The sequence below is a fragment of the Rahnella sp. PD4 genome, from assembly GCF_049199325.1.
GTDB lineage: Bacteria > Pseudomonadota > Gammaproteobacteria > Enterobacterales > Enterobacteriaceae > Rahnella > Rahnella perminowiae.
Map to the genome: position 1 here is coordinate 460,839 of NZ_JBLZQF010000004.1, position 54,524 is coordinate 515,362.

Sequence of the window (54,524 nt, forward strand, 5' to 3'; positions counted from 1 at the left end):
TATCGCCACCAACCAGTTGCCGCAAAAAAGCTGGTTTGCGCTCGGACGCCTTTTCACCGTGATCGACAAACAGCCGTCGCTGATGTCGTGGAGCGGATCGATGTTTGAATACCTGATGCCACAACTGGTGATGCCGGCCTATCCGGATACCCTGCTGGTGCAGATGTGTCAGACCGCCGTTGACCGGCAAATCGCCTGGGGTAAGGAAAACAGCGTGCCGTGGGGGATTTCTGAATCCGCTTATGCGGCATTTGACCTCAACCAGAATTATCAGTATCACGCGTTCGGCGTGCCCGGTCTGGGCCTGAAGCGAGGTCTTGGTGAAGACATGGTGGTCGCGCCTTATGCCACCATGATGGCGCTGATGATCCGCCCGCAGGAAGCCTGCCTCAATCTCAATGTACTGGAACATTGCGGGGCGCGTGGCGAATACGGTTTTTACGACGCGCTGGATTACAGCCCGTCGCGTCTGATCCGTGGCCAGATTTACATCGTGGTGCGCTCTTACATGGCTCACCATCAGGGAATGGGTTTCCTGGCGCTGGGCAATGTGCTGCTCGGCGCGCCGATGACCGCACGCTTCGCCGCCAATGCCGCGTTCCAGTCGGCACGCCTGTTGTTGCAGGAACGGGTGCCGGATGCCGTCGAGCTTTACAGTCCGCGTCGTCACTTTGAATCTCATGACAACACGCTGCAAAAAGTAAACATTGAGTTGCGTGAATTCACCGACACCAGCAGTGCCTCGCCGGAAATTCAGCTGCTGTCTAACACGAATTACCATCTGATGGTGACGCAGGCCGGTGGCAGCGTCAGCCGCTGGAAAGACCTGACGCTGACCCGCTGGCGGGAAGATGCAACACGCGATAATCGCGGGATTTTCTGCTATCTCAGCGATCCGGAGTCCGGCGCGGTCTACAGCAATACCTGGCAACCGCTCGGCAAACAGAAAGGCACCTATCATGCGGTGCTGAACGATTTCGGTGCGGAATTCAAACGCACACAGGGTTCGCTGACCATGCAAACCCACATCGTGGTTTCGCCAGAAGACGACGTCGAAATCCGTCGCATGACGGTTACGCATCATGGCCGCCGTCCGCGTGAGCTGGAAATCACCACCTATGCCGAAGTGGTACTGGCGCCAGCCGCCAATGACACCGCGCATCCGGCCTTCAGCAATCTGTTTGTGCAAACCGAACTGGTGCCCGCACAGGAAGGGATTTTGTGCCACCGCCGTCCGCGTGAACCGGAAGAACAGTGCCCGTGGATGTTCCATATGATGGCGATCCACGGCTCTTTCGAACGCGAAACGTCGTTCGAAACCGACCGGTCGGCCTTTATCGGACGCGGCAATACCGCGGCCAGCCCGCAGGCCTTGCGTCAGGGCGGACCGCTCACTAACAGCGCCGGTGCGGTGCTGGATCCGGTGATGTCCATCCGCCAGCGCATTACTCTGAAACCCGGCGTGCCAGTGATTATCGATATGGTGTACGGCATTTCCGACACCCGGCTGCAAAGTCTGATGCTGCTGGAAAAATACCGTGACCATCATATTGCTGATCGGGTATTCGAAATCGCCTGGTCGCACAGTCAGGTGGTGCTGCGCCAGCTGAATGCCACCGAAGATGACGCGGGATTGTATAACCGTCTGGCCGGTGCGCTGGTTTTCGCCAGTCAGGAACTGCGCGGCGATGCGCAGACCGTGGCCGCCAACCGCCGCGGGCAATCCGGTCTGTGGGGGCAATCGCTTTCCGGCGATCTGCCGATCGTGCTGCTCACCCTGACCAGCGATGAAAATATCGGGCTGGTAACGCAACTTATCCGCGCGCACAACTACTGGCGTCTCAAAGGGCTGAAGGTCGATCTGGTGTTGTTATGCAATGACTCCGGCGGCTATCAGCAGGCGTTGCAAAATCAGATCCTCAGCCTGGTCGCTTCCGGCGCGGGCTCCAGTCAGACCGATATTCCGGGCGGAATTTTTGTCCGCAATGGCGAACAACTGACGCAGGAAGACCGCACACTGCTGATGAGTGTGGCGCGGGTGGTGATCGACGACCGCCGCGGCTCGCTGGCCGATCAGCTCAACCTGCGTATGCAATTGCCACACGTCTCACTGCCTGCTCTGTTGCCAGTACGCACCGTCACCGACAATACGCCGGTTGCCGCAGCGCCACGTGACCTGACCTGTTTCAACGGGCTGGGCGGATTCTCGCCGGACGGACGTGAATATCAGATTGTGCTCAACGAAGGCCAGAACACGCCTGCGCCGTGGTCAAACGTGCTGGCAAATGCCGGTTTCGGGACGGTGATTTCAGAAAGCGGACAGGCCTATACGTGGTTTGAAAATGCCCACGAATACCGCCTTACGCCGTGGGAAAACGATCCGGTCAGCGACAGCTCCGGTGAAGCGTTATATCTGCGCGATGAGGAAACCGGCAGCGTCTGGTCACCGGCACCGTTACCGGTACGCGGCAACGGCGGCTATGTGACACGCCACGGTTTTGGCTACAGCGTTTTCGAGCATACCGGACACGGGATCAGCAGCGAAATGACGGTACTCGTGGCGGAACATGCGCCGGTGAAACTGATTATGCTGACGCTGACCAACGTCTCGGGGCGGCCACGCAGGCTGTCTGTGACCGGTTATGCCGAATGGGTGATGGCGGATTTACGCGCCAAATCAGCCATGCATATCGTTACCTCCGCGGCCCATGTGGCTCAGGGTTGCGGCGTGCTGGCGACCAACCATTACACCAGCAACGGCTCCCCGCGCACCGCCTTCTTCGCCGTAACCGGCGCGCACTGTTCGGTGAGCGGCGATCGTCGTGAGTTCCTCGGGCGCACAGGGTCAACGGCAGCGCCCGCTGCAATGAAAAATCAGCGGCTGTCGGATAAAACCGGCGCAATGCTCGATCCGTGCGGTGCGGTTCAGTCCGCCACCACGCTCATTGACGGCGATCAGCGCACCTTTGTTTTCGCCCTCGGTCTGGGACAAAACGCCGGTGAGGCCGAAGCCTTAATCCATCAGTTCTTCCAGGAAGGCGCCGCGCAGGCTGAGCTGGACAGAATTCATCACCACTGGCATCAGGTGCTGGATAAAATTCAGATCACCACGCCGGATAAATCTGTCGACCTGCTGACTAACGGCTGGCTGATTTATCAGACCCTCGCCAGCCGGATCCTTGCCCGCAGCGGCTATTACCAGTCCGGCGGCGCGTTTGGTTTCCGCGACCAGTTACAGGATACGCTGGCGCTGACCCACGCGGCGCCGGAACGTATGCGTGAGCAGATCCTGCTGTGCGCGTCACGGCAATTTATCGAAGGCGACGTTCAGCACTGGTGGCATCCGCCAACCGGCAACGGCGTGCGCACCCGCTGTTCCGATGACTATTTATGGTTGCCGCTGGCGATCAGTCATTACATCGCGGTGACCGGCGATCACGCAATTGCAGAAGAACAGGTGCCGTATCTTGTGGCGCGCTTGCTGGCTCCGGGCGAAGAGTCGTTTTACGAACAACCGGTGGTCAGCGGAACACGCGAAAGCCTGTGGCAGCACGGTATCCGTGCGCTGAAACATGGCCTGCAAATGGGCGGGCATGGCCTCCCGCTGATGGGCGCGGGCGACTGGAACGACGGCATGAATCTGGTCGGTCTGGGCGGACGCGGGGAAAGCGTCTGGCTGGGCTTCTTCCTGTATGACGTGCTGCAACGCTACGGCGAACTGGCGGAAATCCGTCAGGACACCGCCACCGCCACCTTGTGCCGCGAAGAATCGGCGCGGCTTAAACAAAATCTCAACGATCATGCCTGGGACGGCGAATGGTATCTGCGCGGTTATTTCGACAGCGGTGAAACGCTTGGTTCGCACGTCAATGCGGAATGCCAGATTGACGCCATCGCTCAGAGCTGGTCAGTGCTTTCCGGGGCAGGCACACCGGAACGTACCGCCAGCGCCATGCAGTCGGTGGACAAATATCTGGTGGACAGTGACGCGGGGCTGATCAAACTGCTGACGCCACCTTTCGACGGCAACGGGCCGAATCCGGGATACATTCGCGGCTATCTGCCGGGCGTACGCGAGAACGGCGGGCAATACACGCACGGGGCAATCTGGGCGGTGATGGCTTTTGCCAGACAGGGCAACACCGAACGCGCGTGGCAACTGATGTCGATGATCAACCCGATTAATCACAGCCTGACACCGGATGCCGTCAGTCGTTACAAAGCCGAACCTTACGTGATTTCCGCCGATATTTACTCGGTGGATCCGCACAGCGGGCGCGGCGGCTGGAGCTGGTACACCGGCTCCGCTGGCTGGACGTATCGCCTGATCACCGAATCTTTGCTCGGCATCACCCGCCACGGCGACGCCATTTCGATCCACAGTAAACTCCCGCAGGACTGGCCGGAAATCACCGTCACCTACCAGCAGGGCAGCAGCCGTTATCTGATCACCGTCCGCCGCAGTACCGGAGAATATTGTGTAACGCTGGACGGCACTCCACTTGCCGGTGACAAGATCCCGCTCAATGATGATGGCGTTGAACATCGGGTGGAGGTTGAATTGGGAGAGTGATACCGCTGCCTCTCAAAGCCCCGCAGCGGGGCTTTTCATATAATGCCGCCTAATCTAAGACCGGACGGCAATAACTCACTCAATGAATGATCGCATCAAGTTTTGCCGTAATAAGACTAAAAAATGCATCCTGAACGAAAGCCTGTCCGTTTGAGAGTAAGGTAGATAACTGACGTTCATTTTTATAATAGTTATCAATCTCATTTGATTTCTGTCGTTTAGTCTTGAGACGTTCTGGTTCAGGATACATTTGTGCCACACTATTTTTTTCAGACCGTCTGGTCACAACAACAATTTTTTCCAGCATAGGTCTAACGACAATATCTTGCAGGCAATGCCCGTTAATAAACATATAGGCATTGTCTTCAGTAATGCCCCTGGTCGTCAAAATCGTTTTGAAACTGTCGAAATCAGCATGATCAGTGATAGCTGCATGCAAACTCTGGCTATAGGCCTCGACCTGCGTTTGCAATTGAATGATAGCGTCATCATTTACCTGAAGTTCGTCATTGATTAAACAAACCCCCAAACTAACTCTGACAGCCAGATTAAATTCACCCTCACTATATTGCTGCCAGTTTTTATTATGTAAGTAGGAAAATGCACATAAAGCGGGATAGACAACGTGGGAATATCGTATCAGCGCCTCATGAATTTGTGACGGTAATTGTTGGTGAAAATATAATATTCCGGTAATGGCACCAAGAGAATGATGGCAACATTGGAAGCTTTCTCTCGAATAGCAATGAGTGTGCAAAACGAAAGGATTGATGTTCATTTCCTGAGCCTCTGCATGACGATCTGGGCATAAAAAATCATAATCGCTGTCAACGGCAACCAAAAACTCCTGATTCAGTTCCGCATAACGTTTCTGTAATGTGCGTTTTCCGGCAGCCTGCTCTTTAGAAATTGGTCGGACTTTGTAACGTGAACCATCAACCGCATTGACGACGTGTTGCCAGAAGGGAATGTCGGTGGGATTCTCGACGAAAATGTTTCCCATAGCCTGACCATTCTGAATTGTATTATACGTTTTGATAAATGCAGGTGAGGAAATCATCCTTGAAAAATCAGACATTACGTGACTCCACCACAATATTTTCCATGTCAATGTATGAATCCATATAACCGTCCATGATGACCGCAGGGCTGTGCGTAACGACAACAATCTGACAATTAGGATTCAGCGTTTTGATACTGTCCAGCAGCTTTTCCTGCCAGTTAAGATGCAGGGAAATCTCCGGTTCATCCATCAGTAAAAATGCCGGACTGTTTTTGGTGTTAGCCACTTTGGCCATGATGTACAGAAGCTGGCGTTCACCGGAGGAAAGTTTGCTGACTGGAAGCGGCGTTTTTGAATCTGGCGTAATGACCTTCAGTCCGTCTTTAACCTGTACTTTTTTTCCACTGTCGGCGAAGTGTCGATTTACTTCCTTAATAAACGCAAGTGTGTATTTTCCTTTCGGGGTTTTTACAATATCTGAAATTTCTTTTTCTATTTCCCAGTCTAGTAAATTACCCTGCCGGCCGTCGCTTCCGGTTAAAATCTGCTGAGAGTTAGCGCTCATATTGATGGTGGAAATGAAATTAACTTTTACCACTGAATCCAGAAAGTATTTTTTATTTTCTGACAGACTGAACTTAGCGTTAAAAAAATTTCGTATTAAAGATAATAGCGATGGCTGTTTTTCAACCTCTGCCCTATTCTTTAATTTAATACGTTGTTTACTAGCATCAAAATAATCATTTACTAAATTACTATTTAATGTTTCTCGTAGATGATTATTCACATCTCCAAATATAGTTTTCTCAACACCTTCAGGATCGACATATGATAGTTGTCTATTTTCAAAGTTGATCACCTCATCATCAGAAAAAGTGAGTGTAGCAATAATACAACTCTCGATTTCTGTACAAGATTGACGCAACAACAACGCATGCAAGATCTTCAGCAATGTCGTTTTACCCAAACCATTTTTGCCCACCAAAACGGTGACATCATTGAAATGGAGCTCGATATCTTTGTGTCCAAAAAGCTTCTCAATTTTGAGTGTTTTCAGTTTCGGGTGCATGTTCATCATCTCGTCGCAGATTTATACGTTCAGTGTAAGTCATTGAAGAGAAGGACGACAGAGGCAGAACCGCTGACCTTCCCCTTCATTAAAAGATTTGCGCGATGTTACGCATTTCTAAACTTGATACAGATCATCACAAATGCGTTTTGGGTTTGATCGAATGATAATCATTATCGTTTAATGCCGGCGAATAAATGATTGTTTTTCAGGAGAAGACAAACTCAATGAGCTTAGACCTCGCGCGTTTTTACGCTGCCGCTGACGGGCTGCCGTTCCCCGACCGTTGGGCCGTGATGCCCTGGCGGCCTCAGCAGCCCGTTCCGCCGCAGGATATTCCCGCTCAGTGGCAGGCGCTGTGTCAGCGTCCGCTTCCGGCCAATAAACGTCTGGTCTATCTGCATATCCCCTTTTGCGCCACACACTGCAAGTTTTGCGGGTTCTACCAGAACAAACTGGAAGCAGAAGCCACGGAACAATACTGTGATTATCTGATCCGGGAAATAGAACAGGAAGCCGCTTCGCCGCTGCATCAGTCCGCGCCTGTCCACGCCGTCTATTTTGGCGGTGGCACACCGACGGCGCTCAGCGCAAAGCAATTACACCGGATCATCAGCACGCTGCGGCGCCGTTTGCCGCTGGCACCGGATTGCGAAATCACCGTCGAGGGGCGGATCCTTAATTTCGATGACGAGCGCATTGACGCCTGTCTGGATGCGGGGGCTAACCGTTTTTCGATCGGCATTCAGACGTTTGATACCCATGTCCGCCAGCGTATGGGACGCCGCGCCAGCCGTGAAGAAGCGATACAGTTTCTGCGTAAACTCGGTGAGCGTGACCGCGCCGCCGTGGTTTGCGACCTGATGTTCGGATTACCGGAACAGACGCCGGAAAGCTGGCGCGAAGATTTGCAGATCGTCCGCGATTTACCGCTGGACGGCGTGGACCTTTACGCCCTGAACCTGCTGCCTTCCACGCCGCTGGGCAAAGCTGTGGAAAATAAACGTGTGTCGCTGCCGGATGTCACGCTGCGCCGTGATTTCTATCTCGAAGGCGAGGCTTTTCTGGCGCACGGCGGCTGGCATCAGATAAGTAACAGTCACTGGGCGCGCACCACGCGGGAACGCAATCTGTACAATTTGCTGATCAAAAAAGGTGCCGACTGTCTGGCTTTTGGCAGCGGTGCAGGCGGCAATCTCGGTGGGCAATCGTACATGACCGCACGCAGTCTGGAGATGTATTACCAGCAGATGGACGCAGGACAAAAACCCATCATGATGATGACCGCAGCTACGACCGGCGAACACCGCTGGCGGCTGGATTTACAGGGCGGTATAGAGGCGGGCCGGTATGACCTCAGCCGCATCGTCACCGATCCTTTACCGCTCGAACCACTGTTACAACAGTGGCAACAGTGCGGCCTGATGCACAACGAAGGCCCGCGTTTTAATCTCACTCCCTCCGGACGATTCTGGGCCAGCAATATGTTGCAGGCCTTACAGACATTGATCCCACAACTGACTTTACGGAATACCACTCATGCCAACGGATAAACTTCAGTCCCTGATCGACTTTCTCGCCACTCAGCCCGACGGAACCGTCGAAGATATTGCTCGCGAATATCACATCACCCCGCTGGAAGTGATCCAGAACATGCCGGGGAGCTATCTGTTTGCAGGGACACATTTCGATGCAGTATGGGACAACATCACCGGATGGGGTGAAGTCACGACGCTGGTCAATAATGACGATCTGATCCTTGAATTTCATGGCGAATTACCGTCCGGCACACATCGTCACGGTTACTTTAACCTGCGCGGCAAACAGGGCATGAGCGGGCATATCCGCGCAACACACTGTCAGCACATTGCACTGGTTGAACGTCCGTTTATGGGAATGAGCACAGCAAGTGTCTGGTTTTTAAACGCTTCCGGTTATGCCATGCTCAAGGTTTTCGTCGGGCGCGACAGCCATCGTGAATTACTGACCGATCAGCTGAATGCATTTCGAGCCCTTCCCGCCCTTCAGGCTGAGAGAGAGAACCAACTTTGAACACTTTGCTAATTTTTGGCGCAGGCAGCGGCGTCGGCGCTGAACTGGTGGCGCTGACGGCGCAGGAACGTCCGGTGGTCGCGCTTATCCGCAACGCCGAACAGGCGCAAACCTTGCGCGCACGTGGTGTGACCGTCATTGAGGGCGATGCGCTTAATCCCGCCGACGTTTTACAGGCCTGCCAAATGGCAGGCAGCGGGGCACAAATCGTGTCCACTCTGGGCGGTAAACTCGCCGATTACACCGCTAACCGGTTGATCATTGATACTGCAGAGCAGGCCGGAATCCGCCAGATGTTGCTGGTAACTTCCATTGGCTGCGGCGACAGCTGGCCGACGCTGTCTGCCCGCGCAAAACAGGCGTTCGGACAGGCCGTACGCGAAAAATCACTGGCGGAAAGCTGGCTGCAAACCAGCACGCTGGACTGGTGCATTTTACGCCCCGGCGGCCTGATGAATGGCGAAGCGACAGGCAAAGCGCATCTGATCCAAACCGAAGCCCACGGCCGCGTGCGCCGCAGCGATGTCGCGCTGCACATTCAGCATCTGCTGGCCTCCGGCGAAGGCTGGGGTAAGATTTTCGCGTTGTGTGATTCGACGCTGGAAGGGGAAAGGTTCTGAGGAAGATGCCCGCAGTGTTGTAAAAATGATGTGCTGAAGTTATCAGATAAACAAAAAGCCGCTCCTTGTACAGAGCGGCTTTGTCATATCAGCGTTTCCGCCTTTAATCTTTCGTCGCCACTTTTAGCAGAACCACGCCGGAGAAAATCAGCAGCACGGCGATGACGCGCAGCGGATTAAGGCTTTCGCCGAACATCACTACACCGAGAATAAATGCACCGATGGCGCCGATGCCGACCCAGATGGTGTAAGACGTGCCGAGGGGCAGCGTTTTCATGGAAATCGCCAGCAAAACGACGCTGAGTATCATGAAGAAAACGGTAAGAATACTGGGAATGAGACGGGTGAAACCATGAGATTCTTTCATCGCGGTCGACCAGACCACTTCGAAAATACCGGCGAAAAGCAGATAAACCCAGGCCATAAAATTTCCTTAAAACACGCAAGGTCGTCCCTGCATCAGTATGGCTGAGTCTCTGGTCGTCCAGTCAGCATGAAGAGTGGGGATTATAGTTCACTCTTTCCTGACTTTACAAAATCTACGCCCCGGGCGGAAAAGTTTCCCCTTCGGTTCCGTTCCGAATTAATGGAAAACACTTTAAACCGGGACGGAAAACTGAAAACAGGCACCGTGTTTCGGTTGTTCAATCAGTCGGATATCACTGCCGTGGAGTTGCAGAATGCGGCGGACAATCATCAGCCCCAGCCCGCCCGCGCGGTGTTTGTTGGTACTGAGAATTGACGGACGTACGAACAGGCTGTCTTTCAGTTCCGGCGCAATCCCCGGCCCGCTGTCTTTCAGTTGCACCATCACCTGCCCTTCCTGTTTCCACAGTTTTATTTCGATCACCCCGCCTTGCGGCGTAAAACGAATGGCGTTATCCAGCAGATTAGTCAGCACCCGTTCAATCATGCCCAAATCGGCATTCACCAGCGGAATACCCGGCGTAATATCGGCCAGTAATTTTTGCCCGCGAGTTTCGGTCGCCAGTTCAAACTTCTGAAAAACATCCTGCACTAATTCACTCAGTGAGAAAGGTTCTTTCTGCGGTTTCACGACGCCATATTCCAGCCGTGCCAGCTCAAATAATTCCTGCGCCAGTCGCCCGACTTTTTTACTTTGCATCAGGGCAATATTCAGGTAACGCTGCCGGTCTTCATGACTCAGATGGTCTGATTTGACCGACAACGTTTCCAGATATCCGTGCAGGGAAGTCAGCGGTGTGCGCAGGTCATGGGAAATATTGGCGATAAACTCCCGTCGCTGCTGATCCTGCACCATCAGGCTTTGCCATTGCTGATCGATGCGTTTTGCCAGTGCGACAAACGCCTGTTGCAACTGCGTGACTTCATCGCGGGCAGCGCCTGCCGGTGCATCGCCTTTTGCCAGCGCCTGGATCGCTTCCATGCCACCGGTATCAAGTTGGGCAATCTGCGAGGTCAGTTTACGCACCGGGCGCGTCACCCAGCGGAATGCCAGCGCACCGGCCAGCAGGCCAAACAGCGCCACCAACCCCATAGACCGCAGCGCCAGAGAAATCGCCGACTGGTACTGCGCGTCGCTGGTCAGCGCGGTGTATTGGTCACCGAGAAGCACGATATACACATACCCTTTGATGATACCGTCTACCCGTAACGGGGCGGCGCTGAATACCTGACGCGTTTGCGGATCCCGCGGATTCTCGCCATATACCGGCATTTTCGCACCGTTGAGCAACGCGTTAACCGGTGTTAAGTCGATCTTCTGCTGTTGCAGTCGCCCGGGCGGTGCCGCATTACCGACGATATTGCCGTCTTTATCGAGCAGATACACTTCTACGCTCGGGTTCACCGCCATCAGTTGATCAAACAGCGTATGTACCGCTTTGGGATCCCAGTTTCCCTGGCTGAGCAGCGGATTATTTGCTGCAATCTGCGTCGCCAGATTGGCCGACAGACGTTGGATCACCGACTGGCTGTACTGATTACTCGAGCGCACCTGCATGTAGCCGGAAAACGCGCAACACGCGATCAGCAGCACCATAAACACCAGGGTCAGTCTTTGCGCCAGCGTGAGATTTTTCATGATTTACCCTTGTGCTTCTTCAGCAGAAGACACGAATTTATAACCTTTTCCCCACACGGTCAGAATACGTTCCGGCTCGGCCGGATTGGCTTCTATCTTAATGCGCAGACGGTTGATATGGGTGTTTACCGTATGTTCATACCCTTCATGTTCATAGCCCCAGACCTGATTTAACAGGCTGAGCCGGGAGAACACTTTGCCGGGATTTTTGGCAAAGAAGTACAACAGGTCAAACTCGCGCGGCGTCAGTTCAACCGGCTGATGGTTCAGCATCACGTCCCGTGCAATCGGGTCGATGACCAGACCGGAAAAACTTAGAGTACCGGCATCCATTTTCATATTACGGCTCATGGCTTCCTGCCGCCGGAACAGCGCCTTGACCCGTGCGACCAGTTCCAGCATGGAGAAAGGTTTGGCCAGGTAATCGTCCGCGCCCAGCTCCAGCCCGAGGACACGATGCACTTCGCTGGAACGTGCGCTGATAATAATGATCGGCGTGTAACGCGTCATATTACGGGCGCGGCGACAGATTTCCAGACCATCGATACCCGGTAGCATCAGGTCGAGGATCAGCGCGTCCCAGCCGCCTTTTTCCAAATGTGCCACGCCCAGATTGCCGTCAGCAGCATGGGTAATTTCATAGCCTTCATCGCGCAGATGCAGGCTGAGCAGTTCCGCGATATCCCCGTCATCTTCAACGATCAGGATCTTCTTCGTCTTATCCATGTGTTATCCCAAAACGTGGCATTCCCCAATGGTTTGAGTCTACACAAGCAAAGCCCGCCGAGTTATCACATTTTATTTAACTTTGCGTGAGGTCTCCGGGAACAAATCCGCTCAATACTCGCTACATCACAGGACGGACAGCCGGATTTCATCATGACAATACACACGGACTTACCCGATCAGGCCAAACAAAAACCCGCCATCGTGCATCCATTATGGCTGCGGCTGTCGCACTGGCTGAACGCGCTGGCGGTGCTGATTATGGTGACCAGTGGCTGGCAGATTTATAACGCCTCACCGCTGTTTGATTTTGCTTTCCCGCCGGGGGTCACATTGGGTGGCTGGCTCGGCGGCGGAATTCAGTGGCATTTTGCCGGTATGTGGCTGTTCGGCTTCAACGGCCTGTTTTACCTGCTGATGAACATTTTTACCGGACGGATGAAACGAAAATTCTGGCCGCTGACGCCGCGCGGCATCTTCAATGATTTGTGTGCTGCCCTGCGCGGCAAGCTGAAACACGACGACTTACGTCACTACAACATGGTGCAGCGCGCGGCATATGTGTTCGTGATGTTCGACGGCATCGTGCTGGTACTTTCCGGGCTGGTGGTATGGAAATCCGTGCAATTCCCGTTGCTGCGCGAACTGATGGGCGGCTTCGATACAGCGCGTTACGTACATTTTCTGGCGATGGCTTCGCTGGTGGCATTTGTGGTGCTGCATATCGTGATGGTGGCACTGGTGCCGAAAACGCTGATTGCCATGCTGCGCGGTCGCTGAGGAAAACCCATGAAAAAACTCATTAAAAAAAGCATCAGCCAGATTTTCAGCACCGCCGACAGCGAAGCGATTGTACAGGAAGCCAAAAAACAGATTATCCGCGAACTGGATGCGCCTTCCCGTCGCCTGTTTTTACAGCGCGGGCTGACGCTCGGCGGCGTCGCGATGCTGACCGGCTGCGATATCAGCGATAACGCCAGCGTGGAAAACGCACTCGGCAAAATCTCCGGTTTCAATGATCGCGTACAGGGCTGGCTGTTCGGCTCAACGCGTCTCGCGCCGGTGTATGCCGAATCGATGATCACCCGTCCGTTTCCGTTTAATGCGTTCTATGCCGAAGACGACGCGCCACAAGTCGACGGCAACGACTATCGCCTGAAAATCGCCGGTCTGGCACTGGATAAACGCGAATGGTCACTGCCAGCGCTGTACAAAATGGCGCAGGTCAGTCAGGTGACGCGACACATTTGTGTCGAAGGCTGGAGCGCGATTGGCAAATGGGGCGGCGTGCCGTTCGGTGATTTTCTGCGCCTGATTGGGGCAGATCTCACGGCGGAATATGTCAGTTTCAAATGCGCCGACGAGTATTACACCAGCATTGATATGGCGACGGCGCTGCATCCGCAAACCCTGTTGGCGCTGACTTATGACGGCCAGATTTTACCGCGTAAATACGGTTTTCCGATGAAACTCAGAATGCCAACCAAACTCGGCTACAAGAATCCAAAACATATAGAAGTGATTGAAATTACAAACAAATTTACCGGTGGCTACTGGGAGGATCAGGGCTACAACTGGTTCGGCGGAAGCTGAACATTATCCATAAAACCCTTTGTATATCAAAACCTAAGAGAAGGATTTACCATGAAAAAGTTAACTGTAATGATGATGTCGGCTTGTCTGATGATGGGCGCAGTGAGCACCACCTATGCCGCTGACGCGATGGCGAAGAAAGACACCATGGGCCACATGTCGAAAGATTGCATGAAAAAAGACAGCATGAGCAAAGACAACATGGCGAAAGACAGTATGGGCAAAGACTGTATGTCGAAAGATCACATGAAGAAAGACAGCATGTCGAAAGATTCCATGTCCAAAGACAACATGAAAAAAGGGGCAATGAGCCAGTAAAGCGCTTTCCCCTTCGACTCTGTAGCCAAAACGCCTCCGTCTGTTCAGCGGGGGCGTTTTGCTTTTTGTTAAACCTGAATAACCCGATGATGAAGACTTAATTCAAATATTCATTACTTTGTGGCACTGGACGCCAGGCGAATCTGAATATCATTGTCGAGATTATTCACCCAATGGTTATAACTGCGGTGGATCTCGCCTTTCTCTGCCAGCAGGTTAGTGCTGCCGACATAATTAATGGTGTAGCCGCTGGTGTTATAGGTAATACGGATATCGGCTTTGTGCTCACGGTTATTCAGATGACCGTTAATTACGCCCGGTGCGCCATCCGTCATTATCCAGCCACGTTTTTGTCCTGCGTCGATAATAGCGGTCCTGATCTGACTTGCTGAATTATGTGTTACCAGCGTGGTATGCGGCGTGGATACCGGCTCGGTACGCGCGCAGCCAGAAAGCGCCATGACACAAACAAGGCCGATAAGTAACTTACTTGTAGATTTCATGTGAACCTTTTAGAGTAAAAATTTCAGATAAGAGATTGAAAAGTCACCACAATATACGCCAATGTCCCAAAGGTGTCATGAAACGTGCCGGTTGAGTTTCATCTATTTCATGCGTAGTATATAAAATATATATGATTCGTATACTGCTGAGGCAACCCATGGGTATCATTAAGATTTCAGAACTGATGCACGAGAATTTGCGTATTGCCAGCATGGCTTATACGCGTTCGATGAACGCACAGGCCGAGCACTGGATGAAAATTGGCATGCTGATGGAAACGCACCCCGACATGACGCACAGCGAAATTTCGCAATTGCTGGTGCGGTGTAGCGTGGAATCGGATGAAAACGCAGGCAGTATCCGCACGTTGTTAAACGTGGGTGCCACACACAGGAAGGCAAGCAATGAATAATGCTTTAGATAGCCGGTATTTCGTCAATAATAACCGCATGGTCAAAACGCCGGAAGGCCTCGATAAAGCCCGTATTGCCGGCAAACTGGCAGCGCGTGTATTGCATATGATCACACCCTACGTTGTACCGGGTGTCACCACCAATGAACTGGATCGCATCTGCCACGATTTTATCGTCAATGAATTGCAGGCGATCCCGGCCAATATCGGTTATCACGGCTATCAGAAAACCACCTGTACCTCCGTCAATCACGTCATTTGTCATGGCATTCCTTCTGACAAAGCGCTGAAAAAAGGCGACATCGTCAACATCGACGTGGCGCTTATCAAAGACGGCTGGTACGGCGACACCAGCCGTATGTATTACGCGGGCGAACCGGGTATTCTGGCCCGCCGTCTGGTAGATACCACGTTTGAAGCGATGATGGCGGGCATTGAAGTGGTGCGTCCGGGTGCAACGCTTGGCGATGTGGGTTATGCGATTGCCGCTGTCGCCAGACGCGAAGGCTTTTCCATCGTGGAAGAGTATTGCGGACACGGCATCGGTATGGGTTATCACGAAGATCCGCAAGTGCTGCATTACGGCGAGCAAGGCCGCGGACTGGTTTTACAGGAAGGGATGTTATTTACCATCGAACCGATGCTGAATGCCGGTAAAAAACAAAATAAAGTCATGCCCGATGGCTGGACCGTGGTCACCAAAGACCACTCGTTATCCGCACAGTGGGAACATATGATTGCGGTAACGAAAACCGGTTACGAGATCTTAACGCCATGGCCTGAAGAGATGTGACTATCCTGAAAGTATAAAGCCTCCGACCGGAAGGCTTTATACTTTCTGAGGTGCGGCTTAACTGCGCTCAATTTCTTTGGTCGCACGATCTAATGCATCCGTGATTTTATACAAGGTTTCCTGTTCGATCGGGCCTTTCGCCAGCCGCAGATTAAGCGCCATGCGGATATTATTTATCGCACGCTGCATTTCCGGAATACTGCGATTGTTTGACAAAATCGCCAGTGAATGCAGTTTCTCTGTCACTGAGCCGAGCAGTTCTTCCTGCCCGGCCAGTGACTGCGCACCTTCCGGTGTGATCGAATATTGCTTCTTCCCGCCCTCTTCCTGGCTGGCTGAAATCAGCCCCTGTTCTTCTAAAAATGTCAGATTCGGATAAATGATACTGGCACTCGGCGTGTATTCACCTTTAGATAATTCTTCAATGGCTTTGATCAGCTCATAACCATGGGCGCAACGCTGCTGCAAAAAATGCAGCATCAGCAGACGGATGTCACCCGTTTCGAACATTCTTTCACGGCGGTGTTTATGATTCATCATCGTTACTTATTATGCCAATAAGCCACACAACGCACGAAGTTTGGATCGAGTCCGCAGGTTTCAACGAAATAGTCATTCAGCCCTTTCGCGAATTTGCCTTCACCGGTCGCCCAGATGTAGTAATCACTTTCCGGCAGAAGCAGGCTTTTCACCTTCTTCACGACCGCATCCTCTTCCTGATAACCGCCGTGCGTATCGCTGATAATCCAGTCGATGCTGACATCATTTTCTTCATCTAAGTAGCTGACACAACTCACATCTCTCACTTTCGCCAGCACGGTGATATTGGCATCTGAACCGGCCTGTTTCAGTTCGCGCAGACGGCGTTTCACCGCCGGAAGACCGGTTTCGTCGCAGATATAGAGCTGCCATTTGTAACCGGCAGGAATAATCAGTGAACCACGCGGTCCGCCAATGATCAGTTTATCGCCCGGCTTTGCGCCGGCCGCCCATTCGCTGGCGACACCACCGTCGTGAATATAAAAATCCAGTGTCAGTTCGTTGCTCTGAGCATCAAAGTGCAGCGGCGTATATTCGCGGTTCAGCGGGCGTGCTCCTTCACCCCACACAATGCCTTCTTCGGTCACTGCCGGTGGCGTAATCACATCCCCCGGATTTGCCGGAAAAAACAATTTGATATGGTCATCAAAGCCGCCTGACGTAAAACCTTTCAGCGCGTCACCGCTTAAAATAATCCTTTTAAAACAGCCTGATAGGCTTTCACTCTGTTTGACCGTGATATGACGGAAAACCAGATCATTTTTGACACGGACCGGCAAGTTTGCGGCAGGGGTTTCAGTGCGATGTTGTGCCATCAGTTTCTCTCTTATGCGTAAGTTTTGTTGAAAGATATATCTTAGTTATATTTTATTCAACCCCATAAAGTGTAATGCGCTGTCTTCTTTTCCCTGTATTTTTCACCTCGCCTTTATCTCTCCCTGAGAACAGACGGGATAAATTTTGTTAAGGAATGCATTTTTTTATATCATTTTGTTGATAACAATTATCAGTATCATTATCATTCTCAAAAAGCCGGGATGGGCGCTGACGCCAGGTAAGCCCATACTTTATAAGGATAATGGCTTTTTCAGGGAAGAATTGAATGCAGATGACCAGTGCGTCTGTTTTGTCGAAAGGCAGTAAATGCGAGCAGAACTCTAAAAATTAGTGCAGGACAAAAACAAATGTTCACATCCTTTACACAGCAGGGTTTAGTGAAAAACGTCATTTTCATGGGGACGATTCTCACCACCACATTTCATGTAAATGCAGCGGAAGCCGTGAAAGACAATACCGATCTCACCGCAAACAATACGCAATCTTCTGAAGCCATCAAAAAAAAACCGGCGGTGCGTACAGCTCAGGATCTGGCGCAGAACAATGAAGAAGTCATGACGGTCACCGAAACGATGCCGGATAAAAAACCGGGTTCGAAAACCACCCTCACAGCAGCCGAAATGCAGCGCAAAGGCGGTAATGATTTCGGGACTATTATGCGTTATGAGCCGCTGATCACCGCGACCGGCGCGAGTGGCGGCTCCGGCAACGGCAAAAGCGGTTTTGACCGTAGCGGTTATACCGGCTATAACATTCGCGGCCTGGAAAGCAACCGCGTAGGCATTGATGTCGACGGTATTCCGCAGCCAAGCGCCACCGGGCGCAGCTACGTCAGTCGTGCGGGGCTGAATACCTTTGGTATTGGCCGTGATTACATTGACCCGTATATTTATGGTCAGGTGGATATTGAATCCGGTGCCACATCAGCCGACCGTGCCAACACCTCCATCGGTGGTGCCGTTTCTTTCCTGCCAAAATCTGCCGACGATTACCTGCGTCCTGGCAAGGAAACTTATTTCGGTTACCAGTCTGATTATGATTCCTCAGACCGTTCCTGGCACAACGGCATCACCGCTGCCGCCGGTGACGAAACCCTGCGTGGCCTGATCGCCATCAGCCGCCGCGACGGTCAGGAAACCAGCAACAACAGCGGAACGCTGGATGCGTATCCGGCCAACTGGCACTCTGACGCCATCATGACGTCGGTAATCTGGCAGCCTAATGACGCCCATAAAGTCACCGGCACCCTTGATTACTACGAAAAAGTAAACCACACCCATTACGATACCTGGAACAACGCGGGCAGCGCGATTCTTGGCACCGCACAGCAGCAAAGTAACACCCGCCGCTGGGGTGCAAGCCTGAAAGACGAATGGACGCCGTTCAACGATTACGTGGATGCCATCGTCTCGAAAGTCTATTACCAATATACTCAGGCGCACGACAACACTTATCTGCCAAACGAAAGCAAGCAGATGATGAATGTCTACTCGAACTACGATGTAAACACCTACGGCGCAGAAACCAGCTGGCTGAAAACGCTGGGTCGCCATGAGTTAAGTGCCGGTATCAACGGTCGCGTGTCCAACACCGAACGTCCGTTCCGCGAAAGCCCGGACCAAAGTGCTTTCACGACCATCATGCAACCGGAAGCCAACAGCCGGACGTATATCCTCGGCGGCTTCCTGCAAGACACCGTTAAGTTTGACCTCGGCGGCCATAACTTCTCTGTAGTGCCTGCGGTGCGTGTCGCATATCAGAATACCAAGGCACAAAATCTGTCAGACTTGTCTAACAGCATCGTTTCTGAAGATCAGGTTTCCACCCTGTACGGTAAAGCCAACTCCGATACGCAGGCTCTGCCATCGCTGGCCTTCACCTATGACATCACCCCTAAACTGATGACTTATCTGCAGTACCAGCGCGGCGCGCAGTTCCCGGATGCCAGCCAGCTTTACGGTTCCTGGAACCTCGGTTCTAACTATGCAGGACGTGGTCAGTATGCGCTGATCGGTAACACTGACCTGAAAACCGAAACCAGCAATAACTTTGAATGGGGTATGAAAGGCGAAGCCACGGAAGGCGTGACCTTCAGGACTTCCCTCTTCTATAACACCTACAAAAACTTCATTGCTAATACCCGTTACACCCGCGCGGGCAGCCCGGGTATGTTCACCAACGTGCCATCCAATATCTATACAATTTATCAGGCAGAAAACCGCGATGAAGCGTTTATCTACGGTGGCGATCTGAGTACCAAAATTAACTACGGCACCTGGTTTAGCCACGTTGATGGCCTGAGCACCACCTTCGCACTGGGTTATGCCAAGGGTGAATCGAAATCCAGCTACGACGGTGACAAATACGTGGATCTCGACAGCGTACCGCCAATGAAATTTGTGGCAGGCGTGGCATGGGATGCGCCATCCGGCGTCTACGGAACCGCCCTGACGGCAACCTTCGTGAAAGGCAAAAAAGCCGAAGCGACCAGCCGACAGAGCTATACCAATGCCGGTACGCCAATCACCGGCTCCACCACCGAATACATGAATGTGCCGGGTTACGGTATGGTGGATGCAACGGCCTACTGGAAAGTCGCGAAGAACGTCAAGCTCAGCGGCGGTGTTTACAACATCACCGACCGCAAATACTGGGATTACCTGAGCAGCCGTACGCTGACCGAAACCACTAATCAGGATGAATACAATAAAGCGCTGGCCGTGATGCCGGGGCGCAGCTTCCAGCTGGGTGTGAACGTCGATTTCTAACCGATAATACTCAACCGGGCAAAATCAGGAGCGTCATGTGCAAACATGACGCTTTTTTAATTTTACGCAAATAACCTGTTTTCACGCACGTCCACATTGGGGTTCAGCAGATAAACTCTGGTTTTACCCAACCGAAATGTGAGATTACATGGACTTAATCAGAAAACCTCTGGCACTTGCCCTCGCTTTACTCTTGTTACCGGCGGTTGTTTCTGCCACGACCTTGCGATACACCGATCACGAACCGCTGGGCGCAATGCGCACCCGCTTTATCAAAGATGTATTATTTCCGGCGATTGAAAAAGAATCCCATGGGCGCCTGAAAATTGAAGAGCACTGGGGTGGCGAACTCTCTACCGGCTACGATGCATTGCGCACTGTGCGCGAAGGAAACAATGCAGATATTGGCATTGTGGTGCCGGAATATACCGCCAAAGAGTTACCACTGCACCAGCTTTTCAAAAGTTTTCCGACAGGGCCATCCGGCGATAAACAGATAGCGTTCTTCCGCCGCGTATACGCCGAAATCCCAGCCTTCCCCGCTGAACTGGCAAAGAATGGTGTGGTAGATATTTTTCTCTCAACAGGTTATCCGGTGGCCTTTTTCAGCACACATCCGCTGGAGAAACTGCAGAATATCAAAGGCACCGCTTGGCGTTCAGCCAGTTTTTGGCATCAGAACTTCCTGCGTAATGCGGGCGCGACCCCAGTGACCACACCGTGGGGCGAACAAACGGTAAATGCATTTAAGACCGGTAAACTCGACGGCATTTTGGTCAACATTGACAGCGGTTATGATCTGAAAATCCAGAAGATGGCACCGGAGGTTATAGTCTCGAAAGAACTGTGGTTGGGTCATCTTTACCTTCTGGTGATGAACCATAAAGTCTGGAACGGACTGGCGCAGGAAGATAAGGACGCCATCACACGCGCCGCTAATACCGCTTATAAAGTTGCCGGTTCGATGATGGATCACAGCGTTGAACCGCAACTGGATGCCCTGCGTAAAGACGGTGCAAATGTCCGCGTTCTGCAACACAGTGAAGTCACGTACTGGCAGGAAGTGACTGGCTATCAGGACATCCAGGCCAACTGGGTGAAGAACCAGGAAGCCGCTGGTGTTAAGGATGTCGCATCCACCCTGCAAAAAGTCAGTAAAGTCATGGAAGAAGAGATGAAGTAAAAATGCCTTATTCTGCGGCAGGAGGGGATCCCCTGCCAGGATCCCATTCTGATTATCAGGTTCTCTGAAGCAGCGCTGACGCCATCTGTATTATCTGCCGGTACTGGCTGAGCCACGTTCTCTGTAGTCGGCGCAGGCCGATCTGATCACCCTGTGCAGCAGACCGATTTTAAAAAACGTATCACCCCGTGGCAGACGCTGCGTAGCGGCGTCAAATAGCACGGTTTGGCGTAAGGGCACTTGCAGCTTGATATATCGCCCCAATATAGAGCTACACTATAAAGTTGCAATGTCACCTGCCAGGAGCAATGATAATGAACAGAGAACTGAATGATTTTGAACGTTTTGTCATCGAAAACAAAGGGACAGAGCGCCCGAATACCGGTGAGTATAACGACCACTTTTCACCGGGCCGCTACGTCTGTAAAAGATGTTCTGCGCCGCTGTATTCCTCAGAACACAAATTCGAATCCCATTGCGGCTGGCCAGCTTTCGACGATGAAATTCCGGGTGCGGTAGAACGTGTGCCGGATGCCGATGGCCGCAGAACAGAAATTGTTTGTGCGAACTGTAAGGCACATCTGGGGCATGTCTTTGAGGGAGAATATTTGACCGAGAAGAATCTGCGCCATTGTGTAAACTCCGTTTCAATGATTTTTGAAAGTGCCGACGCGCAGGGAAATTACCACAAAGCAGAATAATCGCTTATTTCTGATGTGATAAACCCATAAAAAGAAGGGCCGCACAGGGGCAGCCCTTAAAAGGAAGAACTCCAACAATATTATAATGGCATGATGTTTTACCCTAAGGGTTGCTCAATAAACATCATGCCGGCATTATAATTGAATATGATTTATTTTCTATTCTCATTGCGTCTGTAAAAAGTAATAACTTTGTAAGACGGATTTATTATCACCACGTCTTACCGATATTAAACTGGAATTGCTCAGCGCTGTCCCCTTCATATTTCACCAGCGGCTGCGCATAAGAGAATACCAGCGGGCCAAGCGGGGATTGCCATTGCAGCGCTATACCACTGGAAACACGAATATGTGTCGGGTCACTGTAATCCGGAATACCCGCGGCTTCGGTCGCTGAGGTATTTTTCCATTTTGTATCCCACACCGTGCCGGAGTCGACAAATAATGATGTACGGACCGAACTGGCGTATTTCTCGCTGATGAACGGCGTCGGCACATACAGTTCCGCGCTGGCAATCGCCATCGCATTACCGCCCACCGCATCAGTCGATTTGGTCACCGGACAGGTGGAATACGACTTGTCAGCGCTGCTGCATTTGTAATACGCCGCTTTCGGCCCGATGGTGTTGGAGGAGAAACCGCGAACCGAGCTGGAGCCGCCCGCGTAGAAGTTGTCGTAGAACGGCACTTCGTTGCTGCCAATGCCTGCCGCATAACCGGCTTTGGCGCGGCCCATTAATACCCAGTCCGATTTGTCGCTCAGCGGGATGTAATGGTTGGCATCGAAGGTGATTTTGTAATAGCTGTCGTCCGAGCCCGGCGTGGTAACTTTTGCTACCAGACTGGCGCGCGTGCCGGATGACGGGAAGAAGCCGCGGTTAAGATCGTTATACGCCCAGCCGGCGCTGGCGAAGAAGTCATTGGTGCTCAGTTGTGCATCACTGCTGGTAGACGTCGTCACCAGCCCCGGCTGTACGCCGCTGGCATTGAGATAGCGCCAGACCGCCACCTGCGGCTCCATATCACTCAGCGTACTGTGAACGTAATCCAGCCCCAGATTCAGCGTATTATTTTCGCTGACCGGCAGACCGAGATTCACTCCCGTGCCGTAACTTTGCAGGTTATACGCCGCCAGATCGTTATCTTCTGCGTCGTAATGGTTGTAGAACACTTTACCGCCGAGGCTGATACCATCAACGGTGTAATACGGGTTAGTCGCCGAGACTTCGACATAAGTCTGATAAGAGTTACGTGTACCGCTAAAGCTGACCGTATTACCGCTGCCCAGCCAGTTATCCTGCGTCACACCGAGCTGATAACTGATGCCACTGTCAGTGCCGTAACCCACACCCACGTTGAATGTACCGGTATTGCGTTCTTTGACTTTGTAAACCACATCAACCTGATCTTGTGAACCCGGTACCGGCTGCGTATCCACATCGACCGACTCGAAATAGCCGGTACGGTTCAGCCTGTCTTTGCCCTTTTGCACCAGATCATTGCCCAGCCACGCGCCCTCCATCTGGCGCATTTCACGCCGCAATACTTCATCTTTCGAGGTGTCATTACCTTCAAAACGAATGCGTCGCACCGAATAACGGTTGCCGGTATCCACGCTGATACGCAGTTTCACGGTTTTATCCGTTTCATTAATGTCGCTTTGCGTCGTGACATGCGGATAGGCATAGCCGTAGCGGCCCAGCAGATTTTTGATATCACTTTCCACTGTGGTGACTTTCGCGCCGTTATACCACTCACCGGCAGGAATAGTGGCAAGTGTTTCAATTTCGGAAGAATGTCCGGCCATATCACCGGTCACCACCACGCCGGACACGGTATATTTCGCACCCTCGGTAATATTGACGGTAATATAAATTCCTTTTTTATCCGGCGTTAAACTGACCTGGGTGGAATCAATATTAAAACGGGCATAACCGCGATCGAGATAAAAACTGCGAAGTGTTTCTAAATCACCTGACAATTTTTGTTTTTCATATTTTTTATCGCCAATCACATTCCACCACGGCACCTCATCGCGCAGCTGGAAATGGGCGATTAAATCGTCACTGGTAAAAGCTTTATTGCCCACAATATTGATTTGTTGAATTTTTGCCGACACACCTTCGGTAAAGACCAGTTTCACGTCCACGCGGTTACGCGGCAACGGCGTCACCACCGCTTTAACACTCGCGCTGTATTTGCCGACGCTGTAATAAAAATCCTCCAGCCCCTTTTCAATCGACGAAATGGTGGTGCGGTCCAGCGCTTCCCCGACGCGGATCCCTGAGGCTTCCAGGTTCTGCTGCAACATCTCGTCCTTTATGGCTTTGTTGCCTGAGAACGTAATGCTGGCAATCGTTGGCCGTTCTTTCACCTGGACAATCAGCGTGTTGCCATCTTCAAGCACCTTCACATCGTCAAAATTGCCGGTCGCAAACAATGCACGGATCGTCTGGCTGATATCGTCATCGGATACCGTATCTCCCACGCGCACAGGAATGCTCAGCAACGCCGCACCCACAGTGACCCGCTGCAATCCTTCGACGTGAATGTCTTTTACGACAAACCCGCCGGCAGCAAAAACCGGGACACTGCTGAACAGCAGCGACGCTAAGAGTAATTTTTTCATTGTCATGTGATCCGTGCTCGCCGTTTTTCAACTCACAAAAATTCCTGTTAACAAAAGATTTTGCTATCAGAAGAAATAACCTCGCTAACAGACTGTGAGATATAGGCGAGGTTCAGCGGCTAACTTTTGATTTTCGTAAAACATGACATTGGATTACGCATTACTTACATTCTTTTCGCCGGAAGAACAGTTGCAGTCCGCGTAAATTCATCGGGCGCGGACCCGGTTTAAGACGAAAATGCCTTTAAGGTATCGCTATCGGGTAATGCGGTCATTGCGCCTCTGGCAGTGGTGGCCAGTGACCCGCATGCCAGTGCCTGCCGGATAATAGATTGCCAGACATTGTCCGACCTCAGCGGCCAGTGTTGCGCCAGTCCGGCCAGCAATCCGGCAACAAATGCATCTCCGGCGCCGGTGGTATCCACAGCCTTCACTTCGGGCGCGGGGTAGTGTTTCAGACCCGCATTATATTTCCGGTAGACCGAAACCCCTTGTTTCCCCTGCGTGACCAACAGCAGTTCGGGTTTATACACGTCGCACAGGCGCAGTACCCCTTCTGATAACAACGCTTCACCCGTCAGAAATTCCAGCTCATCCTCTGAGATTTTAATCACATCAACCAGCGACAAGGCGCGGGCAAGATTGTCACGCAACAGGCCTTCATCAGACCACAAGTCATGCCGGATATTGGGGTCAAAACAAATATACCCCCCTGCTGCTTTCATTTTTGCCATAGCCAGAAAGGCGGTAGAACGTGAAGGTTCCGCAGATAACGCTATCGAGCATAAATGTAAAAAATCCCCGGGCTTGAAAGCCGGGATGTCGTTGGGCTGCAGAAAAAGATCAGCGCCCGGACGTACCATAAATGTGAAGGTTCGCTCTCCGTCAGCATCGTTTTCCACGACGACGGTGGAGGTTCGGTGATGAGCATCAAGGTACATACAATCAATATTCACCCCCTCATCACTGAGTGTTTTTCGCAGAAACTTTCCGAACGGATCGTCACCCACACGTCCGATAAATGCGCTGTCACCTCCGAGGCGGCGGATCCCGACGGCAACATTCGCCGGTGCCCCGCCCGGACATTTTAATAAGCGGCCATCTTCTTCAGCGATCAGATCCACCACGGCATCGCCCAATACCCAAACCCGGTTAGTCATCTTCATTCCTTTTTTAAATCCTGATAAATCGTCTGGTGATAAAATAGAAGAACCGGTTTAGCTATTCAAGTGCAAATGAAATTTCAGGCTTAGAGAACATTTTGCCAGCAAGATCACAATCCCACGACAAGACCTTAAAAATTCATTGCCTGCATGCCATGCGAATGCTTATTGTGCTCAGGAAAACCAGTTTAGCAATTTAGCTAAACAGTTTTCCCCATAATAATTAAACCTCTTCTGAGTGATAAAAATGATGATGAAACCCCGCTATCTTGCTGTTGCAATTGGATTAATTTTGTCATGCACCGCCCAGGGCGCCGATATTTCAGCCAGTGCCATTGAAGCCCGCTTTGCCGCGTTAGAAAAAAGACTACAAGTCGCCGAAAACCGCGCCGCCAAAGCAGAGAAACGTGCCACTGAAGCTGAACAGCAGGTCAAAACACTGGAAGCGCGCACAACCAGTAATGAACAACAGACACGGCTCGTGGCGAAGGATGTTGAGACGACCGGGCAAAATACAGCAGAGGTGGCTAAACGTACTGAAACGTTAGTCGCTGACAACAATAAAAACAGCAGTGATAACAGCGGGTTCAAATTTACGGGATATGCACGTTCAGGCGTGATCATGAATGATTCCGGGACCTCAACAGAAAGTGGTCCTTATGTTACGCCTGCCGGGCAAACTGGCGGTGCGGTAGGACGTTTGGGCAATGAAAATAATACCTACGTCGAGCTGAATCTGGAGCATAACCAGACGATGGCCAGCGGCGCGACCTCCCGTTACAAAGTCATGCTGGCTGATGGTCAGCGCAGCTACAACGACTGGACCGCAGCCACCAGTGAATTAAATATCCGTCAGGCCTTTGTTGAACTCGGTTCTTTACCCACGTTCAGCGGCCCCTGGAAAGATTCCACCCTCTGGGCGGGTAAGCGCTTTGACCGCGATAATTTCGACATTCACTGGCTTGATTCCGACATCATCTTCCTGGCAGGCACAGGCGGCGGGATTTACGACGTTAAATGGGGGGAGAACCTGAAAAGTAACTTCTCGCTCTACGGAAGAAACTTTGACGATCTTGAAGACAAGAATAGCGATGATACCCGCATCGAGAATTACATTGTTACGGCCAATAACTATGCCGGACCTTTCCAGTGGATGCTAAGCGGGCTGCGGGCCAAAAACAATCAGGATCGCGAAAATACCGGCACCAGGGGGGTCACCAATGCGGCGGATACCGGCTTCCATACCCTGCTGGCGTACCACGGCGACAGTTTTTACGGCCTGCGTGAAGGGACATCCAAAACAGCACTACTTTATGGTCACGGGCTGGGAGCAGAGGTGAAAGCACTGGGCTCTGACGGACATCTGACTGACGATGCCAGTACGCTTCGTCTGGCCACATACGGTATCACGCCGATCAGCAAAAACTGGAGCATCGCACCGGCTGTTCTGGCTCAGCAGAGTAAAGACCGCTATGTCTCCGGAGATAACTATAAATGGCTGACGTTTAATACCCGGCTGATCCAGCAAATTACTGAGAATTTCGAGCTGGCGTATGAAGGCAGCTATCAGTATATGGATCTCGATCCGCAAGGTTACAGCGATTACAACAAAGTGAAAGGGGGTTTCTACAAACTAACCTTTGCACCGACTTTCAAGGTGGGCGATATCAGCAACATGCTGAGCCGTCCTGAAATACGCTTCTTCGCCACCTATATGGACTGGAGCAAAGAACTTGACAGTTACTCCTCCAGCGATTCCTTTGGTACTGATGGCTTTACAGCGGGCGGACAGTGGAATTTCGGCATCCAGATGGAAACCTGGTTCTAAACAGCAGGGTTTGATTCAAAAAAAGCGCCCGGCCTGACCGGGCGTTAACGATAATGATAAATTAAGGGATTCTATGAACATCAATGCAATCGCGACTGAGCTGCTTCCGCTGTTGGGTGGGAAGGACAATATTGCCAGCGCGGCACACTGTGCCACACGTCTGCGCCTGGTGCTGGCAGATGACAGTCTGATCAACAAAAGTGCTATCGAAAAAGTGGAAGGCGTAAAAGGCTGTTTCAGCAATGCCGGACAGATTCAGATCATTTTCGGTACTGGGTTAGTGAACAAGGTGTACGCCGAGTTTATTAAAGTGGCCGGTATCAGCGAATCAAGTAAATCCGAAGCCGCCGATATTGCGGCACGGAAACTCAACCCCTTCCAGAGGCTTGCGCGCGTACTGTCGAATATCTTTGTGCCGATTATTCCGGCAATCGTCGCGTCCGGCCTGCTGATGGGGCTGCTCGGTATGGTGAAGACCTACGGCTGGGCCAACCCTGAGAGCGCGATTTTTATCATGCTTGATATGTTCAGCTCGGCGGCATTTATCATTCTGCCGATCCTGATTGGTTTTACTGCCGCACGGGAATTTGGTGGCAATCCGTTCCTCGGTGCCACCCTCGGCGGTATTCTGACACATCCGGCGCTGACCAATGCCTGGGGCGTTGCCGGTGGTTTCCATACCATGAATTTCTTTGGTATTGAGATTGCGATGATCGGGTATCAGGGTACGGTCTTCCCGGTTTTACTGGCCGTCTGGTTCATGAGCTTCATTGAAAAACGCCTGCGCAAAGTGATCCCCGATGCACTGGATTTGATCCTGACACCGTTCCTGACGGTCATTATTTCCGGTTTTATCGCATTCCTGGTCATCGGCCCTGCGGGTCGTGCGCTCGGTGACGGTATTTCGTTTATTCTCAGCACATTAATCTCCCATGCCGGTTGGGTGGCAGGGCTGGTGTTCGGCGGATTGTATTCAGTTATCGTGATCACCGGTATTCACCACAGCTTCCATGCAATTGAAGCGGGTTTGCTGGGGAATCCGCATATCGGCGTGAATTTCCTGCTGCCTATCTGGTCGATGGCCAACGTTGCACAAGGCGGGGCCTGTCTTGCCGTCTATTTCAAAACGCGTGATGCGAAAATTAAAGCCATTGCGGTGCCTTCGGCCTTCTCCGCGATGCTGGGCATCACCGAAGCGGCAATTTTTGGTATCAACCTGCGCTTTATGAAACCTTTCCTCGCGGCGCTGGCAGGCGGTGCGCTCGGCGGTGCCTGGGTGGTGGCAATGCATGTCAATATGACAGCGGTTGGTCTGACCGGTATTCCGGGGCTGGCCATCGTGCAATCCAGTTCGATTCTCAGCTATCTGATCGGGATGGTGATTGCCTTTGGCAGCGCATTCCTGCTGTCATTGCTGCTCAAATACAACACGGAGAGTGAAAAATGACGGAAGCCGGATTGCTGAAAAAAGCGCTGCACAGCGTGGTGGCGGGTCAGGTTAACGCGGCGGCAGATCCTTACCGTCCCGGCTGGCATCTCGCGCCGCCGGTCGGGTTGCTCAATGACCCGAATGGTTTTATCCAGCATAACGGACGTTTCCATTTATTCTACCAATGGAATCCGCTGGCCTGCGCGCACGGTGCCAAGTTCTGGGGGCACTGGAGCTCAGCAGATTTGCTTCACTGGCAGCATGAACCGCTCGCGCTGGTGCCGTCAGAAGAATTCGAAACCCACGGATGCTATTCCGGTTCAGCCGTGACCGATAACGGCCAGCTGACACTCATTTACACCGGTAATGTGAAATATCCCGATGGCAGCCGCACGGCATTTCAATGTCTGGCACGCGAAAACACAGAGGGCCAGTTTGATAAAACCGGCCCGGTACTCTCCCTGCCGGCAGGTTATACCGGACATGTCCGGGATCCCAAAGTCTGGCGACATGAAAACCATTGGTACATGGTGTTAGGGGCTCAGGATCTTAACCTTCAGGGCAAAGTATTATTGTTACGATCCGACAACTTATTAGCCTGGGATCTTCTCGGCGAAATGGCCGGTTCAGGTTTACACGGGCTGGGTGAATTCGGCTACATGTGGGAATGCCCGGATTTATTCCGGCTGGGCGATAACGACATTCTGATTTGCTGTCCGCAAGGTTTAGCGGCGGAATCTGACCGTTATCTGAATACGTTCCAGTCGGGTTATTTTGTCGGGCAACTGGATTACGACAATGCGACCCTTGAGCACGGCGAATTCACTGAGTTAGATCTGGGGTTCGAATTTTATGCGCCGCAAACTACGCAAACGGATGACGGGCGACGCCTGCTCATCGGGTGGATGGGCATACCGGACAGTGATGAATTTTTCCAGCCGACAATACAAAATGGCTGGCTGCATACAATGACCTGCCCGCGCGAACTGACGATGGTGGCGGGTAAAATCATGCAAAAACCGGCACGGGAACTGCAACAACTCCGTCGTGATGAGCAGGCATGGCAGGGAACTGCCGACGATTGCCCTCATCTGGACATGACAAAAGCCCAGACGGAAATTATCACTGAACACGCTTTCAGTGCGGATTTAGGTGGCGACATGACGCTCAGCTTCGACGGAGAATGGCTGCGTTTAACGCGAAAAAACCGGCGTACTGGTTTGCCGGAACACCGTGTCTGGCGCGGCGCACTGCACAAGCTGACGGTATTAAGCGATGCGTCGAGCCTTGAGATTTTCATTAATGACGGGGAAGCTGTGATGTCCTCACGCTATTTTCCTGCTTTACCTGCCCAACTGACCGTACGGGGTTCTCATCAGATTGCGCTGCGCCACTGGTCGTTGGCTGAATGCGTGATAGAATAAATGCCCTTTCGGATAACAGAATATGGCGCAGTGAAAAAGACCAAACGCATCACTATCAGTGGCATAGCCGAACTGGCTGGCGTGTCGAAATCGACTGCCAGCCAGGTGCTTAACGGACACAGCAAGAAGTTTCGTATCTCCGATCTCACCCGGGATCGGGTACTCGCCGTGGCAGCAGAACATCATTATCAGCCGAGCATTCACGCCCGTTCGCTCAATGTCACCCGCAGCTTCACGCTTGGGCTGGTGGTGCCGGAAATGACCAACTATGGATTTGCCGCCTGCTCTAACGAACTTGAAATGCTTTGTCGTGAGAACGGCATGCAGTTGCTGATTGCCTGTACGGATGAAAATACCAGCCAGGAAACGATGGTTGTTAATAACCTTATTCAGCGGCAGGTCGACGGGCTGATTGTGGCATCAAGCATGCTCAGTGATGCGGAATACGTAAAAATCAGTCAGCAATTACCCGTAGTCTTATTTGACCGCCATATGCAGGACACACAGCTCCCTATGGTTGTCTGTGAAGCCATAGAATCTTCAGCAGAGCTGGTCTCCCGGATAGCCCAAATCCAGCGTGATGAGTTTTATTTTCTCGGTGGACAGCCGCGAATTTCACCGACCCGTGACCGTCTCGCGGGTTATCAGCTTGGGCTGCAACGTGCAGGTGTCAGCCTGAATCCCGATTGGGTTCTGTATGGTAATTACCATCCCAGCTCCGGTTATGAAATGTTTGCGCAACTTTGTGCCCGCCTTGGACGCCCGCCCAAAGCCCTCTTCGTTGCGTCATGTGGCTTGATGGAAGGTGTTTTGCGATATATGAGCCAGCATCAGTTGCTGGAGAGTGATATCCACCTGTGCAGTTTTGACGACCATTATCTTTATGACTCCCTGTCTGTGAAAATTGACACGGTCGCACAGGACTGCCGTGAACTGGCCATGCACTGCTTTAGTATGATAAGTGGGCTGATGAATGAACAACCCGTAGAACAGCCGCAATGCTTTTTAACCCCTAAATTGCACTGGCGCTCCCCGCCTTTTACACAGATTAATTATGGAACGCTACCGCTACGCTAAATGAAATAATCTCGATAACGATGCTGACCAGTCTGGTTCTGAGCGAGGAATATATTGCTGCCAGAACCCGCTGTTATCACTCGCCCAGGGTGGTACAGTCGGAGAACCTTTTAACCAGAACTGGATCTTTTTCATTACCTGAGGATTATGCCTGTTTCGATATATCCATCTTAACTCCACGCCCGTGAAAGATCTCCCGTGCTGATCCCTCGGATGAGACTTTTCTGCCACCATATTCAAATCTATTTCATCAAGAATAAAATGAACCGTGGTATTATCCTGTAACGTAGAAACCCAAAATAATCCTGCCTTACACTTTCTCCCAATAACCTGGTGATGATGTACTGCTCTGCCATTCATATTAAAACCTTGGGCCTCACATATTGCTTTATATTTTGAATGAGAGGATAACGTACGCAAATAGTCAGCCTGCTTTAAAGGCTTTACTCTCTCGTATTTATGCTGGAGCGTCTGTTCAACCTTTGTCGCGGCATATTGGTCTATCGTTGAAATATTCTTAGGGGTAGCCGAATTTTTGAAAAATTCGAATTTATTAGAATACATCCCCCTTTGCTCATGCATCCCGTAAACCAAATCCCCTTCCTCAAACTGCTTTTTGAATGGCGGAAAAAATGGCATTTTGATCTCCTTATGCTCTGCATATCATTGTCCTCCCGTAATTTTATCATCCTCCTTCAGAGACTGCATCAATAAAAATCAGGTCCTGCCACTCCTGTACTGCTCTCTCCGCTTACTGCCCTAACTTCCGTATTAATTAACATAACCTCATGTAAGTTAACATCCCCGGCTAATTAAATTTGTTCCGCTGTGACGGGTTTCAAAATACCCGCAGATGATTTCCTGTATATTGATATAGTGAATGATTTCAATTACCACTACAGGTAATCGTAATGAATAACAAATATAAATTGCATGAGTTTCTTGATATAAAAAGACTTCAAACCCTCCAGGATAATTTCAGTAAATCAATGATGATTGCTTTAGTCGTCGTCGATCAGGATGGTGTGCCGGTCACGCAGGCGAGTGGTTTTTCAGATTTTTGCGCCCGTTCAAGGTGTAACCCATCTCTGGCAACGCATTGTTACGAAAGTGATAATGCCGGTGGCCGGGCCGCTATGCGGGCCGGAAAACCGGTGGTTTACCGCTGCTACTGCGGGTTTGTTGAGTTCGCCGTGCCGATCATGATAAACGATCATTATCTCGGGGCATTTATTTCCGGTCAGGTGAAAGTCGAGGAGGAGAAAGAGCGCACCATTCCTTATATCCTCGATAACAACCAAATATGGAAAGAGAATGCATGGCTGATCGATTTACATCAGGACGCTAAACGTATGCCATATGATCGTTTTGAATCTACGGCCTCCACGTTACTGCACGTCTCTTCTTATCTGGTGGAACAGGCGCATACCAATAATATTCAGCGCGAACTGCACAGGAAAGATCTGGAACTTACTGACGAATTACGTAAAAGAGTGGAAACAGAACGTTCACTGCATGAGGCAGAATTTAAAGCCCTGTCATATCAGATTAACCCGCACTTTCTCTTTAATGTATTAAATACCATTGGCCGCCTGGCATATCTGGAAAATGCTCAGCGGACAGAAAACATGGTACATGACTTCTCGGACATGATGCGTTATTTGCTGCGTAAAAGTAATCATGGCCTGATTACGCTGCGGCATGAAATTAATTATGTCACCAGTTATATGTCGATTCAGAAAGTGCGCATGAATGACCGTTTTGATTATCAGTGCGATATTCCTGAAAAGTATGCGGAAGTCGTCTGCCCGTTTTTGATATTGCAGCCCCTGGTCGAGAATTTTTTCAATTACGTCGTCGAACCGCGTGACACCCCCAGCTGGCTACGCATCAGCGCCAATGACGACGGGCATGATGTCATTCTGCAGGTGACCGACAACGGCGACGGTATTTCACCAGCCGACATTGCCAACATTTTATCCGGTGATGAAAATCGCCAGAAAGGCGGCATCGGTATTAATAATATAAAAAACCGGCTTCAGCTGTTATTTGGTGAAAGCTATGGACTGGGCATTTCCAGCCTCCATCAGCCACAAAGGGGAACCACCATCACCCTGAAATTCCCCATGCTGCAAGCCTGATAAACGGAGACGTGAGCATGTACAATATTGTGATTGTAGAAGATGAACTCATTGAATCTGAATCTTTGCGGCGGATTGTGTCTGAGTCCGTCGGTAATTCCATAGTACATGAAGCCAGTACCGGCAAGAAAGCCATCCAGCTGATCGACAAGCTTGATCAAATCGACATGATGTTGGTCGATATTAATATTCCGCTACCCAATGGTAATCAGGTGATTGAATATCTGCGGACCAAAAGCGCCAGTACCAAAGTGATTGTCACCACGGCCAACGATGATTTTGATCTTGTGCGCAGCATGCTCAACCTGAAAGTGGATGACTATTTGCTGAAGCCGGTGAAGAAAAGCACCCTGACCGATGCCATCCGTAAAACCCTCGACGTCAGTGATGTGGATATTGTGGCGTCGCGGGCGCTGAAACAAACCGTCGGTACGATGATCGAACGCTGCGATTATCCTCAGTGGCATAACTTCCTGTTTGACGCACTGGATAACACCTGCGCTGCCACGCCATCCGCTATAAGCCAGCGCAAAATACTGACAGATGTGCTCGAATTAATGCATCAGCACCTCATATCATGGGGGGAGAAAGGCCAGCCAGCGGCAAAGACAGTGACGGCGCTAATCCAGGAAATCAGCCAGTCCGGTATTTCCGCCAGCACCTACTACCGCATCATGTCCCGGCTGCTGAGCATCGGGGAAACGGTTTTCGACCATGCACTTAAGCACTTCACTGGCTCGATGAGCTTTATCGATCGCGCAAAATTCCACATCGAAAAAAACATTCTTGATAACCTGACGCTCGACGACATTGCCGCACGATCCTTTGTCAGTTCCTGTTATCTGAGCCGGGCGTTTAAGAAAATGACCGGCGCCGGTTTCTCAAACTACATCGCCGGCCGCAAGATAAACGTTGCCAAATCGCTGCTTCAGTGCAGTGACCTGAGGATCAATACCATTGCGCTGGAGCTTTCCTGGCAGGATGCCAACTATTTCTGCCGGATATTCAAAAAGGAAACCGGTATGGCCCCGTCTGATTTTCGTAAAATCGTCGCGCCTGTACCTGCTTAATGCGCAGACCGGTTAATTCTGTACGCGCACTCAGCGTGAGGGCAAAAAAATCCCCCCTGTCCGCAAGATAGTGTACGTCGCTTTCACCGGCCGCCTCTACCATAGGTGAGCCGTTGAACAACGTGACACAACTTCAGAGCGTATCTGTTGCAGGATCCTCGACCCGCGTTACCGTCAGGCCGTCTGCGACGGCCATGTTTATCGCAACATTTTCCCCTGGAAAAAACCGAAAAACACAGACACTACGCGGGAACACCTGAAAGAGTGCACGACGCACTTCACTATGAATCTGGTAACAGGAGCGATCTATGCCCGGACAAAGTTTGGGATTAATTGAAACTGTCGGTCTGGCCGCTGCGGTGGAAGCCGCGGATGCCGCGATGAAATCCGCGCACGTCACGCTGGTCGGTTATGAACTCACTCAGGGCGGCGGTCTGGTTACCGTCAAACTGGCAGGCGAAGTCGGCGCAGTCAACGCGGCCGTCGCGGCGGGAGTGATGGCAGCCAGCAAAGTCGGCACCGTCTTTGCGCACAAGGTGATTGCCCGCACGGCGCAATATCTTGAAAGCATGATTTATTCCACAGAAACCACCGGCATGACGCCCGCTAAATCTACGTTCACAACGCAGAAAGATCCGCAAAGCATACCCGTGGTTAATGTGGAAGCAACGCCAGCTCCGTACTCATGCATGGATTTTCAGGAAGAAGTGAAGAAGGAAGAGGAAGCGCCGGTCATCGTGAACAAAAGCCAAAAATCCCGTCGCGGCAACCGTAGAAAATAAGCGTTACCTGCACATAAAAAACGGCGATGCCACTGCACCGCCGTTTTTTATTGGTTGGGTTAGAAAAGCCTAAGATTTGGCGACATCCGCCACCGGTGCGTTTCCCGGCAGGTTTTTACCGATACACAGGCGATATACCGCAGCGCCCAGGCAGGCACCGATCACCGGAGCAATAATCGGGATCAGGAAATAGGGAATGTCGCGACCACCGGTCATGGCGATGTTGCCCCAGCCCGCGAAGAAGCTGAACAATTTAGGGCCAAAATCACGCGCCGGGTTCATGGCAAAACCGGTCAGCGGGCCGGTTGATGCGCCGAGAACGGCGACCAAAATGCCAATCAGCAACGGCCCCAGCGGACCACGCGGCACACCGTTACCGTCGTCGGTCAGCGCCATAATCAGCCCCATCAGAATTGAGGTGATAACCATTTCAATAAACGCCGCCTGCCACACGCTTATCGCCGCCGACGGATAGGTACTGAATATACTGGCCAGTTGAAGGCTTTCCACGCTGCCGCGCACCATATGATTGGCGGTTTCAAAATTAACAAACAAGTTGTGATAGAACATGTACGCCAGCAGCGCACCACCGAAAGCGCCAGCCACCTGCGCTATAATATAGGGTATTACTTTACGCGCGGGAAAACGGGCAAACAGCCACAAGGCTATCGTGATCGCCGGATTAAGGTGTGCGCCGGAAATGCCCGCCGTGAGATAGACGGCCAGTGAAATCCCCAGCCCCCACACAATACAGATTTCCCACAAACCGAAACTGGCCCCCGCCACTTTCACTGCTGCCAGACAACTGATGCCGAAAAACAAAAATAAGCCGGTACCGAGAAATTCCGCAATACATGGCGTCTTCACTGAATCATGCATATAACGACCTTATTTTGATTATATTTTTGAAAAGCTGAATATCCTGACCGGAAACTCAGCCGCCGATATGGCAATGAAAACCGGACGACTCCACTTCTTTTTTTAATAATTCCATTTTGGATCCAGCAATACTTTCCACGTCCCCCATCGGATAAATACGCCCAAGCAGACTATATTTATTTTCGCCAAAAGCGTGATACGGCAATAAATGCAAGGTATCGACATGGGACATCAGTCGCGCAAATTTCACGATATGACGTATTTCTTCCGTATTATCATTCACCCCCGGGATCACCGGTATACGCACTATGGTTTTTGTCATGAAAGAAATACGTAACAGATTTTCCAGGATCTGGCGGTTATCCATACCGGTATTGGCCTGATGCACTGCCGGGTTGATCGCCTTGATGTCAGTCAGCGCCAGATCGACATAAGGGAAAACGTCAGCAATTACCTCGGTTGTGGCGAAGCCGGTCGTTTCCATCGCCGTGTGCCAGCCCTTCTCCTTACAGGCTTTCAGCAATTCCCGGGCAAACGCAGGCTGCGCCAGGGGTTCTCCGCCGGAGAGCGTGATCCCGCCACCTGAACGCCGGTACAAATTTTCTTCTTTCTGCAATTCCCGCATCACTTCCGCCACCGTCATGCGTTTACCTTTCATTTCCAGTGCCTGAGTCGGGCAGACCTGGGTGCATTTACCACAATGAATACACCGTTCACGATCTATAAAAGAAGTATTATTAACGGATAATGCCTGTTGCCGGCAGACTTCAAGACATTTACCGCAACGAATACAATCACTCTTTTTAAATAATAATTCCGGTTGCGGATGTTGTGATTCCGGATTACTGCACCATTTGCAGGCCAGCGGACAGCCTTTAAAAAAAGGAATGGTGCGGATACCCGGTCCGTCATGCAGAGAATAGCGCTGAATATTAAATAATACGCCTTCCGTTTCGTAATCGACTTTATTCATAACTTTACCCGCCATCAGCGCCACAGGTTATTTAAAAAACGGGCCATGTGTTGTACATAGCCCGTGAAGGTAGCTAATCAGAATTGCTGTTCTGTGCGGCTGATAATGTCGTCCTGCACTTCTTTCGCCAGCACCACAAACTGCGCACTGTAACCGGCGACGCGTACCACCAGATCCTGATGTTGCTGCGGATTGTTCTGCGCTTCGATCAGGGTTTTGCGGTCGATGACATTGAACTGGACGTGCATCCCTTTCTTATCAAAGTAGTTACGTACCAGCCCGCTGAAATGGCGCAAACCCTGTTCTCCGGCCAGTGACGACGGCAGGAATTTCTGGTTGTAGAGCGTGCCGTTAGAGGCAATGAAGTGATCGAGTTTGGCCACTGAATTAGCTGCTGCGGTTGGCCCCTGGGTATCTTTACCCTGACGCGGTGAAACGCCGTCGGCCAATGGTTCTTTCGCCATGCGTCCGTCCGGCAGTGCTGCCACGTCTTTGCCGAACAAGACGTTAGCAGAAACCGGATAGATACCGGCCTGAAACTGACCGCCGCGCGGGTTGGTATATTTCTCGACTTCCTGGCAGTAAATCAGCGCACATTCACGGGCCACGAGATCCACTTCATCGATGTCGTTCCCGAAGCATGGGCTATTTTCAAGAATGTGTCGGATCTCTTCGAAACGTGAGTTGGTCCCTGCCGGAGCTGCGGAAGTGCCGCTGGCAAGCTGACGGTAAACTTCATTTTTGATCGCCGTCGGATCCAGTGAACCATGCTGTTCGATGATACGTTTCACCATCTCATGAATTTCCTGTTCTCCCAGCGATGACTTACCGTCTGCCGCGTGAGGTGCGCAGCCGACTGCATGACCAAAGTTAGCGTCGAGTGCGCTTTTCAGTTCAGTCAGTGTCAGTTTGCGGTCTTCAAAGACTTGTTTCCGGAGGGCATAAACGGAGTCCCCGGTGTCAGCGATACCAAAGGCCTGCGGGCCGGTAAAGTTGTAGATCGCGCCGCCTTCCTGTAACGACTTACCGCGACCGATACAGTCATCGACCAGCGCGGAAAGGAACGGCAACGGGCAACGCTCGCCATGGGCGATATCTACACTGTTACAGGCTTCCACCAGCTGATGCACGAAATGCACCATCTGTTTTTTGAAGGCGGTAAAGAAATCATCAATGCTAGTGTATCCGGTCATTTCGCCGGTCACCGGCCCTAACTGTTTGTTGCCAGCGCGGCCATTGTTGAGCGTGATTTCCAACACTTTTGCCACATTGAAGAATGCCGCATCGTGCCAGCCTTCGGTGCGGTGCGGCGACTGCGGCTCCACGCAGCCAATGATGCAATAATCACGGGCATCGTGCAGGGAGACACCACGGTTTTGCAGCGCCGGGATAATCACTTCATCGTTGTACATCGCCGGAACGCCCAGCCCCATGCGTACCAGTTCACAGGCGCGGAACAGGAATTCATCCGGCGTACCCTGCCAGACGCGAATAGAGAACGACGGTTGTGGCAGACGCACATGCGCCGTCGCTTCCATGCACATGTAAGTCAGCGGGTTGGTGGCATCACGGCCGTCTTCAGTCTGACCGCCGACGCACAGGTTCTGGAACACGGCGTATCCGGCAAACGCCTGGGCAGAAATTTCGTCGCGGGTCTTGTTGATATCGTTGAGCTTTATCCAGCAACAATCCACCAATTCCTGGGCAAACTCTTTCGAAATGGAGGTATCGGCAGCCAGATATGGGTACATATACTGGTCAAAACGCCCCGGCGATATAGAATGCCCGCTGGATTCAATCTGCAACATGCTTTGCAGGAACCAGAAGGTCTGGCACGCTTCCCAGAACGTAGTGGCACCGTTTTCCGGTACACGGCTACAGTTTTGCGCAATCTGCTCCAGTTCGCGTTTACGTACCGGATTGCTTTCCAGCTGTGCCAGACGCGTGGCTTCCTGCGCGTAACGGTGCGCAAAAGTGATAGCTGCCTGATAACTGATTATTACCGCGTTATAGAATTGTTCTTTTTTAATATATCCCGGTTCTGAACGATCCAGATTTTCCAGTTCGCAGCTCACCCGATTAATAATGCCGCGAAAACCGATTTTCAGTATTTTTCCGTAATCTACACTCACATGTCCGACGCCGCCGTAGAAATAGTTACCTACGGTAAATACGCCGCTGGCCATGCTTTCTTTGGTGCCTTCCGACATATAAGATGCGGCCAGCGAACTGGTGGTTTTACCCGGCCAGTATTTAAAAGCTTCGTGAAGTTCGTCAGCCGTTTTTTCCGGAATAATAAACGGATCGGCGACCCGGTGCTCCATAGTATTAAATTCTTTTTCCACCCAGTCATAAGAGAATTCAGGGCATATTTCGGTAGAGCGAGGATTAATGGTCACTGCACCGACAATCAGTTCGTCAGGGCGAATAGTGACCGGCAGTTCATTAAATATTTTTTCGACCACGCGTGCCCGGCGCATAATGGCAGGCAGTTGTTCATTTTCTTTATAAGCCTCCGTCGCTAATACGGCGCGCTCAGATTCTACATAGGGTTTAGCATGCAGGATCATATTTTTGAGTCTTACAACACGTTCGGTCGGATTAGAAAAGCCTTTCTCTAACATAGAATAACTCCCGAAATTAATTATTAAACCTTGCGGCAGTAATCGTTTTTATCAGCGTATAATCAGAAAGCCGTATTATTGTTGTCGTCTTGTATTATTCGCATGGCTTCATTCACGGCGGCGACTTCACCGAATATGGCCAGTGTTGTAATATGTTGCGGGCAACTGCCGAATATTTCCGAGACCACCACATTGGCACTTTTACTGGCGGCATCTGCATAGAAATAAAGATCCGGCACCGGTAACATAATCATGCCAATCGCATCGATACGGATAAGATCAAGCCGTGAACGAAATTCCCCGGGCATCCTGCGTTTTATCATTGCCACGATGTCCGGCGTGGGTGCGTTTATGATGCGTTTTTTCATCGCCGCGCCTTATCTGACGTTAAGGGCCTCGACCATCACGCAGCGACGGGCTCTGGCGAAAGAACGCGCCGACGTCAGCCCTTCTCCGGTCGGTCCGGCAATGGTAAACGTGGCATGCCCTTCGCCGCCAACACCCAGCCCGGCATAGGAAGGCCCATTTTTCACAAAAATCGTAGTCTGGATCTGACGTGCCATTTTGGTGAGCTTTTCGACATTGGTGGAATGCATGATGGCGGTATGGCGATTGCCATGCTCGACCTGCACCGCCAGTTCGATGGCTTCATCGACGTTATCGACCCGCACCACCGGCAACACCGGCATCATCAGTTCATGTACCACAAATGGATGATTTTTCGCCGTTTCCACCAGGATCACTTTGGTGTCTTCCGGCGCAATGATGCCCAGTTGCTGCAGGATATAGCGTGCATCTTTACCCACAAAGGCGGTGTCCGGGCCGGTACCTTTCTCGTTCAGTACCAGTGACTCCATCTGGCGAAGAAGCGCTTTGTCACACAGCAGATAACCGCCACTTTTCTTCATGCAATGGATCAGATAATCCGCGACCTGATTGACAACAATGACTTCTTTCTCCGCCACACATGGCAGATTGTTATCGAAACTGCATCCGCAGATGATGTCACGGGCGGCCTTTTCGATATCGGCGGTTTCATCGACGACCACAGGCGGATTCCCGGCTCCCGCGCCAATGGCTTTTTTGCCGGATGACATTACCGTTTTCACAATCGCCGGGCCGCCGGTGGCCACCAGCATGTTGATGCGCGGATCACTAATCAGGGTGCTGGTGTTGTCGATGGAAGGCTGCGTAACAGTCACCACCAGATTGGCCGGTGCGCCCAGGCTGGCGAGTTTGTGGTTAATCAGTTCCACGCAATAGAGGGAAACCTTGCGTGAGCGAGGATGCGGGCTGAACACCACGGAATTTCCCGCCGCCAGCATGCCGATACTGTTGTTGATAATGGTTTCTGTCGGATTGGTGGTCGGCGTGATTGAACCGATTACCCCGTAGGCAGAAAACTCCGTCAGGGTCAGCCCGCTGTCGCCGCTCAGCGCGCCGGTAATGAGGTCTTCCGGCCCCGGTGTTTTCTGCGCAGCAACACGATTTTTAGTCAGCTTATCGGCGTAATTCCCCATGCCGGTTTCTTCCACTGCCATACGCGAAATAGTCTGTAAGACCGGTTCCTGCAGGAAGACATCGCGGATACCCTGAACAAATGTCGCCCTCTCCTGCATCAGACAGTGGCGATACTGAACCTGCGCGAGCACCGCTGCGGCGATGGCTTCATCCATTGATGCAAATGCGCCATTACCCGGTTCGCAGGCCGGTGACGGGATCGTCGTGACCCGTTTCTGCGCCAGCGCTCTGGCAACAATGGCGTTGAGAGAGGCGCTGGCCGGTGCCGGAGGGCGTTCCGGCGCAGGCGGCGGCGCGGTCTCTGCAGCACTGTTTATTACCGCACTCTCCGGCGTCATTTTGGTAAACCTGCTCAGCACGCTGGAGACCGCCTGAGCAATTTCAATATCATTCATGCTGTTAATTCCTTACTGCACGTCACTTCGCAAGGTTAACCCTCAAATATAGGGTTTGGTGGTGGAACTGATCGGTGACGGATCCAGCGTGGCAAGCAGTTGCAGCCCCACTTCACGCGCGGCAATCACTGCCTGACGCACCGCACCGGAATCACCGGCAAAGGTGAAAATGACTTCGTTACTGAAGCTGGTGCCTTTTGACGGACTGGCGTAACCCACCGGTTCGATCACCGCCGATTTGGCCGCCACATCGGCAATCACTACGCCGATGGCCGCAGGCGAGGCACAGGTCATGCCAAAGGCTTTACCGACAGGTGCACCAAAAGCTTTATTCAGCGCAAAGCTGGCGCGGGCGGTGTACTGGAATTCAAGGTGTCCCGCCGGTGAACCGTACACATCGCCCATGGTGCGTTCAATTTCAGACAGCGCCACTTCAATGGCACGGCGGACATCAGACACATCAGATGCACCGAAAATAATTAAGCACCCATGTCCGCCGCCCCCTTGCGTATCACGCGCAAGTTCAACCGATAATATTTCACTGTTGGTGGCTTTCACCGCTTCGTCGGCCGCAAAAATATGCGGGCCCGCACCGGTTCTGGCGCCAAGAATACCAATAGAGCGATATTTCTTGTCGATATTCATGACGTCATGTAATTGATTATCGACATTGGCAATAACCAGACCAATAGTATGTCCGAGAGCGGTTCCGACGAATTCCGTTAAACCACAGCCCGCAATACTGGCGGCTTTTTTATCTCCGGCATTTTCACTGGTCTGCTGATTCACTGCTTCAGATATAATCCGCTCAACAAGATTATCTCTCATGGTCAGTATCCTCTGAGGTTATTAACCAACGGCTTTTGGCAGGATTTTTTCCACTTCGATATGCGGACGCGGAATAACATGCACAGAGACCAGTTCGCCCACTTTGAGTGCTGCCGCAGAACCGGCATCAGTCGCCGCTTTAACCGCGCCAACATCGCCGCGCACCATTACCGTAACCAGCCCTGAACCTATTTTTTCATAACCGACCAACGTGACATTGGCAGATTTCACCATGGTATCTGCCGCTTCAATTGCAGAAACCAGACCTTTTGTTTCAACCATACCTAATGCTTCTTGTTGCATAAAAACCTCGAATAATGAGTGGGGACGTTAATTAACGCAGGCGTTATTAATACAGACCGCCAGCCCGCGTATGTTTATCCTGCCGGCAAATTCTTCACGCAGGATGATAATAAAGATTTCATGACCAAATGTTTTGCCCGCCAGCCGGACTTTCTTGTTATTTCTTCAGGGAGCCGGACAAGAAAATCTCTCTGTTTTCTTATTTATTCATTCACTGTCTGTGCGTGACAAATTGCCAGCGCATCCAGCGCAATCATTTTTTCTTCATCAGTCGGGATCACCGCCACATAAGGAGAGTTTTGTGGCGATATCACACCGGCCCTTCCGCCGCAGGTTTGCTGGTTTTTATGTGAGTCCAGCTTCAGCCCCAATACGCCAAGGCGTTCGAGCGTCAGTTCCCTGATCAGCGCCGAATTCTCACCAATCCCGCCGGTAAAGATCAGAGCATCAAGACGTTTCAGGGATGTCAGATGCGCACCCAGATGGCGTGCCAGCCGGTGAACCATCACATCAATCGCCAGTGTCGCCCGCTTGTCGCCCTGGCTGCGCGCATCCTGTAACGTGCGGCAATCGCTGGAAAGACCGGATATCCCAAGCAGGCCGGACTGGTTATTCACCATTTTGTACAGCGCGTCGATACTCTGGCCGGTACTGGCCGCGATATGCGCCGCCGCACCAAAATCCAGATCGCCGCAGCGCGTACCCATCACCAGCCCTTCAAGCGGCGTCATGCCCATCGAGGTATCCACGCTGCGTCCGTTCTGCACCGCACATACCGAAGAACCGTTGCCGAGATGGGCAATCAAAATGCCGTGATCTTCAGGGTCAAGCTCCAGCATGCTCAGCGCTTCGCCCGCAATATAACGGTGAGAGGTGCCGTGAAAACCGTAACGCCGCACCTGATAACGCCGCTGATATTCCAGCGGGATCGCATAAGTGTACGCCGCCGCAGGCAGCGTCTGATGAAACGCCGTGTCGAACACCGCGACCTGTGGCACCAGGGGCAACAGCGCAATGGCCGCTTCGATGCCGGTCAGATTAGCCGGGTTATGCAGCGGTGCCAGCGCCGACAGTGTGCGGATTTTTTCAATCACTTCAGACGTCAGGCGTACCGAATGTTTGAATTCGTTGCCGCCGTGGGCGACACGGTGTCCGATGGCCCGCACCACTGGCAGCCACCGACGTTCAGTCAGTTCCCTGAACAGCACTTTCAGTGCGCAAACATGGCTGGCTTCACTCAGCGCGACGCGGGTTTTCTGCCCGTGGCAGTCTTTCAACGTCATGCTGGCATTATCCAGCCCCAGCCTTTCTGCCAGTCCGGAGAGAACCGGCGTGCCCGTCTCAGACGCGATCAACGAAAACTTCAGCGAGGATGACCCGCAATTGATAACCAAAACCAGTGAACCGAAGGACATATTGACCCCTGTTAATCATTTTCAGTTATGAGTGCGAAACGGGCTGTGCTGAAACGGCGCAATGTATTGCGTGCAATCGTCAGATCCTGTTCCACCGTGCCACCACTGATGCCAATCCCGCCAAGTAACACGCCCTGTGACCAGCACGGTAAACCGCCGCCAATGCAGCAAATACCGCTCTGATGCTGCAACCCGTAAAGCGCTGCGCCCGGTTGGATCAGCGCGGCGAGTTGGTGAGTGGACATTTTCAGCACCACGGCTGTCAGCGCTTTTTCGGGCGCAAGGCGGTGGCTTACCAGCAATGCATTCTCCATGCTGAAAAAATACCGCTGATGCCCGCTGGCGTCGGCCAGGCTGAACACCACCGGCACACCAATGGCCTGCGCTTCTTCTTGCGCAAACCGGGCCAGCAACGCACAGTCGTCAAGGGTCAGCGCATGCCGTTGTCCGGCTTGCTGTCGGGAAATGGCCGCGCTTATCCAGCTGTCCAATTGTTCAGACATAGGGGTTCCTCAGGAGAGATCCTGTGGATCGACAATGCCGACCACGGCTGCATCAATCACAGAATGCGCTTTGCTGTTGCTCATACGCGCTGAACTGCCGGTGGAAATAATGACGATTTCGCCATTTCCCGCACCGACGAAATCCACCGCCACCTGAGCACTACCGGTGGGCTGATAATGCTCATCAAGCCGGGCAACCATCAGTAATTTGGCCCCGTTTAACGAGATGTGTTTGGTGGTGGAGACCAGCGCACCGGTCACTTTTGCCAGATACATAACTCCTCCCCTTTCACCGGATCACGGTGATGTTCTGTCGGCGAATTTCATCCTGCGCAGCAGGCGTAATCAGCGTGTTGCGGCCAATGCGTAAAACGTCTGTCACGCGGTGAAGACGGATATCGTTCAGCGTGATCAGCCGTTTTTGACAGACGCTTTCTCCGCTGCCCGTTACCGCGATGCCGTATTGCCTGAGGGTGTCGATGTATTGCTCCAGCCTCACCTGCAACGGCAGCGCAAAGCCACTGTCACCGAGATGCATAAGTTCAGGGTTCAGGGTGACTATCACCGGCGTCTTAGTGCTCAGTGCATGGAAAACCTGCACAGTCGCGAGATTGTCGCGGATACCCAGCGCAATTTTGCTCAGGCTGTTGGTGGAAAGTGCGGGTAAATACAGACTGTCGACAACCTCAGCGGTCAGCGGAGCAAAATCATCAGCGAGGTATAACGGATCGATGTCAGGCAGTAATGCTGCTTTCAGGCCGGACTGGCTCGCACTATGTGAAAACGCCACACGTAACGCATAACCCGCATTGTCCAGTGCCCGCAGGCTTTGCAGCGTCATCGGCAATGTCGTCAGATCGTCCCCGCTGATCAGCACACGCACGGTTTTGCCTCCGGCCTTCAACGCAGCACGCTTGCGCACCAGTAAACCGGCAATTGACCGGTCGATCAGGCGAGATAAACGCTGGCGTTCTCCAGGAGTCACAGGTGAGATCCCCGGCCAGACCGGAATACCAGATCGCCGTTGCGCAGCCCCAGGCCATTGGCTTCCTCCACATCAATATGCAATTCCAGCACCGCACCGGCGCTGATCCGCACCAGCACGTGGCTGAGAATGCCCGCACGTTGCCCCTGTGCCTCTAAATCAATTTCCATACCCTCGCGCAGGCCGTAGCGTGCCGCTTCCTGTGGCGAAATATGAATATGACGCCAGGCGACAATTGTTCCCTGTGATTTACTGACGCGCCCTTTCGGCCCGACAAGTTCAATACCCGGTGAGTTTTCCAGGTCACCGGACATTCTGACCGGGGCCTTCACCCCGAGCACAAAACCATCGGCTACCGAAATCTCGATCTGCGTGGTGCTGCGCAGCGGTCCGAGCACCCGGACATTCGCGATTTCGCCTTTCGGGGTGCGGAGTGTCACGGTTTCTTCAGCAGCAAACTGACCGGGTTGCCTGACTTTTTTCAGGCATGTCAGCGTCGAGCCGTAACCGAAAAGAACATCCATATCTTCACGGCACAGATGCACGTGACGGTTAGAAATCCCAACCGGCACGGTAAACTGCGGTGCAGGGTATTCGCCGGTTTCAGCGATACAGGAAAGCAACTGGTCTATATCCCGCCTGCAAGGCGTGTAAGGGTTGGAGGCAGTGCAACCATCCGCTAACGCGGTTTCTGTCAGGGACAGACGCATTGTTTCAAATACGGCTAAATCCGTGCCGAGCTCTCTTAACGTGCGGGGAATACCAAACTGCAGATTGAGCTGACGGATTTTCTCCACCAGTTGGGAAATCATCTGTTGCGGTTCAGCGGGGGCAATACCCGGAATCATCCTGGCACACTGGCAGTAACGGGCAGTGGTTTCGGGTGAGGCGTGCGCGGCGTTAAATTCAATGACTAACGGCAACAGCATGGCGTTAATTTTACCGTGCGCAATATGCAACATGCCGCCGACAGCATGCGCCATACCATGCACCAGCCCCAGTCCCGCCGAGTTAAATGCCATGCCCGCCATACAGGAGGCATTATGCATATGCGTACGCGCTGCGACGTTTTTTTCATCAGCATAAATCTGCGGCAGAGACTGCCACGTGATGGCAATGGCTTTTTCGGCCAGGGCGTCGCTGAAATCATTGGCACCCGTTGAAACCAGCGCCTCGATGGCATGCGTCAGCACGTCCATTCCGGTATCAACGGCGATATGCCGCGGTAGACTCAGCACCAGTTCCGAGTCGAGAATAGCGGTATCCGGCACCAGCGCCTGCGAAACCAGCGGAAATTTCCGGCCATTCTGCGGGTCGGAAATGATCGCGTAAGAAGTCACCTCGGACCCGGAACCGCTGGTGGTAGGAATGGCAATCAGCTCAATGCTCTTTGACTGACCGCCAGTCTGCTGATAATGGTCCTCCAGCGTGACCCTGATTCCTTTGGCGGCATCAAGGGATGATCCCCCGCCCAGTGCAATAATCACATCCGGCCTGAAGGCTTTAAACTGCGCCGCCCCCTCCAGCAAAATATCCGTACCCGGATCCGGTCTGACCTTGCCGTATATCGATACCGTTGCCTGCGGCATCTGGTCAGTCACATAAGCCGTTCTGCCCGAAGTCAGCATAAATTCATCCGTGACGATCGCGACTTTTTTGTTATTCAGGCGGCTTAACACGTTGACTGACCCGTTGCCAAAATATACCCGCGGGCTGGAGAAAAATTCACTTGCCATTATTTCAGCACCCTTACTCAGATTAGCGGCATACGAAATGCAGCGTAAAAAAGATGCCGTTAACCTAGCATTCACTGCCTGAAAGGGGATTGCGCACGGTTGTGCAGGTGAAGGACTTTTTTGCTCTGTTGTTTTCAGGGCAGGCAAGAAAATGCAAGGTGGAAAATTTTTCCCGGAGAAAATCGCAAAAACTTTTGCATTAAATTGACACATTTTGTTATGTTATCACATATCAAAACACGCAAAACGGTGTACAGGCTTAGCGAATGACACGCAACAGGACGCAAAACACTGAACCGGTGCTCGCCGTGGAAGGATTGACAATGCGGCTTGCCGGTGAAACACGCATCAGCGGGCTGAGTTTCAGCATCGGTGCCGGCGAGCGCGTTTGCCTGCTGGGCGCTTCCGGCTCCGGTAAATCGCTGACTGCCAGAGCGGTCACCGGCACGCCGCCTGCGGGTGCAATACTCAGCGGCAGCATTCGGGTGAATGGCGTCGAGGCGTGCGGAATACATCCGGTGTCACGCTGTATGACCAGCCGCGTCGCTACCGTTTTTCAGGATTCCTCTACCGCGCTGAACCCGCTGATGACACTCGGGAAACAGTTGCGTCTCGCCCTGCCCGCTGCCAGCGAGGACCAACTCCGCGCGATGCTGGATGCCGTAGGGCTGGGCGATATTGCGCAATTTTACACCCGCTATCCGGCAGAACTTTCCGGCGGCCAGCGCCAGCGTTTGTGTCTGGCGCTGGCCATGCAATCCACGTCTTCGCTGCTGGTAGCGGACGAGCCGACCACCGCGCTCGACGTGCTGACCCAGCAGCAGGTCTTACAGGCTATGCGTAACGCCTGCGCCAGCCCGCCATCGCCCCGTGCGCTGTTGTTTATCACCCATGATATTGCCGTCGCCGCGCAGTTATGCGAACGCGCACTGGTGATGGAAAACGGCGTACTGGTGGAATCTGCCGGTATGGCGCAGTTGCTCAGCCATCCGCAACATCCTTATTCCCAAAAACTGGTTCACGCCGCAAGACAGGCCGCCGTGTTGCATCAGAATACCGGGTCACGGTACGGGGTTGCCGTCTGATGGAACCTTCACTGCCTCGGGTCACCGGACCGTTTCTGCATCTGCAAAATATCAGCCGCCATCTCACCCTGCCGGGTTCTTTCTGGCGCACGCAGCGCACTGCCCTTTTTGAGGATCTGTCGCTGCGTATCGGCCGCCATGAAACCCTCGGGCTGGTCGGCGCGTCAGGCTGCGGAAAATCCTCCCTGCTGAGGATCCTGCTGGCACTCGAAGCGCCCGACAGCGGCGATGTGTATTGCGCCGGGGTCAGGATCCGTCCCGGTTCTGCGCGTTCTCTGCGCGAATACCGGCAGCGTGTACAGTATATTCCACAGGACCCGGCCAGTTCGCTGCCGCCGGTTCAGACCCTTTATCAGATTATTGCCGAGCCGCTGAAACGCCTCGGGTTTAGCGGTGATATTCGCCTGCGCGTGAGCGAGGTGATGGCGCAGGTTCACCTGAGCGAAGGGTTAATGTCGCGTACGGCAGGTGAACTCTCAGGCGGACAGGCGCAGCGGCTGGCGATCGCCCGCGCGCTGGCGATAGGCCCGCAATTTCTGGTCGCCGACGAACCGGTCAGCGGGCTGGATATGCCGCTGCGCAGGCAGGTCAAACAGTTATTGCATCAGGTGACCCGGCAAAATGGCATGGGCCTGCTGATGGTCACGCACGATATTTCGATGGTCGCCGGGCTATGTGACCGTTTGCTGGTGATGCACGGCGGCAAAATTGTAGAAGACCGTGCCACACAGGATGTTTTGCACACCCCGGCCCATACGCATACCCGGCAACTGCTACAGGCCATTCCTCATTTACCTTTAACTGTTAACGGATAACCGGATGCTGACCCGATCCATTGCGCGCACTTCCGCGCCCAAACCGCCGCTGCTGCTCGCCAGCAGTCTGGTATTTAACATTGGCTTTTATGCCGTGGTGCCGTTCCTGGCGATTTTTCTGCGCGATGATTTATTGCTTTCCGGCTGGGCGATCGGGCTGGTGCTGGGCCTGCGGACATTCTCGCAGCAAGGGATGTTTTTGCTTGGCGGCGCACTGTCTGACCGCTACGGCGCACGGGTGATCATTCTCTTGGGCTGTGTGGTCCGTATCGCCGGTTTTCTGCTGCTCGGGCTTTCCGACACGCTGGCACCGGTTATTCTCGGCGCCTGCCTGACCGGCATCGGCGGCGCACTGTTTTCTCCTTCGATTGAAGCCCTGCTGGCGCAGGCCGGAACGCACAGCGAAAAAGCCGGAAAACGCAGCCGGGCTGAATGGTTTGCGCTGTCCGCCGTGTGCGCTGAACTGGGCGCGGTGCTGGGGCCATTACTCGGATCGCTGCTGTCCGGTTATGGTTTTCAGCCGGTGGCGCTGGCCGGTTCTGGCCTGTTTCTGATTGCATTGCTGGTGTTGTTTTTCACCCTGCCCGCCACGCCAAAACGCGCCGCTGAACTGAAAATTGCGCCCTGGTGGCAGACCTTCCGTCAGCCGCGTTTTGTGGCCTTTATCATTGCCTACAGCGCTTACCTCTTCAGCTACAACCAGTTATATCTGGCGCTGCCGGTGGAATTGCGCCGTTCAGGTGGCAGCGAACAAGATCTCGGGCCGCTGTTCGTACTGGCTTCGGTTCTGGTGATCGTTCTGCAAATGCCGCTGGCGCGATTTTCCCGCCGGATGGGTGCCGCTCGGATTTTACCTGCCGGCTTCGGATTGTTGTCATCCGCGTTTATCGCCGTGGCGCTGTTCGCCTGGACGGTTCCGCCGGAAGGCTGGTTGCGGCTGCTGCCTTCCGTATTGCTGATTACTCTGCTGACTGTCGGACAGATGCTGATTGTGCCGGTCGGCATGGATCTCATTCCGCGCTTTGCCGGGCAACATAATCTCGGCGCGCATTACGGTGCGCTGTCGTCAATGGGCGGCATTGCGGTGCTGACGGGGAATTTCCTGCTCGGCGGCCTGCTCGATAACGCCCTGACGCCCTCTCCGGGCGCAGTGATCCCGTGGCTGGCACTGGCCGCCGTTCCCTTTTTAAGCGCGCTGGCGATGTGGCGAATCTGCCGCCAGTTGCCTCCTCCTGCAATCTGACAAGGAATTTGTGATGTCTCTGAAACATGTAAGCCCGCTGGCCGGGCTGCTTTCTGCTGCGCTTTTACTGACCGGATGCTTCAGTGAAACCGATAAAAACCCCGGCAAAACTGCGGATCAGCGCCTGCGGCTGGTGATGTTACAACCGCCGCGTTCCGGCCTGACGCCGCTCAGCGACGATGCGTTTAAACTTTCGCGCTGGAGTACGACAGAGACGCTGGTGACGCTCGATAAACTCGGCGAAGCGCAACCGGCGCTGGCGACAAAATGGCAGCAAACCGGTAATAACAGCTGGCGTTTCGAGCTGCGCCATGGCGTCAGATTCCACGACGGCAGCCTGCTTGATGCCGCCACCGTGGTAAATGCCCTGACCGTCGCCGCTCATGCCGCGCCGAAACCACGCATTCTGGATGGCGTGCAACTGACCGCCGTAGCGGACGGCGAACAGGCTGTTAGGGTGACCACCGCACAGCCGGATCCGTTGCTGCCACAGCGGCTCTCCAGCCCGCAGCTGGCTATCCTTTCGCAAAAAGCCTACCGCCCCGGCGGCGTGGTGGATCCGCGCCATGCCGGTTCCGGCCCGTTTGAACTGATGCAGGTGAACGGCACCAGCAACGCCCGGCTGGAACGCTTCGGCGGTTACTGGGGCGAAAAGGCCAAAGCCAGCGGCATTGATGTCAGTTTCGTGCCGGACGGCACCGCACGCGGCGCGGCGTTACGCACCGGCGCGGCAGATATTGTCGAGGCCATTCCGGTGTCTCAGGCCCCGTTGCTGGATCAGACGCTCATCCATGAAGTGCCAATGCCGCGCACTAACACGCTGTATCTCAATACGCGGCTTGGAGTGATGCGGGATCCCGCGCTGCGTGCTGCCGTTCGCGACGCCATTAACCGCCAGCAACTGGTGGATAACGTCTACGAAAAACGCGCCGATGTGGCACAGGGGCTGCTCGGCCCGGCATTACCGTGGGCCGCACCACTGCGCCAGCCCGTAAGCCCTCCGGTGGCCGCCCGTAAACCGGCTGGTGAAACCATCACCTTAGCAACCTTCAGTGACCGTGCCGAACTGCCGGAGGTGGCAGTGTATCTGGCACAGCAACTGACGGCAGCCGGTTTTAGCGTGAAACAGGTGGTGCGCGAATATTCACAAATCGAATCTGATGCGCTGACGGGCAAGTTCGATGCGTTTATTTTATCCCGTGCCACTGTGCTGGATTCCGGTGACCCGGTGGCGTACATGTACAGTGATTTTGCCTGCAAAGGCTCGTTTAACATTGCGCAGCTTTGCCGTCCTGATATCGATCAGGCCCTGCAAAAGGCTTCCGTTATTCCGGCAGGTGCTCAACGCCGTCAGGCGATCATGCAGGCTGAAAATCTGATCCTCGCCACGGATGCCGCCATTCCGATGTTGCATGAGCGGGTGATTCAGGGCGAATCGGCAGACATCCGTGACGCGGTGCGCGACCCGCGTGAACGCACGTTAATCAATGCCGCGACACAGCGCGTGGTGCAGGCCGACTGATGAGTGAATCTCTGTATTGCCGCACCTGCGCGGGCGTCAGTCGTCTGCGTATGAGTCAGACCCGTGGCGCAGGGGTGCCGCTGATTTCTCGCTGGCTGACGCTGGCCACCATCGTGGTGTTGACCGGCCTGCTGCCGTGGTTGTCGGGCAGTGATCCGGCGCTGTCATTGCTGCGCGCACGCTCCGGCGAACAGGAAGCCACGCCGGAAGCGCTCAACGCGATCCGCCTGTCGCTCGGGCTGGATCATGGGCCAGTGTACGCACTCACGCACTGGCTTGGCGGATTACTGAGCGGTGATGCGGGCGTTTCCTGGGTGTCTGGTCTGCCAGTGTTACCGGGCCTGCTGCAGGCAACAGGTGTTTCACTTACGCTGATGGCAGCTTCCGCCGGCGTGGCGTTTCTGATTGCGCTGCTGTTATGCGCAGGGACACTGATTGGTGGTTTACAGGGCAGAGTGCCCCGGCCCGCGGGTTTTCTGGCGGCGCTGCTAACGGCGCTACCTGAATTTTTACTGGCGTCGGTGCTGCTGATCACCGGCGCTGTCTGGTTGAAACTGTTCCCGCCTTACGGGTGGACCGGCTGGCATAACGCGGTGCTGCCTTCGCTGGCGCTGGGCATTCCGGCGGGCGGTTATCTCGGGCGACTGTATTCCGATGCCCTCAGCAGTACCTTTAATGAAAACTGGCTGACCACCTGGAGTGTACTGGGAATTTCACGCCGCCATACCGCACTGGCCATTATCCGGCGCACATTGCCCGGCGTGATACCTTTAACCGGACTGGTGCTGGTATCGCTGACCGGCGGCGCAATCGCGGTGGAAAAAGTCTTTGCGATACCGGGCATCGGGCGCGCTACCCTGGGCGCGGCGGCAGCCGGCGATTTACCGGTGTTACAGACCGGCGTGCTGACCCTGCTGTTGCTGGCTTGCGTGATCGGCATGCTGACGGGCGGCATCCGGCGGATATTACTGGGCCGCGCGTTGTCATTGGCCGCAGTACCCGTTCCGCAACCGGTAACCCTGCCTGAAAAACAGCGGGGATGGTTACCATTGCTTTGTCTGAGCGTTTTAGTGGTTATGGTTCTCGCCGGTTTGCCGCGCGATCCGCTGACATCAGCGTATCTGCGCCTGCAATCGCCCTCTCTCGTTTTACCCTTTGGCGCTGATGCTATGGGTCGTGACCTTCTCGCACGTGTGGCACATGGCACAGTCAATACCTGTTTGCAGGCGCTGATGGTTTCACTGATTTGTCTGTTCGCAGGCGTGATTGCCGGCGCTTTCCCCCGTGCGATGACCGGCCCGATTGAAATCACTAACGCGCTGCCACCGGTCATTGCCGGTCTGGTGATCGCCGCCATCAATGGTCCGACCGCCACCGGCGCGGCAATTGCCGTCACCGCCGTCAGTTGGGCACCGCTGGCGGCACATACTGCCGCGCTGGTGGCCGAAATCCGCGCAAGGCCATATATGCAGATGCTTGAGGTCATTGGCGTAGGCGCACTGCGCCGTAATGTATTTTATGTGTTTCCTGCGCTGGCCGGTCCGCTGTTACGTCACGCCCTGCTGCGTTTACCGGGCATCGCGCTGGCGCTGGCATCCTTAGGTTTTCTCGGGCTTGGTGCCCCCCCGCCCGCGCCGGAATGGGGACGCGTGCTGGCCGAGGGTATGCCTTACATCGAGCGGGCGGTGTGGAGCGTACTCGCTCCGGCCGGGGCACTGGCGCTGTTGTCTGTAATGATGGTGACAATGAGTAATTTACGTTGGAAAAACCGCGCTCAGCAGCCAGGAGCGCGGCATTAATAACTTTTCGACTGAGCTATCCAATATTGAATTTTCAGTTCAGGAGAGCATGGAATAAGCTCAGCAGGAATATCGGGTTTCTGTAAAAAGTCTCTGATAAAAGTTTTGTCACTTCAGGAAGACAATTATTGCGGATTGCTTCTATGTGTATCCCACCTCATTACGTGCGGCATTTTTCCGGAAAAATTTACAAATTAACAGTAAAATAAATAACCTCAGCTTATATGAATAAACTTATTAGAAACATCTAAAAAATATATATTATTAACTTTATAACATACCCCGGAAGACATTATTTTAAAGCGTTAATCATATATCACTTTTATCGTGGATGTTTTTGAGTAGAATGGCGCAGGCTTTAAATTTGACTTAAGTAACATTTGTTTTTTATTCATTCCGATAATGATTTAACACAATGGATTAGTTTAATAACCCATGAACAGGGTTTCGGTGAAGCAGCTGCGTTGTGCCAAAAGGACTTAAACGATGAGCATTCAGGAATACATTCTTGCTGGCAGTAAATTACCGGTCCACAACCATTACCAGTTAAGACTTAAACGGCTGGAATCCCGGCAGCCCGGCGTTGATATTTCGGTGC

At 52.8% G+C, this 54,524-nt stretch carries 47 protein-coding genes (1 of these 47 only partly in view); 24 read left to right on the forward strand and 23 right to left on the reverse strand.

Annotated features, from left to right (window positions below; translation table 11 throughout):
* A protein-coding gene (locus ACOZIO_RS13800; protein WP_421595399.1) for a GH36-type glycosyl hydrolase domain-containing protein crosses the window boundary here: on the forward strand, positions 1-4,573 show its 3' portion. Its footprint begins 3,962 nt before the window's first position; 4,573 of the gene's 8,535 nt are visible here — the last part of the coding sequence; its start codon lies off the left edge, out of view; its stop codon occupies positions 4,571-4,573.
* A gap of 79 nt (positions 4,574-4,652) precedes the next feature.
* Here the strand turns inward: ACOZIO_RS13800 and ACOZIO_RS13805 are convergent, their stop codons facing one another.
* Entirely contained in the window at positions 4,653-5,651 is a 999-nt protein-coding gene (locus ACOZIO_RS13805) for a DUF4435 domain-containing protein (RefSeq protein ID WP_421595400.1), read from the reverse strand.
* A complete protein-coding gene (locus ACOZIO_RS13810; protein WP_165383744.1) occupies positions 5,644-6,645 on the reverse strand; it encodes an AAA family ATPase in 1,002 nt (333 codons plus the stop codon). The genes ACOZIO_RS13805 and ACOZIO_RS13810 overlap by 8 nt, the downstream gene beginning before the upstream one ends.
* A gap of 227 nt (positions 6,646-6,872) precedes the next feature.
* Here ACOZIO_RS13810 and hutW point away from each other — a divergent pair, with 227 nt between their 5' ends.
* The 3 genes from hutW to ACOZIO_RS13825 are packed head-to-tail and all read left to right on the forward strand — an operon-like array spanning position 6,873 to position 9,317.
* Complete coding sequence (hutW, locus tag ACOZIO_RS13815) at positions 6,873-8,198, forward strand: heme anaerobic degradation radical SAM methyltransferase ChuW/HutW (RefSeq protein ID WP_129953688.1); 1,326 nt, start codon at positions 6,873-6,875, stop codon at positions 8,196-8,198.
* Positions 8,185-8,697, forward strand: coding sequence for a heme utilization cystosolic carrier protein HutX (gene hutX / locus ACOZIO_RS13820; protein ID WP_421595401.1), 513 nt, complete (start codon positions 8,185-8,187; stop codon positions 8,695-8,697). Before hutW ends, hutX begins: the two co-directional genes overlap by 14 nt.
* On the forward strand, positions 8,694-9,317 hold the full coding sequence (locus tag ACOZIO_RS13825) for an NAD(P)-binding oxidoreductase (protein ID WP_421595402.1): 624 nt from the start codon (positions 8,694-8,696) through the stop codon (positions 9,315-9,317). Before hutX ends, ACOZIO_RS13825 begins: the two co-directional genes overlap by 4 nt.
* 103 nt (positions 9,318-9,420) lie before the next feature.
* Here ACOZIO_RS13825 and ACOZIO_RS13830 read toward each other — a convergent pair whose 3' ends face one another.
* The 3 genes from ACOZIO_RS13830 to ACOZIO_RS13840 all read right to left on the reverse strand — a co-directional run bounded on the left by ACOZIO_RS13830 (position 9,421) and on the right by ACOZIO_RS13840 (position 12,108).
* Positions 9,421-9,741 carry a DMT family transporter gene (locus ACOZIO_RS13830; protein WP_421595403.1) on the reverse strand — a complete coding sequence of 107 codons (321 nt, stop codon included), beginning with the start codon at positions 9,739-9,741 and terminating at the stop codon, positions 9,421-9,423.
* A 174-nt stretch (positions 9,742-9,915) separates the two neighbouring features.
* Complete coding sequence (locus tag ACOZIO_RS13835) at positions 9,916-11,382, reverse strand: sensor histidine kinase (protein ID WP_217138831.1); 1,467 nt, start codon at positions 11,380-11,382, stop codon at positions 9,916-9,918.
* Positions 11,383-11,385: 3 nt separating this feature from the next.
* Positions 11,386-12,108 carry a response regulator transcription factor gene (locus tag ACOZIO_RS13840; RefSeq protein ID WP_129953692.1) on the reverse strand — a complete coding sequence of 241 codons (723 nt, stop codon included), beginning with the start codon at positions 12,106-12,108 and terminating at the stop codon, positions 11,386-11,388.
* Between the two features lie 153 nt (positions 12,109-12,261).
* Here ACOZIO_RS13840 and ACOZIO_RS13845 point away from each other — a divergent pair, with 153 nt between their 5' ends.
* The 3 genes from ACOZIO_RS13845 to ACOZIO_RS13855 are packed head-to-tail and all read left to right on the forward strand — an operon-like array spanning position 12,262 to position 14,019.
* A complete protein-coding gene (locus ACOZIO_RS13845) occupies positions 12,262-12,888 on the forward strand; it encodes a cytochrome b/b6 domain-containing protein (protein WP_129953693.1) in 627 nt (208 codons plus the stop codon).
* 9 nt (positions 12,889-12,897) lie between these two features.
* Positions 12,898-13,701 carry a molybdopterin-dependent oxidoreductase gene (locus ACOZIO_RS13850; RefSeq protein WP_129953694.1) on the forward strand — a complete coding sequence of 268 codons (804 nt, stop codon included), beginning with the start codon at positions 12,898-12,900 and terminating at the stop codon, positions 13,699-13,701.
* Positions 13,702-13,752: 51 nt separating this feature from the next.
* The gene (locus tag ACOZIO_RS13855; protein WP_129953695.1) at positions 13,753-14,019 is read left to right on the forward strand and encodes a pentapeptide MXKDX repeat protein; all 267 of its coding nucleotides are present in this window, start codon (positions 13,753-13,755) and stop codon (positions 14,017-14,019) included.
* Positions 14,020-14,132: 113 nt separating this feature from the next.
* Here ACOZIO_RS13855 and ACOZIO_RS13860 read toward each other — a convergent pair whose 3' ends face one another.
* The gene (locus ACOZIO_RS13860; RefSeq protein WP_129953696.1) at positions 14,133-14,522 is read right to left on the reverse strand and encodes a hypothetical protein; all 390 of its coding nucleotides are present in this window, start codon (positions 14,520-14,522) and stop codon (positions 14,133-14,135) included.
* A gap of 158 nt (positions 14,523-14,680) precedes the next feature.
* Between ACOZIO_RS13860 and ACOZIO_RS13865 the strand changes: the two genes are divergently transcribed.
* Both ACOZIO_RS13865 and map read left to right on the forward strand, forming a co-directional pair.
* Positions 14,681-14,935, forward strand: a complete 255-nt coding sequence (locus ACOZIO_RS13865; RefSeq protein ID WP_129953697.1) for a ParD-like family protein — start codon at positions 14,681-14,683, stop codon at positions 14,933-14,935.
* A gap of 37 nt (positions 14,936-14,972) precedes the next feature.
* Complete coding sequence (map, locus tag ACOZIO_RS13870; protein WP_377427219.1) at positions 14,973-15,728, forward strand: type I methionyl aminopeptidase; 756 nt, start codon at positions 14,973-14,975, stop codon at positions 15,726-15,728.
* A gap of 57 nt (positions 15,729-15,785) precedes the next feature.
* Here the strand turns inward: map and ACOZIO_RS13875 are convergent, their stop codons facing one another.
* Both ACOZIO_RS13875 and ACOZIO_RS13880 read right to left on the reverse strand, forming a co-directional pair.
* Positions 15,786-16,268: a PadR family transcriptional regulator gene (locus tag ACOZIO_RS13875; protein WP_235174459.1), complete on the reverse strand. Its 483-nt coding sequence runs from the start codon at positions 16,266-16,268 to the stop codon at positions 15,786-15,788.
* 2 nt (positions 16,269-16,270) lie between these two features.
* Positions 16,271-17,083, reverse strand: coding sequence for a siderophore-interacting protein (locus ACOZIO_RS13880; protein ID WP_235174458.1), 813 nt, complete (start codon positions 17,081-17,083; stop codon positions 16,271-16,273).
* A gap of 417 nt (positions 17,084-17,500) precedes the next feature.
* Between ACOZIO_RS13880 and ACOZIO_RS13885 the strand changes: the two genes are divergently transcribed.
* The 3 genes from ACOZIO_RS13885 (at position 17,501) to ACOZIO_RS13895 (ending at position 21,757) form a co-directional block, all read left to right on the forward strand.
* Positions 17,501-19,873, forward strand: a complete 2,373-nt coding sequence (locus ACOZIO_RS13885) for a TonB-dependent receptor domain-containing protein (protein WP_421595422.1) — start codon at positions 17,501-17,503, stop codon at positions 19,871-19,873.
* Between the two features lie 148 nt (positions 19,874-20,021).
* A complete protein-coding gene (dctP, locus tag ACOZIO_RS13890) occupies positions 20,022-21,056 on the forward strand; it encodes a TRAP transporter substrate-binding protein DctP (RefSeq protein WP_014341798.1) in 1,035 nt (344 codons plus the stop codon).
* A 314-nt stretch (positions 21,057-21,370) separates the two neighbouring features.
* Complete coding sequence (locus ACOZIO_RS13895; RefSeq protein ID WP_013578081.1) at positions 21,371-21,757, forward strand: methionine-R-sulfoxide reductase; 387 nt, start codon at positions 21,371-21,373, stop codon at positions 21,755-21,757.
* Positions 21,758-21,968: 211 nt separating this feature from the next.
* On the opposite strand, the gene bamA is transcribed toward ACOZIO_RS13895, so the two are convergent.
* Together bamA and ACOZIO_RS13905 are read right to left on the reverse strand one after the other, a co-directional pair.
* The gene (gene bamA, locus ACOZIO_RS13900) at positions 21,969-24,392 is read right to left on the reverse strand and encodes an outer membrane protein assembly factor BamA (RefSeq protein ID WP_421595404.1); all 2,424 of its coding nucleotides are present in this window, start codon (positions 24,390-24,392) and stop codon (positions 21,969-21,971) included.
* Positions 24,393-24,613: 221 nt separating this feature from the next.
* On the reverse strand, positions 24,614-25,546 hold the full coding sequence (locus ACOZIO_RS13905) for an aminoimidazole riboside kinase (RefSeq protein WP_421595405.1): 933 nt from the start codon (positions 25,544-25,546) through the stop codon (positions 24,614-24,616).
* 250 nt (positions 25,547-25,796) lie between these two features.
* On the opposite strand from ACOZIO_RS13905, the gene ACOZIO_RS13910 reads away from it, so the two are divergent.
* The 4 genes from ACOZIO_RS13910 (at position 25,797) to ACOZIO_RS13925 (ending at position 31,307) form a co-directional block, all read left to right on the forward strand.
* On the forward strand, positions 25,797-27,377 hold the full coding sequence (locus tag ACOZIO_RS13910) for a carbohydrate porin (protein ID WP_421595406.1): 1,581 nt from the start codon (positions 25,797-25,799) through the stop codon (positions 27,375-27,377).
* Positions 27,378-27,450: 73 nt separating this feature from the next.
* Positions 27,451-28,824, forward strand: coding sequence for a sucrose-specific PTS transporter subunit IIBC (locus ACOZIO_RS13915; RefSeq protein ID WP_421595407.1), 1,374 nt, complete (start codon positions 27,451-27,453; stop codon positions 28,822-28,824).
* The gene (locus ACOZIO_RS13920) at positions 28,821-30,230 is read left to right on the forward strand and encodes a sucrose-6-phosphate hydrolase (protein WP_129953705.1); all 1,410 of its coding nucleotides are present in this window, start codon (positions 28,821-28,823) and stop codon (positions 30,228-30,230) included. Before ACOZIO_RS13915 ends, ACOZIO_RS13920 begins: the two co-directional genes overlap by 4 nt.
* Positions 30,231-30,260: 30 nt before the next feature.
* A complete protein-coding gene (locus tag ACOZIO_RS13925; protein ID WP_129953706.1) occupies positions 30,261-31,307 on the forward strand; it encodes a LacI family DNA-binding transcriptional regulator in 1,047 nt (348 codons plus the stop codon).
* Here the strand turns inward: ACOZIO_RS13925 and ACOZIO_RS13930 are convergent.
* Positions 31,299-31,946, reverse strand: coding sequence for a hypothetical protein (locus ACOZIO_RS13930; protein WP_129953707.1), 648 nt, complete (start codon positions 31,944-31,946; stop codon positions 31,299-31,301). The two genes, ACOZIO_RS13925 and ACOZIO_RS13930, sit on opposite strands and share 9 nt — an antisense overlap.
* A 272-nt stretch (positions 31,947-32,218) precedes the next feature.
* Between ACOZIO_RS13930 and ACOZIO_RS13935 the strand changes: the two genes are divergently transcribed.
* The 3 genes from ACOZIO_RS13935 to ACOZIO_RS13945 all read left to right on the forward strand — a co-directional run bounded on the left by ACOZIO_RS13935 (position 32,219) and on the right by ACOZIO_RS13945 (position 35,300).
* Entirely contained in the window at positions 32,219-33,448 is a 1,230-nt protein-coding gene (locus ACOZIO_RS13935; protein WP_129953708.1) for a sensor histidine kinase, read from the forward strand.
* 17 nt (positions 33,449-33,465) lie between these two features.
* Entirely contained in the window at positions 33,466-34,518 is a 1,053-nt protein-coding gene (locus tag ACOZIO_RS13940) for a response regulator transcription factor (RefSeq protein WP_129953709.1), read from the forward strand.
* 308 nt (positions 34,519-34,826) lie between these two features.
* Positions 34,827-35,300, forward strand: coding sequence for a BMC domain-containing protein (locus ACOZIO_RS13945; RefSeq protein WP_129990929.1), 474 nt, complete (start codon positions 34,827-34,829; stop codon positions 35,298-35,300).
* A 69-nt stretch (positions 35,301-35,369) separates the two neighbouring features.
* On the opposite strand, the gene pduF is transcribed toward ACOZIO_RS13945, so the two are convergent.
* The 12 genes from pduF to pduL form a co-directional block, all read right to left on the reverse strand.
* Positions 35,370-36,179, reverse strand: a complete 810-nt coding sequence (gene pduF, locus ACOZIO_RS13950) for a propanediol diffusion facilitator PduF (RefSeq protein WP_129990928.1) — start codon at positions 36,177-36,179, stop codon at positions 35,370-35,372.
* A 55-nt stretch (positions 36,180-36,234) separates the two neighbouring features.
* The gene (locus ACOZIO_RS13955; protein WP_421595408.1) at positions 36,235-37,152 is read right to left on the reverse strand and encodes a glycyl-radical enzyme activating protein; all 918 of its coding nucleotides are present in this window, start codon (positions 37,150-37,152) and stop codon (positions 36,235-36,237) included.
* 77 nt (positions 37,153-37,229) lie between these two features.
* A complete protein-coding gene (gene grpM, locus ACOZIO_RS13960) occupies positions 37,230-39,776 on the reverse strand; it encodes a glycyl radical diol dehydratase GrpM (protein ID WP_421595409.1) in 2,547 nt (848 codons plus the stop codon).
* 62 nt (positions 39,777-39,838) lie between these two features.
* A complete protein-coding gene (locus ACOZIO_RS13965; RefSeq protein ID WP_421595410.1) occupies positions 39,839-40,144 on the reverse strand; it encodes a BMC domain-containing protein in 306 nt (101 codons plus the stop codon).
* Between the two features lie 9 nt (positions 40,145-40,153).
* Positions 40,154-41,692 (reverse strand): aldehyde dehydrogenase family protein, encoded by a 1,539-nt coding sequence (locus ACOZIO_RS13970; protein ID WP_129953715.1) that lies wholly within the window; start codon positions 41,690-41,692, stop codon positions 40,154-40,156.
* Positions 41,693-41,734: 42 nt separating this feature from the next.
* Positions 41,735-42,520, reverse strand: a complete 786-nt coding sequence (gene pduB, locus ACOZIO_RS13975) for a propanediol utilization microcompartment protein PduB (protein WP_421595411.1) — start codon at positions 42,518-42,520, stop codon at positions 41,735-41,737.
* Between the two features lie 21 nt (positions 42,521-42,541).
* On the reverse strand, positions 42,542-42,823 hold the full coding sequence (gene grpH, locus ACOZIO_RS13980) for a propanediol utilization system shell hexameric protein GrpH (RefSeq protein WP_095925478.1): 282 nt from the start codon (positions 42,821-42,823) through the stop codon (positions 42,542-42,544).
* Positions 42,824-43,026: 203 nt separating this feature from the next.
* Positions 43,027-44,238: a propionate kinase gene (gene tdcD, locus ACOZIO_RS13985; protein WP_421595412.1), complete on the reverse strand. Its 1,212-nt coding sequence runs from the start codon at positions 44,236-44,238 to the stop codon at positions 43,027-43,029.
* Between the two features lie 11 nt (positions 44,239-44,249).
* Complete coding sequence (locus ACOZIO_RS13990; protein ID WP_129953718.1) at positions 44,250-44,741, reverse strand: GlcG/HbpS family heme-binding protein; 492 nt, start codon at positions 44,739-44,741, stop codon at positions 44,250-44,252.
* A gap of 9 nt (positions 44,742-44,750) precedes the next feature.
* Entirely contained in the window at positions 44,751-45,017 is a 267-nt protein-coding gene (locus ACOZIO_RS13995) for a EutN/CcmL family microcompartment protein (RefSeq protein WP_129953719.1), read from the reverse strand.
* Between the two features lie 13 nt (positions 45,018-45,030).
* Entirely contained in the window at positions 45,031-45,726 is a 696-nt protein-coding gene (locus ACOZIO_RS14000; protein ID WP_331252984.1) for a flavoprotein, read from the reverse strand.
* Positions 45,723-47,462 carry a phosphate propanoyltransferase gene (gene pduL / locus ACOZIO_RS14005; RefSeq protein ID WP_421595413.1) on the reverse strand — a complete coding sequence of 580 codons (1,740 nt, stop codon included), beginning with the start codon at positions 47,460-47,462 and terminating at the stop codon, positions 45,723-45,725. The genes ACOZIO_RS14000 and pduL overlap by 4 nt, the downstream gene beginning before the upstream one ends.
* Before the next feature lie 266 nt (positions 47,463-47,728).
* Here pduL and ACOZIO_RS14010 point away from each other — a divergent pair, with 266 nt between their 5' ends.
* The 5 genes from ACOZIO_RS14010 to ACOZIO_RS14030 are packed head-to-tail and all read left to right on the forward strand — an operon-like array spanning position 47,729 to position 53,926.
* A complete protein-coding gene (locus ACOZIO_RS14010; RefSeq protein ID WP_421595414.1) occupies positions 47,729-48,547 on the forward strand; it encodes an ATP-binding cassette domain-containing protein in 819 nt (272 codons plus the stop codon).
* Positions 48,547-49,362, forward strand: coding sequence for an ABC transporter ATP-binding protein (locus ACOZIO_RS14015; RefSeq protein ID WP_129990921.1), 816 nt, complete (start codon positions 48,547-48,549; stop codon positions 49,360-49,362). Before ACOZIO_RS14010 ends, ACOZIO_RS14015 begins: the two co-directional genes overlap by 1 nt.
* Positions 49,363-49,366: 4 nt before the next feature.
* Complete coding sequence (locus ACOZIO_RS14020) at positions 49,367-50,605, forward strand: MDR family MFS transporter (protein WP_129990920.1); 1,239 nt, start codon at positions 49,367-49,369, stop codon at positions 50,603-50,605.
* A gap of 13 nt (positions 50,606-50,618) precedes the next feature.
* Positions 50,619-52,127 (forward strand): ABC transporter substrate-binding protein, encoded by a 1,509-nt coding sequence (locus ACOZIO_RS14025; RefSeq protein WP_421595415.1) that lies wholly within the window; start codon positions 50,619-50,621, stop codon positions 52,125-52,127.
* Positions 52,127-53,926 (forward strand): ABC transporter permease subunit, encoded by a 1,800-nt coding sequence (locus ACOZIO_RS14030; RefSeq protein WP_421595416.1) that lies wholly within the window; start codon positions 52,127-52,129, stop codon positions 53,924-53,926. The genes ACOZIO_RS14025 and ACOZIO_RS14030 overlap by 1 nt, the downstream gene beginning before the upstream one ends.
* Positions 53,927-54,524: the final 598 nt, after the last annotated feature.

Excerpts from the sequence above, each read along its gene's own strand:
- map (WP_377427219.1), top strand. The coding sequence starts at position 14,973 with ATGGTCAAAACGCCGGAAGGCCTCGATAAAGCCCGTATTGCCGGCAAA.
- grpH (WP_095925478.1), bottom strand. The coding sequence starts at position 42,823 with ATGCAACAAGAAGCATTAGGTATGGTTGAAACAAAAGGTCTGGTTTCT.
- ACOZIO_RS13935 (WP_129953708.1), top strand. The coding sequence starts at position 32,219 with ATGAATAACAAATATAAATTGCATGAGTTTCTTGATATAAAAAGACTT.
- ACOZIO_RS13885 (WP_421595422.1), top strand. The coding sequence starts at position 17,501 with ATGGGGACGATTCTCACCACCACATTTCATGTAAATGCAGCGGAAGCC.
- ACOZIO_RS13845 (WP_129953693.1), top strand. The coding sequence starts at position 12,262 with ATGACAATACACACGGACTTACCCGATCAGGCCAAACAAAAACCCGCC.
- ACOZIO_RS13830 (WP_421595403.1), bottom strand. The coding sequence starts at position 9,741 with ATGGCCTGGGTTTATCTGCTTTTCGCCGGTATTTTCGAAGTGGTCTGG.
- ACOZIO_RS13990 (WP_129953718.1), bottom strand. The coding sequence starts at position 44,741 with ATGTCTGAACAATTGGACAGCTGGATAAGCGCGGCCATTTCCCGACAG.
- ACOZIO_RS13835 (WP_217138831.1), bottom strand. The coding sequence starts at position 11,382 with ATGAAAAATCTCACGCTGGCGCAAAGACTGACCCTGGTGTTTATGGTG.
- ACOZIO_RS13910 (WP_421595406.1), top strand. The coding sequence starts at position 25,797 with ATGATGATGAAACCCCGCTATCTTGCTGTTGCAATTGGATTAATTTTG.
- pduF (WP_129990928.1), bottom strand. The coding sequence starts at position 36,179 with ATGCATGATTCAGTGAAGACGCCATGTATTGCGGAATTTCTCGGTACC.
- ACOZIO_RS13905 (WP_421595405.1), bottom strand. The coding sequence starts at position 25,546 with ATGACTAACCGGGTTTGGGTATTGGGCGATGCCGTGGTGGATCTGATC.
- ACOZIO_RS13940 (WP_129953709.1), top strand. The coding sequence starts at position 33,466 with ATGTACAATATTGTGATTGTAGAAGATGAACTCATTGAATCTGAATCT.
- tdcD (WP_421595412.1), bottom strand. The coding sequence starts at position 44,238 with ATGTCCTTCGGTTCACTGGTTTTGGTTATCAATTGCGGGTCATCCTCG.
- ACOZIO_RS13865 (WP_129953697.1), top strand. The coding sequence starts at position 14,681 with ATGGGTATCATTAAGATTTCAGAACTGATGCACGAGAATTTGCGTATT.
- pduB (WP_421595411.1), bottom strand. The coding sequence starts at position 42,520 with ATGAGAGATAATCTTGTTGAGCGGATTATATCTGAAGCAGTGAATCAG.
- ACOZIO_RS13970 (WP_129953715.1), bottom strand. The coding sequence starts at position 41,692 with ATGAATGATATTGAAATTGCTCAGGCGGTCTCCAGCGTGCTGAGCAGG.
- ACOZIO_RS13895 (WP_013578081.1), top strand. The coding sequence starts at position 21,371 with ATGAACAGAGAACTGAATGATTTTGAACGTTTTGTCATCGAAAACAAA.
- bamA (WP_421595404.1), bottom strand. The coding sequence starts at position 24,392 with ATGACAATGAAAAAATTACTCTTAGCGTCGCTGCTGTTCAGCAGTGTC.
- ACOZIO_RS14025 (WP_421595415.1), top strand. The coding sequence starts at position 50,619 with ATGTCTCTGAAACATGTAAGCCCGCTGGCCGGGCTGCTTTCTGCTGCG.
- ACOZIO_RS14020 (WP_129990920.1), top strand. The coding sequence starts at position 49,367 with ATGCTGACCCGATCCATTGCGCGCACTTCCGCGCCCAAACCGCCGCTG.
- ACOZIO_RS13855 (WP_129953695.1), top strand. The coding sequence starts at position 13,753 with ATGAAAAAGTTAACTGTAATGATGATGTCGGCTTGTCTGATGATGGGC.
- ACOZIO_RS13920 (WP_129953705.1), top strand. The coding sequence starts at position 28,821 with ATGACGGAAGCCGGATTGCTGAAAAAAGCGCTGCACAGCGTGGTGGCG.
- ACOZIO_RS13945 (WP_129990929.1), top strand. The coding sequence starts at position 34,827 with ATGCCCGGACAAAGTTTGGGATTAATTGAAACTGTCGGTCTGGCCGCT.
- dctP (WP_014341798.1), top strand. The coding sequence starts at position 20,022 with ATGGACTTAATCAGAAAACCTCTGGCACTTGCCCTCGCTTTACTCTTG.
- ACOZIO_RS13955 (WP_421595408.1), bottom strand. The coding sequence starts at position 37,152 with ATGAATAAAGTCGATTACGAAACGGAAGGCGTATTATTTAATATTCAG.
- ACOZIO_RS13850 (WP_129953694.1), top strand. The coding sequence starts at position 12,898 with ATGAAAAAACTCATTAAAAAAAGCATCAGCCAGATTTTCAGCACCGCC.
- ACOZIO_RS14015 (WP_129990921.1), top strand. The coding sequence starts at position 48,547 with ATGGAACCTTCACTGCCTCGGGTCACCGGACCGTTTCTGCATCTGCAA.
- pduL (WP_421595413.1), bottom strand. The coding sequence starts at position 47,462 with ATGGCAAGTGAATTTTTCTCCAGCCCGCGGGTATATTTTGGCAACGGG.
- ACOZIO_RS13810 (WP_165383744.1), bottom strand. The coding sequence starts at position 6,645 with ATGCACCCGAAACTGAAAACACTCAAAATTGAGAAGCTTTTTGGACAC.
- ACOZIO_RS13875 (WP_235174459.1), bottom strand. The coding sequence starts at position 16,268 with ATGATGAATCATAAACACCGCCGTGAAAGAATGTTCGAAACGGGTGAC.
- ACOZIO_RS14030 (WP_421595416.1), top strand. The coding sequence starts at position 52,127 with ATGAGTGAATCTCTGTATTGCCGCACCTGCGCGGGCGTCAGTCGTCTG.
- ACOZIO_RS13930 (WP_129953707.1), bottom strand. The coding sequence starts at position 31,946 with ATGCCATTTTTTCCGCCATTCAAAAAGCAGTTTGAGGAAGGGGATTTG.
- hutW (WP_129953688.1), top strand. The coding sequence starts at position 6,873 with ATGAGCTTAGACCTCGCGCGTTTTTACGCTGCCGCTGACGGGCTGCCG.
- ACOZIO_RS13860 (WP_129953696.1), bottom strand. The coding sequence starts at position 14,522 with ATGAAATCTACAAGTAAGTTACTTATCGGCCTTGTTTGTGTCATGGCG.
- ACOZIO_RS13965 (WP_421595410.1), bottom strand. The coding sequence starts at position 40,144 with ATGAAAAAACGCATCATAAACGCACCCACGCCGGACATCGTGGCAATG.
- grpM (WP_421595409.1), bottom strand. The coding sequence starts at position 39,776 with ATGTTAGAGAAAGGCTTTTCTAATCCGACCGAACGTGTTGTAAGACTC.
- ACOZIO_RS13840 (WP_129953692.1), bottom strand. The coding sequence starts at position 12,108 with ATGGATAAGACGAAGAAGATCCTGATCGTTGAAGATGACGGGGATATC.
- ACOZIO_RS13805 (WP_421595400.1), bottom strand. The coding sequence starts at position 5,651 with ATGTCTGATTTTTCAAGGATGATTTCCTCACCTGCATTTATCAAAACG.
- hutX (WP_421595401.1), top strand. The coding sequence starts at position 8,185 with ATGCCAACGGATAAACTTCAGTCCCTGATCGACTTTCTCGCCACTCAG.
- ACOZIO_RS13880 (WP_235174458.1), bottom strand. The coding sequence starts at position 17,083 with ATGGCACAACATCGCACTGAAACCCCTGCCGCAAACTTGCCGGTCCGT.
- ACOZIO_RS14010 (WP_421595414.1), top strand. The coding sequence starts at position 47,729 with ATGACACGCAACAGGACGCAAAACACTGAACCGGTGCTCGCCGTGGAA.
- ACOZIO_RS13915 (WP_421595407.1), top strand. The coding sequence starts at position 27,451 with ATGAACATCAATGCAATCGCGACTGAGCTGCTTCCGCTGTTGGGTGGG.
- ACOZIO_RS13995 (WP_129953719.1), bottom strand. The coding sequence starts at position 45,017 with ATGTATCTGGCAAAAGTGACCGGTGCGCTGGTCTCCACCACCAAACAC.